Genomic DNA, 56,835 nt, shown 5'->3' with positions numbered 1-56,835 from the left:
TCGAGCAGCAGGATCCGCGGCTGCGCGACCAGTGCGCGCGCCAGCGCGACGCGCTGTTTCTGCCCGCCCGACAGTTGCGATGGATACTGCCCCGCGAGCGCTTCGAGATCGAACGCCTGCAGCCAGTACGCGACTTCCGGCGGCACCGTTTTCGCGCGCGGGTTGCGCAGTCCCGACGTGAGCCCGAACGCGATGTTCTGGCGCACGTTCAGATGCGGAAACAGTGCGTAGTCCTGGAACAGGTACGCGACACGGCGTTCGCGGGTCGGCACGTCGATGCGGCGCGCAGCGTCGAACAGCGGTTCGCCGTTCAGCACGATCGTGCCTTCGTCGGGCGACAGCAGGCCGGCGATCGCCTGCAGCGTCATGCTCTTGCCCGCGCCGGACGGCCCGAACAGCACGACACGCTGAGTCGTCGCCGTGAACGACATGTCGAGCGTGAAGCGGCGCTCGGCGTTCGCGTAGGTCTTGCGGATGTCGACGACGAGGCTCATGCGGGTCTCCGCCGTCGCCATCCGGCTGCCGAGCGAAGCTGGCGATTCGGACGAGACACGCGTTTCATGTCAGTTGACTCCGCCGCGCACGCGACGGCACGAGCCAGCCGGTCGCGAGCAGCACGAGCACGCAGGTGATCGATGTCACCAGCACGAGGAAGTTGGCCGTGCTGTCGTCACCGGCCTGCACGGCCGCGTAGATCGCGACCGACAGCGTCTGCGTGCGGCCGGGCAGGTTGCCCGCGATCATCAGCGTCGCGCCGAACTCGCCGAGCGCGCGTGCAAACGCGAGCAGCGCGCCCGCGAGAATGCCGCGCGTGGCGAGCGGCAGCGTCACGCGGAAGAACACCGCCACTTCGCCGAGCCCGAGCGTGCGTGCCGCGCGCTCGAGGTGCGGATCGACGCCTTCGAACGCGGCGCGCGCCGACTTCAGGATCAGCGGAAACGCGACGACCATCGACGCGATCACCGCGCCTTGCCACGTGAAGACGAGCTCGATGCCGAGCTGGTCGAGCCACGCGCCGAACACGCCGCGCCGGCCGAGCAGCACGAGCAGGTAATAGCCGAGTACCGTCGGCGGCAGCACGAGCGGCAGCGTCAGCACGGAATCGACGACGTCGCGCAGCGGCGAGCGCCAGCGCGCGAGCATGAACGCGGCCGCGACGCCGAGCACGATGTCGAGCGCGGTCGCCCAGCCGGCAACCTTCAGCGACAGCAGCAGCGGTACCCAGGCGTCTTGCATCGCACTACGCTCACTTGCCCGCGGGCTTGAAGCCGAACGTCGACAGCACGGCCTGGCCCTGCGGCGACGCGACGAAGTCGATGAACGACTGCGCCTGCACGGCGTGGCGGCTGTCCTTGACCACGGCGATCGGATAGGTGATGACCGTCTTCGTCGGCACCGTCAGCGCAACCTTCACGCGGCCCGGCATGATCGCCGCGTCGGTACCGAACACGAAGCCTGCGTCGACTTCGCCGCGCGCGACATAGTCGAGGCTCTGGCGCACGTTGGCGGCCAGCACGCCCTTCGCGCTGACGGCATCCCACACGCCGGCCGCGCGCAGTGCGCCTTCCGTGTAGCGGCCGACCGGCACCGACGCCGGGTCGCCGTACGCGATGCGCTTCACGCCGGGCGCGGTCAGGTCGTTCAGCGACGTCGGCGCGGCGGCCTTGCTGTCCGCCGGCACGATCAGCACGAGCGAGTTCGCCGCGAAATCGCGACGCGTGCCGGGCACGATCACCTTTTCGTCGACGGCCCGATCCATCGCCTTCTGGTCGGCCGACGCGAACACGTCGGCCGGCGCGCCCTTCGCGATCTGCTGCATCAGCACGTCCGACGCGCCGAAGTTGAACAGCACCTTGGTATCCGGGTGCTGCTTCTCGTACGCATCGCCGACGGCCTTGAACGCGTTCGTCAGGCTGGCGGCGGCCGACACGACGAGTTCGTCGGCGGCGGAAGCGGGCGCGCTGAACGCGATACCGGCAGCGGCAAGCGTGGCGAGCGGCAGCAGGCGAAGCAGGGTGCGGCGAAGCGGACGGACGGTTGAGCGCATGGCGAGTTCGTTTGTATGGGTGGAAACCGTAATCGTAATATAGGGTGGGTTATAACGCTCGACATACCGCACATGCGACGGTGCGCATGTAATGGTCAGACGTGAAAAGGGGGGATGACGGCCGGGCGGCCGGTCACGTACGGAGCGTTTGCGGCGACGACTGGGTGCGCTGCAGCGACGACGGCTGCGATGCCGGGCGGTAGTTCGGGTTGGCCTTCCAGCGCGCGCGGACGAACGGGCGCTCGTGGCCCGACAACTGCAGCGCCACCTTGGTGACCCAGCGATGCGACGGCACCGTGATGCCGTGCAGCGCCACGGTGACGAGCGCGAGGCTCGCGACGACCGCGGGCACCGACCAGCGGTGCGGCACTGCGCGCCACGAACCGGCGATGAACGCGAGCGCGGCAATCGCGCCGACGATACAGCCGGTGATCGATTCGGACGGCGAATGCGCGTCGAGCGCGACGCGCGACACGCCGACCGCGACGCCGGCCGCGAGCCCGAGCGCGATGCCGGCGATCCGCAGCGGCGTGCGCGTGCGGATCAGCGCCAGGAAAATCGCGACCGGATAGACCGACGTCGACAGCATTGCATGGCCGCTGAACCCCGTGAAATCCCACTTGCGGATGCCGATCCCCCAGCCGAGGAACGCGATCTTCGTGAGCGCGACCACGCCGATCGCGGCCGCGAGCACGCCGAGCCACGCGGCCGCGCGCTGCCACGAGTAGCCGAGCGCGAGCCAGACGGCGATCGTGATCGCGAGCGGCAAGGTCAGGCCGGCGCCGCCGAACGCGGTGATCATGATCCACAGGTGAGACGACAGGTCGAACATCGGGAAGGGGACAAACGAAGGCGGGGAAGATGCTTAAATCAACGCGCGAGCCGGAAAGAACGACTACAACGGATACAAGCGGCGAAACCCCAGTATAGCGCCGCGTGCGCATGAGCCCCGTTTTTTGCGCGGCCGGGAACTATCCGCGTGCAGGAAAAATCCCAGAAACAATGTTATGGTGCATTGCACAAAGACGCACGATGCATCCGCTGTGGTGCCCCTATTTTTCCTGACTGCGAGCCCGATCGATGACCAAAAGTCTGACCAAGGTGTGGCTGGGCGGCATGAAACGCATGCTGTCTCCGGCCGCCAAGCGCGCGGCGCGCGATGCGCAGCGCATCACACGCGACGCACTCGAAGCGGCGGCCACTGCCGCCGTATCCGATCTGTCCCCACCGCGTGAATCGCGCGTGCGGCCGCGCGCGGCCGCATGGGCGGCTGGCGAGTGGACGCGCGGCGAACATCCGATGGCGCCCGCGCTCGGGCGCCTCGTCCAGAATCTCGCGTACGGCCTCTACGTGCCGCCCGGCCGCCGGCGTGGCGCGATGCCGCTCGTCGTGATGCTGCACGGCTGCCAGCAGTCCGTCGACGAATTCGTGCAGGGCACGCGGATGAACCTGCTGGCCGACAAGCACGGCTTCGCGGTGCTGTATCCGGAGCAGTCGCTGCGCGCGCACGCGCACGGCTGCTGGCACTGGTATGAAGACACCGACCGCGCGGGGCGCGGCGAGGCGAACGCGGTCGCCTCGCTCGTCGACGCGCTCGTCGACGAACACGGTTTCGACGCGTCGCGCGTCTATGTCGCGGGGCTGTCGGCCGGCGCGGGCCTCGCGGCGCTGCTTGCGCTGCATCATCCGGACCGTTTTGCGGCGGTGGCGCTGCATTCGGGCCCCGCGCTCGGCGAGGCGAGTTCGGGCATCACGGCGATGGACGTGATGCGGCGCGGCGTGCGGCAGAACCCGGCCGCGGCCGTCGATGCGCTGGTCGATGCCGCCGCGTATCCGGGCATGCCCGCGCTGATCGTCCAGGGCGACGGCGACCATGTCGTCGCACCGAAGAATGCCGATCAACTCACGGTGCAGTTCATGCGCCTGAACGGGCTCGCCGACAGCCGCGGCGCACTGCGCGGCGGCGAGCGGGTCGAGACGCGCGACGCGGGCGCGCAGATCACCGATGTCTGCCGCGACGGCGAGCCGGTCGTGCGGCTCTGCCATGTGAAAGGGCTCGATCATGCGTGGGCCGGCGGCGATGAAGCCGTGCCGTTTCATGCAGCGGTCGGCCCCGATGCGAGCGCAATGATCTGGGCCTTTTTCGAAGCGAATCGCCGCACTGTGGCGACCGAACGACGCATCGGTTGATCGACGCTGGTCAATGACTAGGGTTTTCCCTATAATTCGGGAAAACCCTAGTCAAAGAACCTTTGGATTGCGAGATCAACCATGTACCTGCTGAGCCACCTCTTCCTGATGCTGACCAAGAACGCTGAAACGGCCTCGAAAGAGCGCGCCGAGGCGTATCTGGCTGATGCGACCGACATCTACGATCTCGAATTCCGTATGCGCAAGATCGACCGCGAAGCGGCGATGAACCGCCCGTATTCGTTCGGTTCGCGCTAAGCAGCGCAGGGCGGGCAATCAGGTCCGCCGCTCCGGCGAGTCACGCAGCAGAAAAGGGCGCGTGCGGCTACATGCCGCACGCGCCCTTTTTGTATTCCTGGTCTCGTATTGCGTCAGACGACCGTCAGGCGCACCGGCACGTTGTTACGCGTCGCGTTCGAATACGGGCACACGTGGTGCGCCTTTTCGACCAGCGCCTGCGCGTCGGCCTTGTCGAACCCCGGCAGCGACACGCGCAGTTCGACGTCGAGCCCGAAGCCGCCCGCGTCGTTCGGGCCGATGCCCACTTCCGCCGTGACCTGCGTGTCGGCCGGCAGTGCCTTCTTGTCCTGGCCGGCGACGAATTTCATCGCGCTCAGGAAACAGGCCGAGTAACCTGCGGCAAACAGTTGCTCCGGATTCGTGCCTTCCGCGCCCGTGCCGCCGAGTTCGCGCGGCGCGGCCAGCTTCACTTCCAGCTTGTTGTCAGCGGATACCGCGCGGCCGTCGCGGCCACCCGTGCTCGTGGCGCTGGTCTTGTACAGAATGTTCATCGTGCAGCTCCTGTCTGGAAAAGGGAGGAAAAGCGGTCCGGTCGAACGGGATGTCGCCGGCCACGAGGAAAATATAGAACACAAATCATTAGTGTGCAAATGAAATTTTGAAGAAAAAGCCCGGCGGTACCGGGCCGGTTCGCGGGGGCTTCGCCTGTCAGCGTTCGTTGGCGGCCGACAGCGCGTCGCGCAACTGCTGGAGATCGGCGCGCAGCCTGATCAGGAACTCGGGGGATTGCTGCATCGCGCAAAAGAGATCGGCGGGTACCGAGCGCGCGCGATCCTTCAGCGCACGGCCTTCCGGCGTCACGCGCACGTTCACGACGCGCTCGTCGGCCGCGCTGCGCACGCGCTCGACATAGCCGAGCGCTTCCAGCCGTTTCAGCAGCGGCGTGACCGTGGCCGGATCGAGGTCCAGCCGCGCGGCGATGTCCTTCACGGCGATGTCGTCGCGCTCCCACAGGACGAGCATCGCGAGATATTGGGGATAGGTCAGCGACAGCTTGTCGAGCAGCGGCTTGTACGCCTTCGTCATCGCGTGCGAAGTCGAGTAGAGCGCGAAGCAGAGTTGCGCGTCGAGCGTCTGGGGCAGCGGGGGCAGGCGGTCCATGATTCGGGAAGCGCGGCGAACGCGCGAACAATTTGTACGCAAATTATTTTGCGCGCAAAAGATCGGGATGAACAGGGGGCAGCCGGCGAGGGGCGGTGGCTGACGGAGGCGGGGGAAGGGAGGGGCGCCGGGAGACAACCCGGCGCGGAGAACGGCAGGCCGGCGACGCGCGCCGGCCGGAAAGACTTCAGCGGCCCGACGTGGTCGTCGTCGCGCCCGGTTCCTGTACGCCGAAGCAGCCGCGATAGGTCGCGTAGAACGAGCAGTACAGCATCGTGACGATGATGATCGTCACCGGCATCATGATCGTCAGCGCGTAGGCGCCGGCGCCGAGCGCCTGCAGCAGCAGCGACAGCGCGAGCGACGTGCCGAGCGCGACGCCGAACCACAGCACGCCGTATACGACGAATGCGCCGCGGTTGCGCCAGCAGCTGACGACGCTGAAGAACAGCGCCTTGGCCGGCGGGACGTCATGCCACGCGACCAGCACCGGCGCGAACCAGAACAGCATCGCGACCGGCAGGTACAGCAGCGTCGCGAAGAACAGCGCGCCGAGCGTGCCTTGCGCGGCGAGCGCCTCCGGCGTCGTGCTGGCTTCGTCCGCCGCGCCCATCATCACGTGGAACAGCGCGCCGCCGTCCACGAACGACGAGGCGGCGAACACGAGCACCATCGACGCGACGTAGATCACGCCGAGCACGAGCAGCCGCTGGGTCGCGACGGTGCCGTACGAGCGGAAGCCGTCGACGAGGATCGTCGGCATCACGGGCTTGCCGGCCACGGTGTCGCGGCACGCGGCCATGAAGCCGACCGCGATGCCGGGAATGAACACCAGCGGCAGCGCGGAGCCGATCACGGGCACCATCGACACCAGCGTGATCGCCAGCAGGTACGTGAAGAACAGCGTGATGAACGCGAGCGGGTTCCGGCGGAACAGCCAGACGCCTTGACGGAACCAGACATAGCCCGTTTTGGCGGGCACTTCGATCAGTTGCATGCGGTTTGGATCTCGGGAAGCGCGGGCGTATGCGCGATACGCTCGCGCAGGATGCGTTCGAAATGGCCGGGGTCGTGCGGCTTGAGCATCTCGGCCGCGCGCGGCAGGTGGAAGTCGTACAGGCGCGACACCCAGAAGCGGTACGCGCCCGCGCGCAGCATGTCGCTCCAGTGGCGGCGCTCCTCGGCCGTGAACGGCCGTACGGTCTGGTACGCGCGCAGCAGCGCGTCGGCGCGCGCGACGTCGAGCACGCCGGTCGCGAGGTCGACGCACCAGTCGTTGACCGTGACCGCGACGTCGAACAGCCACTTGTCGCAGCCGGCGAAATAGAAGTCGAAGAAGCCGCCGAGCCGCACGTCGTGGCCGGTGCCGGGCGCCGCGTGCGCGAACAGCACGTTGTCGCGGAACAGGTCGCAATGGCACGGCCCGGCCGGCAGCGCCGCGTAGTCGTCCGACGCGAAGAAGCTGGCCTGGTGCGCGAGCTCGCCTTCCAGCAGCGCGCGCTGCTCATCCGTGATGAACGGCACGATCGCCGGCACGTTCTCCTGCCACCACGGCAGGCTGCGCAGGTTCGGCTGGTGGCGCGGATAGTCGCGGCCGGCGAGGTGCAGGCGCGCGAGCATCTGCCCGACTTCGATGCAGTGTTCGACCCCCGGCGCGAGTTCGGCCGAGCCGTCGAGCTTCGTGACGATCGCGGCCGGCTTGCCGTGCAGCATGCCGAACAGCGCGCCGTTGTCGCGCGGGATCGGATCCGGTACCGGCACGCCATGGCCGGCCAGATGGCGCATCAGGTCGAGGTAGAACGGCAGTTGTTCCGCCGTCAGCTTTTCGAAGATCGTGAGGACGTACTCGCCGCGCGTCGTCGTCAGGAAGAAATTGCTGTTTTCGATACCGGACGGAATGCCGCGGAACGCAAGCACGTCGCCCAGTTCGTAGTGGCGCATCCATTGCGCGAGATCGGAGTCGGAAACAGCAGTGAAAACGGCCATGCGGGATGCGTCAGGTCAGGGTGTCGGCACGCGGGCGGCGTGCGTCGCGACAACAGGTGAAGGGGACGTGGCGCGCGGCGTTCGGTGCGGCGCGCCACGGAATCAGTAGCGCAGGTTCAGCGACGGCAGGCGCGTGATCGGGATGCCCGCGTCGTGCGGCTTCGGCGACGTGTCGGGCGTCGAGCTCATCTGGTAGCGCGTGCCGAAGTTCGACTTCACGTCGATCTCGACCGGTTTGCCGCGATCGCGGTACTCGGTGACTTCGGTGCCGTTCTTGCTCTTTTCGTGGAAGCTCGGCGTGCGGCGGATGTCGGCGAAGTCGACTTTCGACGTGACTTCGGCGCCCGGCCGGTTGATCTTGCGGAGATCGGGCAGGCCAGCGGCCTCGTTGGCCTCGGCCCGTGCCTGCGCGTCGGCGTCAGGCGTGCCGCCGGCGGCGTAAGCGGCGCTGGCGGCGGCAAACGCGGCGGCAGCGACGACGAGAATGAGCGGCTTCATGATGAGTCTCCAGTGAACCCATCGATTTTAGCAAATACTGCGCCGCATCCGGCCCTCGCGTGCGTAGGGGCAGCCATAAGGGCGACCGGGTTCCGTGGTAATGTCGTCGGATCAGACGAGGTAATCAAAATGAAGAACGATTTGAGCCGCCGGCACCGAGTGCTGACGCCCGAGAGCCCGTCGGTCGAGGCTTTCGACGATCCGATCGCCGCCGTCGCGCGGCTGTCCGCCATTTACGACACGAACACCGGCTTCCTGCGCGACGCCTTCGCGCGCTATCGCCGCCACGAACCGATTACCGAGCACGTGCGCGCGTGCTACCCGTTCGTGCGGATCCGCACCGACGTCAACACGCATGTCGATTCGCGCCGCTCGTACGGTTTCGTCGCGGGCCCCGGCGTGTTCGAGACGACGGTCACGCGCCCCGATCTCTTCGCGAACTACTATCGCGAGCAACTGCGCCTGCTCGCGAAGAACCACCATGTGAAGATCGAGATCGGCGTATCGTCGCAGCCGATTCCGATCCATTTTGCGTTTCCGGAAGGCATCCATCTCGAGGGCGAGCTTGACCGCGACCGCCTGCTCGCGATGCGCGACATCTTCGATACGCCCGACCTGTCGTATCTCGACGACCGCATCGTCAACGGCACGTTCGAGCCGGCGCCGGGCGAGCCGCATCCGCTTGCGTTGTTCACCGCCGCGCGCGTCGACTTCTCGCTGCACCGGCTGCGCCACTACACGGCGACGTCGCCCACGCATTTCCAGAACTACGTGCTCTATACGAACTACCAGTTCTACATCGACGAGTTCGTGAAGCTGGGCCGCACGGTGATGACGGAGAGCGACGATCCCGAGGTGCGTGCATACCGCAGCCAGTACAGCTCGTTCGTCGAGCCGGGCGATGTCGTCACGTACAACGCGAACCTCGGCAGCGAGCCGGCCGAGGGCGCCGCGCCGCCGCGCCTGCCGCAGATGCCCGCGTATCACCTGAAGCGCGCGGACGGCAGCGGGATCACGATGGTCAACATCGGCGTCGGCCCGTCGAATGCGAAGACGATCACCGATCACATCGCGGTGCTGCGTCCGCATGCGTGGGTGATGCTCGGTCACTGCGCGGGGCTGCGCAACACGCAGCGTCTCGGCGACTACGTGCTCGCACACGGCTACGTGCGCGAGGATCACGTGCTCGACGCCGACCTGCCGCTGTGGGTGCCGATTCCGGCGCTGGCCGAAGTGCAGCTCGCGCTCGAACGCGGGGTGGCCGACGTCACGCAGCTCGATGGCGTCGAACTGAAGCGCGTGATGCGTACGGGTACGGTCGCGAGCGTCGACAACCGCAACTGGGAGCTGCGCGATCATCGCGAACCGGTGCAGCGCCTGTCGCAGAGCCGCGCGATCGCGCTCGACATGGAAAGCGCGACGATCGCCGCGAACGGTTTCCGCTTCCGCGTGCCGTACGGCACGCTGCTGTGCGTGTCGGACAAGCCGCTGCACGGCGAGCTCAAGTTGCCGGGCATGGCCGACACGTTCTATCGCGGGCAGGTCGACCAGCATCTGCAAATCGGCGTGAAGGCGATGGAGATCCTGCGCACGAACGGGCTCGACAAGCTGCATAGCCGGAAGTTGAGGAGCTTTGCGGAAGTGGCGTTTCAGTAAGTGCTATCACCGGCGGGCCCTGCGGGGCGCCGTCGGGGTTTGCATCTTCCGGTTTCCCGCCTTGGCCGGCGTGACGATGCATGCGATTTCGAGGGCTGGCAGCGTGCGGTCGCGTACCCTCATGAGCGACACGGCTTCGAAACCCCGGCTGGATCCGATTGCCGGTGCCGTGGTCACCATTGCACCGGTTCGACCGTTCGGTCGAATGGGGCTTCGAGCAATGCGGTCTCGCAATCGTCGAGTCTCAGGTCGAGTGCCGCAAGCGCGTCGGTCAGGTGATGCGGCTTCGACAACCCGACGATCGGCGCGGTGATGCCTGGCCGGCTCAGCGCCCATGCCAGTGCGATCCGGGCAGGCGCCACCCCGCGCGCCTGCGCCACCTGCCTGACCGCATCGACGGTCGCCGCGACCGCGTCGCGCCCGTCGTACCAGGACACCATTTGCTGGTCGGTTGCGGCCCGCGTCGTCGCCGCATCGCGCGAGCCGGCCAGTAGCCCGCGGCCGAGCGGGGACCACGGCGTGTAGGCCATCCCTTCTTCGATGCAAAGCGGCAGCATGTCGCGCTCGTCGTCGCGGCAGATCAGGCTGTACTGGCTCTGCATCGAGACGAATCGGGCGAGCCCGTGATGTTGTTGAAACACGAGCATCTTCATGAATTGCCATGCATGCATCGACGACGCGCCGAGGTAGCGGACCTTGCCGCTCCTCACGAGGGTATCGAGCGCATCGAGCGTTTCTTCGATCGGCGTGTCCGGATCGAACCGGTGGATCACGTAGAGATCGATGTAGTCCGTCCCGAGGCGCTGCAGCGATGCATCGATGCTGGTGAGCAGATGCTTGCGCGACAGCCCGCGCGCATTCGGTCCGTCGCCGGTTGGAAAGAACGCCTTGGTTGCAATCACCACGTCGTCACGCGTCGTGAAATCGCGCAGCGCACGTCCGAGAATGCGCTCGCTCTCGCCGCCCGAGTAGATGTCGGCCGTGTCGAAGAAATTCACACCCGCATCGAGTGCCGAGCGGATGAAAGGGCGGGCCGTCTCCTCGGTCGCGACCCAGGGGCGCCACGACGGATCGCCGTAGGTCATGCAGCCCAGGCACAGCTTCGAAACCTTCAGCCCGGACCTTCCCAGTCTCTCGTATTCCATCGGTTCTTCCTCTGTTCCGGCGCCGGTCAGCGCATGCCGCCGATCGTGTAGCCGCCGTCGACCAGGAGCGATTCGCCCGTCACGAAGCGCGCTTCGTCGCTGCACAGCCAGACGGCCGCGTCGGCCACGTCTTCGGGCGTGCCGATTCGCCGTGCGGGCGTGAATGCGGCGAACGGGCGGAACATGTCGTCGTCGCCGAAACGGCGGGCCATCGGCGTATCGATGATGCCGGGGTTCACGTTGTTGATCCGGATGCCGTGCGGGCCGCCTTCGAGCGCGACCGCGCGCACCAGCGCATCGAGCGCGCCCTTGCTGGCCGAATAGGTCGACGAGCCGGCAAGCGCGCCTTTCGCGAGCCACGACGACGTATTGACGATCGCACCGCCGCCGTGCGCGAGCATTGCCTCCATTTCGTACTTGATCGACAGCCACGTACCCTTGAGATTGGTGGCGATCACCGTGTCGAAGTCGGCCTCGGTCTGTTCCACGATCGGCGCGAACGTGCCTTCCGTACCCGCGTTGTTGAATGCCGCATGCAAGGCGCCGTAGCGTCCGATCGTTGCGTCGACGAGCGCGCGCACGCCATCGGCGGAGGCGACGTCGATGGCTATCGCGAAGGCTTCGCCGCCGCGCTCGGTAATCGCGCGCACGGTTTCGTCGAGCGGCGCCGCGCGCCGCCCGGCCACGACGACTTGGGCGCCTTCACGCGCGAATGCGAGCGCGGCCGCCTGGCCGATGCCGGTGCCGCCGCCGGTGACGAGCGCGACGCGTCCGTCGAGCCGGGGTCGAGTCGTGGCGGAGGAGGATGACGAGCTTCGTGAATCGGGCATGACGAGAGTGGCTCCATATAAAGGGATGCGAGCTGGCCGACGGGCCGGCGCATGGTCGAAGTGCTTAGTCCTGGCGGTCGGGCACCGTCAGGGGCGCGCCGGGCGTGCCTGCGTAGAACACGATCAGTTCGGCGCGCTCGTCGCCGGTTTCGCCGCGATGGGCGCCGTCGACCATTTCCGGCACCACGTCACCGGGGCCGAGCGCCAGCCGCTTGCCGTCGCTGCGGCGCACGGCGGTCAAGTGGCCCGACAGCACGTAACCGATGTTGATCGACGGATGCGTATGCCACGGCAATACCGCGTGCGGCGGAATCGTGTAGCGTACGACCGTGATCTCCGGTTGTCCTGACGGATAGGCGCGATACCGAGAGCCGTCCCACGCATGCGTGGTTTGCAGCAGCACCGTCTCGGCCACGCGGTTGCCCGCGTCCGTTTCCTGTGCGGTCACGCGTGGCGATCCAGCGACGATCAATGCGGCCGCGACGACGGTTCGCGAAACGGCTGAAAATGAATGGCTGTTCATGGTGGCGGGCCGTTTGGCCCCGGGGGATCGAAGACAGCACCATTGTGCGAAGCAGGGTGCCGTGCGAATAGCACTCGACCGGTTGAAACCGATTCAACCGGTTGGGCAGGCGTTGCGATGCCATGGACGATTGCCCGGGCGTTCCGGGCTTGACGGGAGCTGCGAATGGATCGGTTGAAGGCGCTGACGGTATTCGTCCGTATCGCGGCCGCGGGCGGAATCAGTGCGGGTGCCCGCGAGCTGGGCATGACGCCGCAAGCGGCCAGCAAGCAGGTCGCTGCGCTCGAAGCGCTGCTGAACGTGCGGCTGCTCCAGCGCTCGACGCGCGGGATCGTGCTGACGCTCGAGGGCGAACGCCTGCTTGCGCAGTGCCGCGGTGCTGTCGGGGAACTGGAGAGCGCGCTGCGCATGCTCGACGACGATCAGGCGCACGCGACCGGCACGATCCGTGTTGCGGCGCCGTATTCGCTGGCCCGGCGCTTTCTCGCGCCGCTGCTCGGCGAATTCTGCGACCGTCAGCCGGGCGTCACGGCCGAACTGATCGTCAGCGACGACATGGCCGACATCGTCGAACAGCGGATCGACATCGCCGTGCGGACCGGCAATCTGCCCGATAGCGGGCTCGTTGCACGGCGCATCGCCGATCTGCAATTGATCGTCTGCGCGGCGCCTGCGTATCTGCGTCGCCACGGCGAGCCGCAGACGATCGACGCGCTGCGCGATCATCGTTGCACCGCGTTCCTGTATCCGCGCACGGGCAAGCCGTTTCCGTGGGAATTCCTCGTCGATGGCCGTGTCGAGGCACGGCAGATCGACCCGTTCATCGCGACCAACGACATCGACGCGGAACTCGACACGGTGCTGAGCGGTGCCGCGATCGGCCAGTTCTTCGGCTATTCGGTCAGCGCGCACATTCGCGAGGGGCGTCTCGTGCCGTTGCTGACCCGGCACATGACCTGCCGTTACGGCCTGCACCTGTGCATGCCGCAGCGAATGCACCTGCCGCGGAGGAGCCGCTTGCTGATGGATTTCCTCGCTGACCGGCTTGGCGCGCATCCGGATCTGGCACCGCTTTCGTTTGCGGACGCGCCGGCATGACGGGCGCCTGATCGCGGACGCGCCTCCGGGCGGCCGCGCGTCGTTGCGCCGCGCTCGTGCTTCTTCAGGCGTCCCAGCAGGCAATGGCAGCCGTCATGGCCACGATCGGCGCGTTCGTCGGACCGTTCGACGTCACCACGTACAACGCGAACCCCGGCGGCCGGCCGGGCAAGGGCGCCGTGCGATTGTGCGCGCCGCAGATGCCCGCATTGCCTGACGCCGGGTGCGGGCGCCGGGAGGCGGCACGTGCTCGCCGAGCATCAGTCCGCAGGCTCGGTGCTGCGAGCGTGCGACAGGTCTTGATGCGTCTCGCGCATCGCGGCGAGCGCGGCTTCGAGCATCGCGATCGCATCCGTGCGCCGCTTGTTAGCCAGCCGCTGTTCCCCGAGTGCCCGCAGCGGCGGGCCGCCAAAGTAGGCCATGATGTCCGGCAGGTGGCGCACGACGCCGCGGCTGCCCCAGCAGCCGTCGTCGATTTCGGACGGAAACACCCACACGCGTGCCGCAATGGCGTCGACCGGCACGCCTTCCGCGCGAGCCACGGCGGCGGTCACGTCCGCAATCAGCGCGGCACGCGCGGCGTCCGTGTACTGTCCTTCCGGCACGGTCGGCACGATCCGGTAAATAGGCGCAGGCGCGACAGCCCCGGCGCGATACACGGCCGCGGGCCGATGGACGAAGATCCATGTCACGTCGCGCACGCGCGGATTGTCGGGATCGAGTCCCTCGTGGCGGATCAGCGTGTCCGTCAGTTCTTCCATCAGTTGTGCTTCGGCATGCGGTGCGAGCGCACCTTCGGGAATGTATACGTCGATCATCGGCATGAGGGTGTCCTGGTTCGGTGGAGAGGTCGCTCCGGGGCGGGGCGACGTGAACCCAGTGTACGAACCTCATGCTGACGCGCAGAGTGGCGAAACTGCCATTCGACGATGCCATTTCCGACATCGCGTCCGATGCCGGTTGCGTGCGCTCAGGACGTGAAGCGACGGCGATATTCGCCGGGGGAGATGCCGGTCTCGCGCTTGAACAATTGCCGAAAGCCGCTGATGTCCGCGTAGCCGACGCGCTCGCAAACCGTGTCGATCGCGAGCTTCGTTTCCGCGAGCAGCCGCTTCGCGACTTCGATCCTGAGCGTCTGCAGATACTTGAGCGGCGGCGCGCCCACGGCGTCCCTGAAGCGGCGATGAAGCGTGCGTTCGCTCATCGCGACGTGATCGCTCAGACGGGCGAGGCTGAAGGGTTCCCGCAGGTGCTTTTCCATCCAGCGTTGGGCGCGCGCGATGGTTGCATCGTCGTGGTCGCGATGACCCATGCTGTCGAGATCGATGAACGAATCCTGCGAGACGCGGTTCATGTCGATCAGCATGAGCCTGGCGACCGACGCGGCAAGGCGCGGATTCGCCAGTTTGTCGATGACTCGCAGCGCGAGATTCTGGTACGAGGTGACGGCGCCGCCGCACAGTATGCCGTCCTGCTCGGTCAGGATGTCCGACGCACGCAGCGCCACGTCCGGATAGCGGGCGCGGAAGCTCGATGCTTTCGACCAGTGCGTCGTGGCAAGGCGGCCGTCGAGCAAGCCGGCCTCCGCGAGCAGGAATGTGCCAGTGCAGTACGTTGCGATCAGCGTGCCGCGCGCGTGTTGCCGGCGCAGCGCGTCGAACAGTGGCGCGAGTGAGGCCGGCCCGTCGAGCAGCCGCTCGAGATCCGCGACGAACGGGCTGGTCAGCCAGATCGCATCGGCAGGACTGCCGCCGTCGATCGCGCCATCGACCGGGATGATCTGGCCGGAGATCGCGCGCACCGGCCGTCCGCCGATCGATTCGACGCGCCAGCGAAACGGTGCGCGCGTGCGGCCCTGCGAGGTCGTCGAGGCGAGATGGTTGGCCGCCGTGAACATGTCGGTCGGCGCGGCGACGCCGGAAGCAAGGGCCTGGTCGATGACCCAGATTCGAATGAGCGGCATGAGTGGCGGAATTGGCCTCGGACAAGGGCAATGCTACCACCCGGTGCTCAGCGATTCCGCGGGTCGTCAGGCCGTCGATACATGCGGCCGGCGCTCGACAACAAAAAGGCCGCCCGGCGCCGAAGCGCACGGGCGGCCTTGCATGCGTCGAGCGGCCGCGCTGGGTGCTCAGCACTCACCCTTCTTCGCGTGTCCCGGCGGGCAGTGATAGCCGCGATCGTCGTGACCGTGATGGCGCTCGTGGTCGTCCCACTCGCGACGTTCCCAGTAGCGGTGGCCGTCCCAGTAGCGGTCGCCATGCCAGCCGACGATCACGGCGGGCGCCGGGGCGACCACGACGGGCGCAGGTGCGACGATGACCGGTGCGGGCGTACCGATGTTGACGTCGACGTTGACGGCGTGGGCGAGGCCGGACAGCGAAAGGCCGAGGCCGGCGAAGGCAAGGGCGATCAGCGAGCGTTGCATGTTCTTTTCCGTGATGTCGTTGTAAGAGGCCGGCGCGACGCGATGGAAGCGAGGGGGACCGTTCCACCGGGGGGAACGCCGCACCGACACATGCAGTGTGCTGGCGCGCGATGGAAAAGGCGAGGCGGGTTTGTTACGGCGGATTGGCGGCCGGCAGGCGCGGGGTACGGGCACCGGGGCGCGTCATTTGACAATGGCGGCCCGCACGTGCGGATGATGGCGCGCGCGTCGCACGGCACCGGCTGCGCGAATTTGACATTCGGCGGCGCGAGGGCACCAAGCGCGATTAATGGCGCGTTACAAAGTGACACGCGGCAGGTGGCGGGATCGCCATGCCTGCCGCGCGGGAAGCGGTACGCCGGCCGTCGGGCCGGCGGTCGTCACGGAGGGGTTACAGATAGAACATCCGGTCTTCTTCGGGGCGCGGCGGATGGCCTTCATCGTCCGAACCTTCTTCCTCGCCGCTGTCCTCGTAGAACGCGAGCACCGCGTCGAGCACCTGGTCGGGATCGTCGATCACCTGCATCAGATCCATGTCTTCCGGATTGATGAGGCCCATCGGGATCAGCTGATCGCGGAACCACTGCAGCAGCCCCTTCCAGAACTCGCTGCCGACGAGGATGATCGGCACGAGGCGCGATTTCTTCGTCTGGATCAGCGTGAGCACTTCGGACAGCTCGTCGAGCGTGCCGAAGCCGCCCGGCATCACGATCACCGCATCCGAATTCTTCACGAACGTGACCTTGCGCGTGAAGAAGTGGCGGAAGCGCAGCGAGATGTCCTGGTAGTGGTTGCCGGCCTGCTCGTGCGGCAGCTCGATGTTCAGGCCGACCGACGGCGCCTTGCCGGCGTGCGCACCCTTGTTCGCGGCTTCCATGATGCCGGGGCCGCCGCCGGAGATCACGGCGAAGCCGGCGTCGGACAGCTTGCGCGCGATCTGCGCGGCAAGCTTGTAGTGCGGCGTATCGGGCTTGAGGCGGGCAGAACCGTAGATGCTGACAGCCGGGCGGATCTCCGACAGGTACTCGGTCGCCTCGATAAACTCTGCCATAATCGTGAACATCTGCCACGATGCGCGCGCCTTCTTGGCCGTCGCGCGTTCTTGATCTGCGAGCGAACGCAGACTCGGAATCACTTTTCTCTTGTTCATAATGCCTGAAGAACGAAATCTGGAAGGTAAGACCCTGCTATTGGTTGACGGTTCGAGCTATCTGTATCGGGCTTACCATGCGATGCCTGATTTGCGTGGCCCTGGCGGGGAGCCGACCGGAGCGCTCTACGGAATCATCAACATGCTGCGCCGTATGCGCAAGGAAGTCAGTGCAGAGTATAGCGCTTGCGTGTTCGATGCAAAGGGCAAGACGTTCCGTGACGACCTTTATGCCGACTATAAGGCAAACCGTCCGTCGATGCCGCCTGACCTCGCATTGCAGGTCGAACCGATCCACGGCGCGGTGCGCGCGCTCGGCTGGCCGCTGCTGATGGTCGAAGGCGTCGAGGCCGACGACGTGATCGGCACGCTCGCGCGCGAAGCCGAGCGGCACGGCATGAACGTGATCGTGTCGACCGGCGACAAGGATCTCGCGCAGCTCGTCACCGACCACGTCACGCTCGTCAACACGATGACCAACGAGACGCTCGACCGCGACGGCGTGATCGCGAAGTTCGGCGTGCCGCCCGAGCGCATCATCGACTACCTCGCACTGATCGGCGACACCGTCGACAACGTGCCGGGCGTCGAGAAGTGCGGGCCGAAGACGGCCGTGAAATGGCTGGCGCAGTACGACAGCCTCGACGGCGTGATCGAGCATGCGGGCGACATCAAGGGCGTGGTCGGCGACAACCTGCGCCGTGCGCTCGACTTCCTGCCGCTCGGCCGCACGCTCGTGACCGTCGAGACGGCCTGCGATCTCACGCCGCATCTCGAATCGATCGAAGCATCGTTGAAGACCGACGGCGAAGCGCGCGACCTGATGCGCGACATCTTCGCGCGCTACGGCTTCAAGACCTGGCTGCGCGAAGTCGACAGCGCGCCGGCGGAAGGCGGCGGCGCCGATGCGCCGGAAGGCGAGCCGGCACCGGTGGTGGCGGCCGACATCGTCCGCGAATACGACACGATCCAGACCTGGGATCAATTCGACGCGTGGTTCGCGAAGATCGACGCGGCCGCGCTGACCGCGTTCGACACCGAGACGACCTCGCTCGACCCGATGCTCGCGCGGCTCGTCGGCCTGTCGTTCTCGGTCGAGCCGGGCAAGGCGGCCTACCTGCCGGTTGGGCACCGCGGCCCCGACATGCCCGAACAGCTTCCGCTCGACGAAGTGCTCGCGCGCCTGAAACCGTGGCTCGAATCGGCCGATCGGAAGAAGGTCGGCCAGCACCTGAAGTACGACGCGCAGGTGCTCGCGAACTACGACATCGCACTGAACGGCATCGAGCACGACACGCTGCTCGAATCGTACGTGGTCGAATCGCACCGCACGCACGACATGGACAGCCTCGCGCTGCGTCATCTGGGCGTCAAGACGATCAAGTATGAAGACGTGGCCGGCAAGGGCGCGAAGCAGATCGGTTTCGACGAAGTCGCGCTCACGCAGGCCGCCGAATATGCGGCCGAGGATGCGGACATCACGCTGCAGCTGCATCACGCGCTGTATCCGCAGGTGGCGCGCGAACCGGGCCTGTTGCGCGTGTATCGCGAGATCGAGATGCCCGTGTCGCTCGTGCTGCGCAAGATGGAGCGCACGGGCGTGCTGATCGACGATGCGCGCCTGCAGGCGCAGAGCACCGAAATCGCGACGCGCCTGATCGAGCTCGAAGCGCAGGCGTACGAACTGGCGGGCGGCGAATTCAATCTCGGCTCGCCGAAGCAGATCGGGCAGATCTTCTTCGAAAAGCTGCAGTTGCCGGTCGTGAAAAAGACGCCGAGCGGCGCGCCGTCGACCGACGAAGAAGTGCTGCAGAAGCTGGCCGAGGACTACCCGCTACCGAAGCTGCTGCTCGAGCATCGCGGGCTGTCGAAGCTGAAGTCGACCTATACCGACAAGCTGCCGCGCATGGTGAACCCGTCGACGGGCCGCGTGCACACGAATTACGCGCAGGCCGTCGCGGTCACGGGCCGCCTGGCGTCGAACGATCCGAATCTTCAGAACATTCCGGTTCGCACGGTCGAAGGCCGGCGGATCCGCGAGGCGTTCATCGCGTCGCCGGGCCACCGGATCGTGTCGGCCGATTATTCGCAGATCGAACTGCGGATCATGGCGCACATCTCGGGCGACGCGGCGCTGCTGCGCGCGTTCTCGCAGGGCGAGGACATCCACCGCGCGACCGCCGCCGAAGTGTTCGGCGTGACGCCGCTGGAGGTCAATTCCGACCAGCGCCGGATCGCGAAGGTGATCAACTTCGGGCTCATCTACGGGATGAGCGCGTTCGGGCTCGCGTCGAACCTCGGTATCACGCGCGATGCGGCGAAGCTCTATATCGACCGTTATTTCGCCCGTTATCCGGGCGTTGCGCAGTACATGGAAGACACGCGCTCGGTTGCGAAGGAGAAGGGCTACGTCGAAACCGTTTTCGGCCGCCGCCTGTGGCTGCCCGAGATCAACGGCGGCAACGGCCCGCGCCGCCAGGCGGCCGAGCGCGCGGCAATCAATGCGCCGATGCAGGGCACCGCGGCCGACCTGATCAAGCTGTCGATGATCGCGGTGGACGACTGGCTCACCCGCGACAAGCTTGCCTCGCGGATGATCATGCAGGTGCACGATGAACTGGTGCTCGAGGTACCCGACGGCGAACTGTCGCTGGTACGCGAGAAACTGCCGGAAATGATGTGCGGCGTGGCGAAGCTGAAGGTGCCGCTCGTTGCCGAAGTGGGCGCCGGCGCGAACTGGGAAGAGGCACACTGACGCACCGCGGCGCGGTTCCCGATTCCTGCGGCATATTGTTGCAGGGATGCTGAATATCGAGATGGTTTGCTTGTGGTCAACGCGCAAGCTCCCGGACAATGCATGTCATTGACGCGGGGGCGGCGCGCCCCGCGTTCCGGGGGCGGATGCATCGAAGTGCTTCGAACTGCACATCGATGATGTCCGAACCGGTTAATCCACCGGGTGGCGCGAATGCATCGCGTTCGCACTGTCCGGCGGCAGCAGTTTCGAATCGCAAAGGGGGAACAGATGCATCGGATCATCATCGTAGGCGGAGGCGCGGGCGGCCTGGAACTGGCGACGCGGCTCGGCGACCGTTACGGCGCGCGCGGCAATCGTTCCGCGCGTGCGCTTGTCACGCTCGTCGACCGCAATCCGACCCACATCTGGAAACCGCTGCTGCACGAGGTCGCGGCCGGCAGCATGGATCCGTTCACGCAGGAGCTCGAATACGCGGCGCAGGCGCGCTGGCATGGCTTCGAGTTCCAGCAGGGCGGGCTGACCGGGCTCGACCGCGCGGCGAAGCGCATCACGCTCTCGCCGGTCAACGACAGCGATGGCGAGGAACTGCTGCCGGCGCGCGAGCTGGAATACGACACGCTCGTGATCGCGATCGGCAGCACGACTCACTTCTTCGGCGTGCAGGGTGCATCGGAAAACGCGATTGCGCTCGATACCGTTGGCGAGGCCGAGCGCTTCCGCAAGCGGCTGATCGCTGCGTGCATGCGCGCCGAGCACCAGGCGCCGGCGCCGACCGCGCCGGGTGAGGCGGCCGAGCCGCGCATCCAGGTCGCGATCGTCGGTGGCGGCGCGACCGGCGTCGAGCTGTCCGCCGAGCTGCGCAACACCGCGCAGGTGTTGTCGGCCTACGGGCTGCACAAGCTCGACCCGCGGCACGACGTCGGCATCGTGCTGATCGAATCGGGGCCGCGGATCCTCCCGGCGTTGCCGGAGCGCGTGTCGTCGGCGACGGCCGAACTGCTCGAAAAGATCGGCGTGCGGCTGATGCTCGCCGAGCGCGTGACCGAGGTGGCGCCCGGGGCCGTCCATGCGGCGAGCGGCAAGACGGTGCGCGCCGACCTGACGGTCTGGGCCGCTGGCATCAAGGCGCCGTCCGTGCTCGCCAATCTCGATGGTCTCCAGGTCAACAAGCTCGGCCAGCTCGACGTGCGCCGTACGCTGCAGACCTTCACCGACGACAACGTGTTCGCGCTCGGCGATTGTGCGGCATGCGCATGGCCCGGCAACGAGCGCAACGTGCCGCCGCGTGCACAGGCTGCGCACCAGCAGGCGAACTTCCTGCTGAAGGCAATCGGCTGTCGGCTCGACGGGCGCCCGCTGCCCGAATTCACGTATCGCGACCTCGGCTCGCTCGTGTCGCTCGGCCATTTCAGCGCGGTCGGCAACCTGATGGGCGGGCTGATCGGCGGCAACATGCTGATCGAAGGGCTGTTCGCACGCTTCATGTACATGTCGCTGTACCGGATGCACATCGCCGCGCTGCACGGCTATCCGAGGATGATGCTCGACACGGTCGCGCACTGGCTGCGGCGCACGACGCTGCCGCGCGTCAAGCTGCACTGAGCGCGCGTTCGCGCGGGGAGCGGGCGGGGACTGCGCACGTCGTGCATGGTCTCCGCCCGTTGTCTTTTTGCGGGCGGCAGGGCTTGCGTGCGTTCGACGAGCCTGATCGACCGCGTGTTTTTCGTTTCAATTCGCAAGTATCCGTTCGCGTAACGGCGGTCGACACGTGGCTTGCTGCATCGCGATTCGACGGGCCGCCGGCGGGTTTCCTCGCGACGATCGACGTGTCGAATCGACGCGTCGTAATTGAGTCTTACATATCTGACAGTTGACGCGACAACGGATTATTGGGCATCGTGTCCGGGTTTCCGCTTGCGGCGGTGTGCCAATCGCCGCGACATCCGCGCCGCGCGCCGGCGCGATGCCCCGTCATGCCGTGTCCGTGATCGTGACGGCGGCGCCCAATCGAGGAGTGCAATTCATGTTGAAACCCGAAGTCGACAGCCTGGTTCCCCACGTTCCGTTCTCGCGCCGCAAGTTCATGCAGGCCGCGCTGGGCGGGGCCTTCGCGGCGGCCGTCCTGCCCGTGTCGGCGCAGACGGTCACGACCGACAGCGAAGGGCTGGACGTCGACACCGTCGAGATCCGCTCGGGCGACTCGAGCGTGCCCGCGTATCGCGCGCAGCCGAAGGACAAGACGAACCTGCCGGTCGTCGTCGTGATTCACGAGATCTTCGGCGTGCACGCGCACATCGCCGATGTCTGTCGCCGCTTCGCGAAGCTCGGTTATCTCGCGATCGCGCCCGACCTGTTCGCGCGGCAAGGCAATGCGGCGAAGTATCCGACGATCAAGGAACTCGACGAGCACATCATCAGCAAGGTGCCGGACCGGCAAGTTTCCGAGGATCTCGATGCGACCGTCGCGTGGGCCGGCAAGAACGGCGGCGACCTGTCGCGTCTCGGCGTGGTCGGATTCTGCTGGGGTGGCCGTCAGAGCTGGCTGTATGCGGAGCACAACCCGCACGTGCGGGCGGCCGTTGCATGGTACGGGTTCGTCGAAGGCAAGACCGACGAGATGACGCCGTTCAACCCGGTCGATCATGCATCGCTGCTGAAGGTGCCGGTGCTCGGGTTGTATGGCGAGAAGGACACGAACATCACGCAGGCGTCGCTCGCGGACATGCGCAAGGCGATCCAGGCGAGCGATTCGAAGCTCGCGCGCGAATCGGAGATCGTCGTGTATCCGGATGCCGGCCATGCGTTCTTTGCCGATTACCGGCCGAGCTATGTGAAGGCCGATGCGGAGGAGAGCTGGAAGCGCGCGATCGCGTGGCTCCGCAAGTACGGCGTGATGTAAACGGCAAGCGGCGGCACATGCCGCCGCTTCGTTGCGCCTGCGCTGTGCCGGTGCTTACGGTGTCGGGCCGGTTGCGATCGGCCGCGACGGGTCGGCGCTCCATTCGCTCCACGAGCCCGGATACAGCGACGCGCCGTGCAGGCCCGCAACCTCCAGCGCAAGCGCGTTGTGACATGCGGTGACGCCGGAGCCGCATTGCAGGATCACGCGGTTCGGTTCGGTGCCCGCCAGCACGGCGGAAAATGCCTCGCGCAGTTCATGGCCGGTCTTGAAGCGGCCGTCGGCGGTCAGGTTGTCCTTGAAGAAGCGGTTGCGCGCGCCGGGGATGTGGCCGCCCACACGATCGATCGTTTCATTTTCGCCGCGGTAGCGATCGGGTGCGCGTGCATCGATCACGATGCGCGTGGGTGCATTCACGTTGGCGAGCACGGCGGCCGCATCGACCGTCGATTCGAGCGGTGCGGCCGCGCGGAAATCGCCGGCGGCCGGTTGCGGCACGTCGGTTGCCAGCGGCTGACCAGCTGCTTCCCAGGCCTGCAGGCCGCCGTCGAGCACGGCGACCGAATCGTGGCCGAGCCAGCGCAGCAGCCACCACAGTCGCGCCGCATAGGCGCCGCCTTGCGCGTCGTAAGCGACGACCTGCTGGCCCTGCTTGAGGCCGCGGCTTGCGAGCAGCGTGGCGAGTGCGTCGCGGGTCGGCAGTGGATGGCGACCATTGGTGCCCGTCTTGCGGCCCGACAGATCGCGGTCGAGATGGAGGTACTGGGCGCCGGGGAGATGGCCGGCTGCATACGCGGCTTCGCCGGCGGCCGGATCGACGAGATCGAAGCGGCAGTCGAACAGCGCGACGCTGCCGGGCGCCGCCGCCAGGCGCTCGGCGAGATTGGCGGCGGAGATGAGCGTGGTGTAGTGGGTGTGTGGCATGACGGCTCCCTGGAGTGCGAATGGCCTGACATTCCAAGTCTAAACAAAAAAAGACGGGCCGAAGCCCGTCTTTTCGTCTGCCGGATGCCGGGCGGCGTCAAAGCGCCGCACCTGCCGTCAGATGTCGCCGAGGTGGCGGCGCAGGAACTCGTGGAAGTGCTGCATGCCGTCTTCCATCGGGCTCTGGTACGGGCCGACCTGCGACTCGCCGCGTGCCATCAGCGCACGGCGGCCTGCGTCCATCCGCATCGCGATCTCGTCGTCCTCGACGGCCGTTTCCATATAGGCGGCGCGTTCGGCCTCGACGAATTCGCGTTCGAACAGCGCGATTTCCTCGGGGTAATAGAATTCGACGATGTTGGTCGTCTTCTGCGGGCCCTGCGGAATCAGCCATGACACGACGAGCACGTGCGGATACCACTCGATCATCAGGCCCGGGTAGTAGACCATCCAGATCGCGCCGAACTCCGGCGGCACGCCGTTACGGAACTTCAGCACCTGCTCGTGCCATTTCTGGTAAGTCGCGCTGCCCGGTTTCGCGAGGGCGTTGTGCACGCCGACCGTCTGCACGCTGTACCAGTCGCCGAACTCCCACTTGAGATCGTCGCACGACACGAAGCTGCCGAGGCCCGGGTGGAACGGGACGACGTGGTAATCCTCGAGGTAGACCTCGATGAACGTCTTCCAGTTGTAATCGCACTCGTGCACTTCGACGTGATCGAAGAGGTACTCGGAGAAGTCGAAGTGATGCTTCGTGCCGAGGTTGGCGAGGTCGCGCGCGACATGCCGGCCTTCGGCCTCGAACAGCAGCCCCTGCCAGTTCTGCAGCGGGCTCTTGCCGAGGTTCAGGCAGGGCTTGTCGGGGAAGTGCGGCGCGCCGAGCAACTCGCCTTCCAGATCGTACGTCCAGCGGTGCAGCGGACACACGATGTTCTGCGTGTGGCCGCGCCCGTTGAGCATGATCGCCTGCCGGTGGCGGCAGACGTTCGACAGCAGTTCAATCTGATTCGCCTGGTTGCGAACCAGCACGCGGCCTTCCTTCTCGGACGGCAACGCAAAATAATCCCCCGCCTCGGGCACCATCAACTCGTGCCCGACGTAACGAGGTCCTTTCTTGAAGAGGGTTTCGATCTCGCGCTCGAGTAGCGCCTCATCGAAGTATGCAGTGACTGGAAGCTGGCTGTGAGCCGACTTCAACTGAAGCGCATCGCTCAGATTGGACATTCCCACTCCCGGTGTTAGCGTGAAAGCAGTGAACAACCCAACCATCGAAAAATCGATTTAGGGAAACGGGGAATTATACCCGGTTCGCCTCGCAAGGCTAGGATTAAGTGCCTGATTTGTGTCAATTTTTTGTCGGGCGACAATCGGAGGGCGCACAATGTGTGTCGAAGATGGGGCCGGAATATGTACCCGGGTGCCCACGACGGCAGGTCGGAAAATTCTCTTTTGCCGTAGAATGTCCGACTTGTTTTGAAATTTGACACCCTCGTCCATGGCGAAAACCGCATCCCCAGGCGCCACGCCGCCCGGCAATGGCACCGAACCGTTGCCGGACAATTACGAGATGGCGCTCGCGGAACTCGAGACGCTGGTTGCCCGGATGGAAGGCGGCGCGTTGAGCCTCGAGGATTCACTGGCGGCGTATCGCCGCGGTGCGACCCTCGTTGCGTTTTGCCAACAGCAGCTTGAGAAAGTGGAGCAGCAGGTTCGCGTGCTCGACGGCGCGACGCTGAAGCCGCTTTCGTCCGGAACGGCCGCCACGGACGGCGAAGACGACGATCTATGACATTCGAACAATGGATGCGGTCCGTGCTTGACCGCGTCGAGGACGCACTCGGCCACTATCTGCCCGCTGAAACCGCGATGCCGGCGAAACTTCATGAGGCGATGCGTTATGCGGTCCTCGGCGGCGGCAAACGCGTTCGCCCGCTGCTGTGCCATGCAGCAGGCGAACTGACCGGCGCGACGGAAGCGGCGCGCAATGCGGCGGCAGCGGCACTGGAGATGATCCACGTCTACTCGCTCGTGCACGACGACATGCCGTGCATGGACGACGACGCGCTGCGTCGCGGCAAGCCGACCGTGCACGTGCAGTACGACGAGCCGACGGCACTGCTGGTCGGCGACGCGCTGCAGTCGCAGGCGTTCGTTGCGCTGACCGATGCCGCGGCGCTGTCGCCGGTGCAGCAGGCTGCGCTCGTGCGCGAACTGGCGCTGGCGAGCGGCTCGATCGGCATGGCCGGCGGGCAGGCGATCGACCTGGCGAGCGTCGGCCTCAAGCTGACGCGCGAGCAGCTCGAGACGATGCACCGGATGAAGACGGGCGCATTGTTGCGCGCGGCCGTGCGGATGGGCGCGCTGGCCGGCGAGACGCCGTCCGCGGAAACGATGGCGGCGCTCGATGTGTACGCGGGTGCCGTAGGTCTGGCCTTCCAGGTCGTCGACGACATTCTCGACGTCACGACCGATTCGGCGACGCTCGGCAAGACGGCCGGCAAGGACGCGGCGAACGACAAGCCGACCTATGTATCGATCCTCGGACTCGAGGCGTCGCGTGAGCTCGCAGCGCAACTGCGCGCCGAAGCGCACGACGCGCTGAAACCGTTCGGCGCACGCGCACAGCGTCTCGCCGAACTTGCCGACCTGGTAGTGAACCGGGTCAGCTGACGCGAAAGCCCGCCGCCGCGCACACGCTACGGTGCGTGCAACAGAATGCGGGCGCGTTTGATTTCCTACAATGGAACGACGATGTACGACTTGCTGAAAACCATCGACGACCCGGCGGATTTGCGCCGCCTCGATCGTCGCCAACTTCAACCGCTCGCGGATGAACTGCGCGCGTTCGTGCTCGACAGTGTGTCGAAGACGGGCGGCCATTTGTCGTCCAACCTCGGGACGGTCGAGCTGACGATCGCGTTGCACTACGTGTTCAACACGCCGAACGATCGCATCGTCTGGGATGTGGGTCACCAGACCTATCCGCACAAGATCCTGACGGGCCGCCGCGACCAGATGCATTCGCTGCGCCAGCAGGACGGCATCTCGGGCTTCCCGCGCCGCAGCGAATCCGAATTCGACACGTTCGGCACCGCGCACTCGAGCACGTCGATCTCGGCCGCACTCGGCATGGCGATCGGCAGCCAGCTGAACGGCGACGACCGCTTCTCGATCGCCGTGATCGGCGACGGTGCGATGACGGCCGGCATGGCGTTCGAGGCGATGAACAATGCAGGCGTGTCGGAAGATGCGAAGCTGCTCGTGATCCTGAACGACAACGACATGTCGATTTCGCCGCCGGTCGGCGCGCTGAATCGCCATCTCGCCCGCCTGATGTCGGGCCGCTTCTATGCGGCTGCGCGCGCGGGCGTCGAGCGCGTGTTGAGCGTGGCGCCGCCGGTGCTCGAACTCGCGCGCAAGCTCGAGGAGCACGCGAAGGGCATGGTCGTGCCGGCCACGCTGTTCGAAGAGTTCGGCTTCAACTACATCGGCCCGATCGACGGTCACGATCTCGATTCGCTGATCCCGACGCTGCAGAACATCCGCGAACTGCGCGGCCCGCAGTTCCTGCACGTGGTCACGAAGAAAGGCCAGGGCTACAAGCTCGCCGAAGCGGATCCCGTGCTCTACCACGGCCCCGGCAAGTTCAACCCGGCCGAAGGCATCAAGCCGTCGACCGCACCCGCGAAGAAGACGTACACGCAGGTGTTCGGCGAGTGGCTGTGCGATGAAGCCGAGCGCGATACGCGCGTCGTCGGCATCACGCCCGCGATGCGCGAAGGCTCGGGCATGGTCGAGTTCGAGAAGCGCTTCAAGGATCGCTACTACGACGTCGGCATCGCCGAGCAGCACGCGGTGACGTTCGCGGGCGGCATGGCAACCGAAGGCCTCAAGCCGGTCGTCGCGATCTACTCGACGTTCCTGCAGCGTGCGTACGATCAACTGATCCACGACGTCGCGCTGCAGAACCTGCCGGTCGTGTTCGCGATCGACCGTGCCGGCCTCGTCGGCGCGGACGGCGCGACGCACGCGGGCGCGTACGATCTCGCGTTCATGCGCTGCATCCCGAACATGACGATCATGGCTGCGTCCGACGAGAACGAATGCCGTCAGATGCTGCACACGGCGCTGCAGCAGCCGAACCCGACCGCAGTGCGCTATCCGCGCGGCGCGGGCACGGGCGTGGCGACGGTGAAGGAATTCACCGAAATTCCGCTCGGCAAGGGTGAAGTGCGTCGCCAGACGTCGCAGCCGGAAGGCAAGCGCGTCGCAATCCTCGCGTTCGGCACGATGGTCGCACCGTCGCTCGCCGCGGCCGAGGAGCTCGATGCAACCGTCGCGAACATGCGCTTCGTGAAGCCGGTCGATGCGGCGCTCGTGCGTGAACTCGCCGAGACGCACGACTACCTCGTCACGGTCGAGGAAGGTTGCGTGATGGGTGGCGCGGGCTCGGCCTGCGTGGAAGCCCTGATGGAGAGTGGGGTTATCCGACCCGTACTACAATTGGGCCTCCCTGACCTGTTCATCGATCACGGCGACCCCGCGAAGCTGCTGTCGCAATGCGGCCTCGACGGCGCGGGTATCGCGAAATCGATTCGCGAACGCTTTCTGAATCCGGCGGCCGACGTCGCCGGTCAGGCGAAGCGCGTCGCATAAGCTGGCGCCGCCCGCGGGCGGCGTCGGTGCGACTGGCGCAACCGGTCTTCATTGATGCGGAAAACATGGGCCTGCGGGCCCATGTTGCTTTTCCGGCTGCCGCATGATGCGGCGTGCGCGTCGTCGAACGCGCGGCTTACAAGGATTGAACAAGATGAACCAGATGAATCCCGCCTTCGTGATGCCCGACGTGCAGAGCACGGTGGATACCCGTCAGATTCCGATTCAGCGCGTGGGCGTGAAGGCGGTCCGGCATCCGTTGACGGTGTGTACCGAAAGCGGTGATGTGCAGCCGACCGTCGGTGTCTGGAACCTCGACGTCCGCCTGCCGGCCGACCAGAAGGGCACGCACATGTCGCGTTTCGTCGCGCTGCTCGAAGAGAACCGCGCACCGCTGACGGTCGAGCGTTTTCGCGCGATGCTCGCGTCGATGCTCGAGAAGCTGGAAGCCGAGGCCGGCCGCATCGAGGTCACGTTCCCGTACTTCGTGAACAAGACGGCGCCGGTGTCGGGCGTGCAGAGCCTGCTCGACTATGAAGTGACGCTCGCGGGCGAAAGCCGCAACGGCGACACGCGCCTGTTCCTGAAGGTGCTCGTGCCGGTGACGAGCCTGTGCCCGTGCTCGAAGAAGATCTCGCAGTACGGCGCGCACAACCAGCGCTCGCACGTGACGATCGACGCGGAGCTCGCGGCCGACCTGCCGGTCGAGGCGCTGATCCGCATCGCCGAGGAAGAGGCATCGTGCGAGCTGTGGGGCCTGCTGAAGCGTCCGGACGAGAAGTTCGTCACCGAGCGTGCGTACGAGAATCCGAAGTTCGTCGAGGATCTCGTGCGCGACGTCGCGCAGCGTCTCGACGCGGACGAGCGCGTGGTGGCTTACGTGCTCGAAGCAGAGAACTTCGAGTCGATCCACAATCACAGCGCGTATGCGCTGATCGAACGCGACAAGCGGCAGGCAGCATAACGCCGCGGCGTTTTGTCGCGCCGATGAAAAAAGGCCGCTCGAATGAGCGGCCTTTTTGTTTGCCGGTGCGACCTTGCGTCGCACGGTGCGGCTCAGCGTGCGAGCGACGCGAGATCCCAGCGCGGCTTCACCGTGAATGCGTAGTCGGCATTTGCCTGCTCGGGCCAGCGGCCGAGCCGCAATGCGCCCGCGAGTGCGATCATCGCGCCGTTGTCGGTGCAGAGCGCGAGATCGGGGTAGTGCACGTCGAAACCGCGCTTGGCCGCGGCGGCCGACAGCGCTGCGCGCAACTGGCGGTTCGCGCCGACGCCGCCCGCGACCACGAGGCGCTTGAGCTTGGTCTTCTTCAGCGCGGCGAGCGACTTGGCGACGAGCACGTCGACGGCCGCGTCGACGAAGCCGCGTGCTAGGTCGGCCTTCGCGCGTTCGAGCGCTTCGCCTTCCAGCTTCGCCGCTTCGAACTTCTTCATCTGCGTGAGCACGGCCGTCTTCAGGCCGCTGAAGCTGAAGTCGAGGTCGCCCGAATGCAGCATCGGACGCGGCAGCACGACCGCGCCCGGCGTGCCGGTTTCGGCGAGTTTCGATACTTCCGGGCCGCCCGGGTAGCCGAGGCCGATCAGCTTCGCCGTCTTGTCGAATGCTTCGCCGGCCGCATCGTCGAGCGTTTCGCCGAGCGTCTCGTACACGCCGACGTCGGTCACGCGCATCAGTTGCGTGTGACCACCGGACACCAGCAGCGCGACGAACGGGAACGGCGGCGGCTCGTCGACGAGCAGCGGCGACAGCAGGTGGCCTTCGAGGTGATGGATGCCGACGGTCGGCTTGTTCCAGGCGAGCGCGAGCGCATTCGCGATGCTCGCGCCGACCAGCAGTGCGCCGGCGAGACCGGGGCCCTGCGTGAACGCGATCGCATCGATGTCGTCGCGGCGCGTGCCGCTTTGCGCCATCACTTCCTCGAGCAGCGGCAGTGCGCGGCGGATGTGGTCGCGCGACGCGAGCTCGGGCACGACGCCGCCGTACTCGCGGTGCATGGCGATCTGCGAGTGGAGCGCGTGCGCGAGCAGGCCGCGCTGCGTGTCGTAGAGCGCGAGGCCGGTTTCGTCACAGGAGCTTTCGATGCCGAGAACAAGCATGGGTGCGGGCAGGGCGCGCCTTATCGGACGCGCCGCAGGAAGGTCAACGTAACCGGAAATTATAGCAGGCGAGGGCCTGCCGCCGCTGGCGGCGGCCCGGGCCCGATGCCGGGCAGGTACAATCCGCGCCATGGAAACTTATGACATCGCCGTGATCGGCGCCGGCGCGGCCGGGATGATGAGCGCCGCGGTTGCCGGGCAGCTCGGCCGCCGCGTCGTGCTGATCGATCACGCGCCGCGGCTCGCCGAGAAGATTCGCATCTCGGGCGGCGGCCGCTGCAACTTCACGAACCTGTACGCCGGCCCCGACAACTATCTGTCGTCGAATCCGCATTTCGCGCGCTCGGCCCTGGCGCGCTATACGCCGCGCGATTTTCTCGGGCTGCTCAAGCGTCATCATGTGACCTGGCACGAAAAGCACAAGGGCCAGCTCTTTTGCGATCACGGCAGCGACGCGGTCATCGACGTGCTGAAGCACGAGTGCGATGCGGGCGGCATCGCGTGGCGCCGGCCCGTCGTCGTCGACGCGGTGCGCCACGCGCCGGCCGACGGCTTCATGCTCGACACGCAGCAGGCGGGGACGATCGGTGCGCGCGCACTGATCGTCGCGACCGGCGGCCTGTCGATCCCGAAGATCGGCGCGACCGACTTCGGCTACCGGCTGGCCAAGCAGTTCGGCCACAAGCTCATCGATACGCGGCCCGCGCTCGTGCCGTTGACGTTCGCGCAGCAGGACTGGGAGCCGTTCGCGGCGTTGTCCGGCGTATCGCTCGAAGTGCGCGTCTCGACCGGAGACAAGAAGCGCGGCGGCGAATTCGTCGAGGACCTGCTGCTGACCCATCGCGGCCTGTCCGGGCCCGGGATCCTGCAGATCTCGAGTTACTGGCAGCCTGGCGACCCGATTCGCGTCGATCTGTTGCCGCAGCGCGACACGGTCGCCGACCTGCTCGATGCGAAGCGCACGTCGAAGCGCCAGATCGGTTCGCTGCTCGCGGACTGGGTGCCGTCGCGCCTCGCGCATGCGTGGCTCGACACGCATCGCGTCGCGGCCGACGCGCGGCTCGCGGACCTGCCCGACAAGACGCTGCGCCAGATCGGCGACGCGCTGTCCGGCTGGACGCTGACGCCGAACGGCACCGAGGGCTACAAGAAGGCCGAAGTGACGAAGGGCGGGGTCGATACGCGCGACCTGTCGTCGGCGACGATGATGAGCACGCGCGTGCCCGGGCTGTTCTTCGTCGGCGAGGCGGTGGACGTGACGGGCTGGCTCGGCGGCTACAACTTCCAGTGGGCGTGGGCGTCCGGCACGGCGGCCGGGCAGGCCGCGGCGGAGTATGCGCGCGGCGCCTGACGGGGCCGGGCTGGCGCCGTTTTGACGGGACCAGGCCCCGTGCCTTTAGGCAATCGCTCTGCTATACTCGGTAGTCTTTCCTTGCAAACCTTTATTCGTGTCGGATCATGACGATCATTCGCGTTAAAGAGAACGAGCCGTTCGAAGTTGCAATGCGTCGCTTCAAGCGCACGATCGAGAAGAACGGTCTGCTGACCGAGCTCCGAGCGCGCGAGTTTTACGAGAAGCCGACCGCGGAGCGCAAACGCAAGAAGGCTGCTGCAGTGAAGCGTCATTACAAGCGTATCCGCAGCCAGACGCTGCCGAAGAAGCTGTACTGAACGATTGGGCGCCGCGCGGTTCGCTGAGCGGCGCACCGGCGACTCCGTGCGATCGAGGAAGATCGAGCATGATCGTGCGACCGATCAGGCGAGCCGCCGATGCCGGATTCGAGCAACCCGCTTGAGACACTGTCCCAAGCGGGTTTTTGTGTTGACGTCCGTTCGCGGGCGTCGAATTCACGTTTCCTTCCCGGGTGAAAGATGAGTTTGAAAGAGCAGATCAGCGAAGACATGAAGGCCGCGATGCGCGCGAAGGAAAGCGAGCGCCTGGCAACGATTCGCCTGCTGATGGCCGCGATCAAGCAGCGCGAAGTCGACGATCAGATCACCCTCGACGACGCGGGCATCACGGCCGTGATCGACAAGATGATCAAGCAGCGCAAGGATTCGATCAGCCAGTTCCAGGCAGCCGCCCGTGACGACCTCGTCGCGAAGGAGCAGGCTGAACTGGTCGTGCTGAGCGGCTACATGCCCGAGCAGCTGTCGGAAGCCGAAGTGGCTGCCGAAGTCCAGGCTGCGGTCGCGCAGACGGGCGCCGCCGGCCCGCAGGACATGGGCAAGGTGATGGGCGTGCTGAAGGGCAAGCTCGCCGGCCGTGCCGACATGACGGCGATTTCCGCGCTGGTCAAGGCCGCGCTGACGAAGTAACCCCTGTTTCCCCGGCGCGCGCAGTGCGTGGGCCGGGGTGTCGTATTGTCTTTTTTTCGCTCGATCCCACGGTGATTCCGCATTCGTTCCTGCAGGACTTGCTGAACCGCGTCGATATCGTCGACGTGGTGGGTCGGTACGTGCAGCTCAAGAAGGGCGGCGCCAACTTCATGGGGCTGTGCCCGTTCCACAACGAGAAGAGCCCGTCGTTTACCGTCAGTCCGACCAAGCAGTTCTATCACTGCTTCGGTTGTGGCGCGCACGGCACGGCGATCGGCTTCCTGATGGAACACGCGGGGCTTACGTTCCCCGAAGCCGTGCAGGAACTCGCGCAGTCCGTCGGGCTGACCGTGCCGCACGAGCCGTCGATGCGTGGCGGTGGGGGCGGAGGCGGGGGCGGCGACTATCCGGCGCCGGTGTCGAAATCGGTCGCGACCGCGTTGTCCGATGCGATGACCGCCGCATGCGATTACTACCGCAAGCAGTTGCGCGGTGCGACCGTCGCGATCCAGTACCTGAAGAACCGGGGCCTGACCGGCGAGATCGCCGCGCGCTTCGGTCTTGGTTATGCGCCGGATGGCTGGCAGAACCTCGAAGCCGCGTTCCCGGACTATCGCGACGAGTCGCTCGTCGAGTCGGGGCTCGTGATCGTCAGCGAGAAGACCGATGCGCAGGGCGTCGCACGCCGCTACGACCGGTTCCGCGAGCGGATCATGTTCCCGATCCGCAACGTGAAGGGCCAGGTGATCGGCTTCGGCGGCCGCGTGCTCGGCAGCGGCGAGCCGAAGTACCTGAACTCGCCCGAAACCCCGCTGTTCAACAAGGGCAGCGAGCTGTACGGCCTGTTCGAGGCGCGGCTCGCGATTCGCGAGCGCAAGTACGTGCTGGTCGTCGAAGGCTACATGGACGTCGTCGCGCTCGCGCAGCTCGGGTTCCCGAACGCGGTCGCGACGCTCGGCACCGCGTGCACGCCGATTCACGTGCAGAAGCTGCTGCGCCAGACCGATACGGTCATTTTCAGTTTCGACGGCGATTCGGCCGGGCGGCGGGCGGCCCGGCGCGCGCTCGAGGCCTGCCTGCCGCATGCGGGCGACAACCGCACGATCCGGTTCCTTTTTCTGCCGGCCGAGCACGATCCGGACAGCTATGTACGCGAGTTCGGCGAGGCGGCGTTCTCCGAGCAGGTCGAGCGCGCGATGCCGCTGTCACAATTTCTGCTGAACGAAGCAATTTCCGGCAAGGCACTCGACCAGCCGGAAGGCCGCGCGAAGGCGCTGTTCGACGCGAAGCCGCTGTTGCAGGCACTGCCCGCGAACGCGTTGCGCGCGCAGATCATGCACATGTTCGCCGATCGCCTCGACATCCCGTTCGAAGAGGTCGCGGGGCTGTCAGACGTCGATACGCGGATCGCGGCGCCACCGCGCCAGGCACCCCCGCGAAGCGAGCGGCGTCGCGTGACGGACAGCGAAAAGCGTGCGTTGCGCACGCTGGTGATGCATCCGCGCATCGCGACTCAGCTCGACGACGAGCAGCTCGCGACCCTGCGCGCGTTGCCGCGCATCGGCGAACTGTTCGCGGAAGTCGTCGATCACGCGCGCGCACTGGGCGACGGCGCGGAGTTCCGGCTGCTGTCGGATGTCCTGCGGACGTCCTCGAATGGAGCGACTTACGAGGAAATCTTCCGCGAAATTCTGGACTATGATGAAAACGTCCGCGACTTGCTGTTACAGAATCCGGAAGACGAGACGGTGCCCGAGCGGCAGCGTGAACAGGAACGGATCGCGGGGGAGGAACTGCAGGCGGCGGTACTCAAGATGCGTTACGACGCCTGCTGCGACCGGCTTGACAGGCTGGCGCGGCAATCCACCTTCACACCCGAGGAATTGGCCGAATTGACGGAATTGAACCAGCAGCGAACCGACATGAAGCGTCGGCTCGGGCTGTAGGCGGCCGGGGAGCTTAGAGAGGGCTCCCCAGCGTGCTATAATATAAGGTTTCCAGCGGTTTGTTTTCTAAGCAGAGGCGAGAATCGCGATGGCAAAGACGACAGGCGGAAAGAAAGCAGCAGGCAAGGGCTCGACGGAGCCGACCAAGAAGGTCACAGCGGCCAAGTCTGCTTCTTCCACCAGGACAACGTCTTCAGCCACGTCAGCCCCAGCAGGAAAGAAAACCGCGGCCGGCACTGCTCAAGCTGCGCCGGTGCAGGCAGCCAGAACACGGGCTGCCGCCAGACCCGACTCCGGGCCGGCCAAGCCGGCGGCGAAGCGGGCAAGTGCGAAAAGCGCAAGGGACACGACTGCCGCCGCGGACGAAACGGCAGTACGTACTACTCATGCACCCACGGTTCAACCGGCTGTCGTCCAGCAGCCGCGAGTCGATATAGCCGGTACGGCGAACTCCATGACCAAAAAGCTGAACGAAGTATCCGTCGAAGACGACGCAAATCAGAGCGACGAGCAGCCCGCAGCAGCAGCGGCGGCTGCACCGGGCAAGTCCAAGGTGCGCGATCGTCGTGCCAAGGAAAAGGCGCTACTGAAGGAAGCGTTCGCGACGAGCACGCCGGGTACGGCCGAGGAGCTCGAAGAGCGCCGCGTGAAACTGCGCGCGCTGATCAAGCTCGGCAAGGAGCGCGGCTTCCTGACGTACGCCGAAATCAACGACCACCTGCCGGACAACTTCACCGAGACCGAAGCCCTCGAAGGCATCATCGGTACGTTCAACGACATGGGCGTGGCGGTCTACGAGCAGGCGCCGGACGCGGAAACGCTGCTCCTGAACGACAACGCGCCCGCCGCGTCGTCGGACGATGAAGTCGAAGAGGAAGCGGAAGTTGCGCTGTCCACCGTCGATTCGGAATTCGGCCGCACGACCGATCCGGTCCGGATGTACATGCGTGAAATGGGCACGGTCGAGCTGCTTACGCGCGAAGGCGAAATCGAGATCGCGAAGCGGATCGAGGACGGCCTGCGCCACATGGTGATGGCAATCTCCGCATGCCCGACGACGATCGCCGACATCCTCGCGATGGCTGAACGCGTCGCGAACGAAGAGATCCGCGTCGATGAGCTCGTCGACGGCCTGCTCGATCCGAATGCTTCGGACTCCGCCGATACCGACGGCTTCTCCGCGAAGGAAGCGGAAGCCATCGAGAACGAGGACGAGGAAGCCGAAGAGGAAGAGGAAGAAGAGGAAGAGGAGGAAGATGACGGTGCCGCACAGGCATCGGCCAACGCCGCCCAGCTCGAAGCCCTCAAGCGCGCCTCGCTCGACAAGTTCTCGCAGATCAGCGAGTGGTTCGACAAGATGCGCCGCGCGTTCGAAAAGGAAGGCTACAAGTCGAAGGCCTACCTGAAGGCGCAGGAAACGATCCAGACCGAACTGATGACGATCCGCTTCACCGCGCGTACCGTCGAACGCCTGTGCGACACGCTGCGTGCGCAGGTGGACGAAGTGCGCCAGGTCGAACGTCAGATCCTGCACATCGTCGTCGACAAGTGCGGCATGCCGCGTTCGGAATTCATCGCGCGCTTCCCGGGCAGCGAGACGGATCTCGACTGGTCCGAGAAGGTCATGGCCGAAGGCCATTCGTACAGCGCGGTGCTGTCGCGTAACGTTCCGGCGATCCGCGAACAGCAGCAGCGCCTGCTCGACCTGCAGGCGCGCGTCGTGCTGCCGCTGAAGGACCTGAAGGAAACCAACCGCCAGATGGCGGCCGGCGAACTGAAGGCGCGCCAGGCGAAGCGCGAAATGACCGAGGCGAACCTGCGTCTCGTGATCTCGATCGCGAAGAAGTACACGAACCGCGGCCTGCAGTTCCTCGACCTGATCCAGGAAGGCAACATCGGCCTGATGAAGGCGGTGGACAAGTTCGAATACCGTCGCGGCTACAAGTTCTCGACCTATGCGACGTGGTGGATCCGTCAGGCCATCACGCGCTCGATCGCGGACCAGGCGCGCACGATCCGTATTCCGGTTCACATGATCGAGACGATCAACAAGATGAACCGCATCTCGCGGCAGATCCTGCAGGAAACCGGTCTCGAGCCGGATCCGGCAACGCTCGCCGAGAAGATGGAGATGCCGGAAGACAAGATCCGCAAGATCATGAAGATCGCGAAGGAGCCGATCTCGATGGAAACGCCGATCGGTGACGACGACGATTCCCATCTCGGCGACTTCATCGAGGACACCAACACGGTCGCGCCGGCGGATGCCGCGCTGCATGCAAGCATGCGCGACGTCGTGAAGGACGTGCTCGATTCGCTGACGCCGCGCGAGGCGAAGGTGCTGCGGATGCGTTTCGGTATCGAGATGAGCACGGATCACACGCTCGAGGAAGTCGGCAAGCAGTTCGACGTCACGCGTGAGCGGATCCGTCAGATCGAGGCCAAGGCGCTGCGCAAGCTGCGTCACCCGAGCCGTTCCGACAAGCTGAAGTCGTTCCTCGAAGGGAACTGATTTCCAGCGTCTCTCCTGCGAACGCCGCCGGTATCTGCATGATGCCGGTGGCGTTTCTCCCCTTTGTTGTTACAATGCCGGCCCGGCTTCTTTGTCGGGGCAGCGTGTGACACGCTTTGCTTCTCATCAGGGCTTGTAGCTCAGCGGTTAGAGCAGTCGACTCATAATCGATTGGTCGCGGGTTCGAACCCCGCCGGGCCCACCAGATTTCATGCGCGCGATTGCGCGGCATGCCGAAAACCCGCGATGGCTTCATGCGTCGCGGGTTTTTCTTTGCGTGGACGCGTGACGCGCATCCGGATCGGGAAATTACCGAGAAAGTGCCGCGCCGCTGTCAATCCAAGTATGCTGTAGCGCGGCCGTTTCACATGCAACACCGATTGCGGCCGAAGGAAAGCCCAACAGCCCCGCGATCCATCCGGCGGCAAGAATAAACAGACTTCGGCGGGAGTGGGACGGCAATCATGACCATGCTGCGTTCGTGGGGTGCGATTCTCTCGTTGCTGGCGCTCGTTGCATGCGCGAGCCTGCCGCCGCAGGCCGATCGCGTACAGACGCACGCGTACACCGATACCGACAACACGCGACTGGGCGTTGCGTTCCAGCGGCAGGCCAGTACGCACCCGGGGCAGGACGCGTTCCATCTGTTGATCGATCCGGTCGACGCGCTGGATGCGCGCGTGTTGCTTGCCGATCGCGCGGACCGCTCGCTCGACCTTCAGTACTACATCTGGCACGACGACCTGACCGGGCACGAACTGGCCGACGCGATCATTCGCGCGGCCGATCGCGGCGTGCGGGTCCGTGCGCTGCTCGACGATCTCGGCACGAACGCGGACGACCGCAAGCTGCTCGAGATCAGTTCGCATCCGAACATCGAAATCCGGCTGTTCAATCCGGTCGCCACGCGCCGGTTCAAGAAGATCGGCACGGTGTTCGAGTTCTCGCGCGTCAACCGGCGCATGCACAACAAGGCGATGATCGCGGACAACCAGGCGGCGATCATCGGCGGCCGCAATATCGGCGACGAGTATTTCGGCGCGTCGTCGATGCTGGAATTCGGCGATCTCGATGTCGTCGTCCACGGCCCGGTCGTGAAGAACATCTCGACCGAATTCGACACGTTCTGGAATTCCCCGTACGCGTATCCGATCGGTGCGCTGGTCGGACACGATGCGGCGCCGGGTGGGCTGGACCGCGAGCGCGAACGATTGCGCGACTACCTGAGGACCATGGAGGACAACCCGTACGTACTCGAGGCGAGGCAACGGCTCGACCAGATTGTTCACGGGGCGGGCACGGAACTGTCGTGGGGCCACGCGACGGTGCTGTACGACGATCCGTCGAAGATCGCGCACGCGCCGAAGGACAGCGACGGGCACCTGATGCCGCAGTTGCGGGCGCTCGCATTGCAGCCCGAGCATGACCTGCTGATCGTGTCGCCGTATTTCGTGCCGGGCAAGGAGGTCGTCGAGCGGCTGCGCGCGCTCACGGCGCGCGGCGTGCGCGTCACGGTGCTGACCAACTCGCTCGCGTCGACCGACGTGGCGGCCGTGCATGCGGGCTACCGGCAATACCGCAGCGATCTCGTGGCGGCCGGCGTGCGGCTTTACGAACGGCGGCCGTCGGGCGACAAGAGCATTTCGAAGAAAGTGATCATCGGGTCGTCGCGCGCGTCGCTGCATGCCAAGACCTACGTGTTCGACCACAAGAGCATTTTCATCGGGTCGATGAATCTCGATCCGCGCTCGCTGAACCTCAATACGGAAATCGGCGTGTACTGCGAGAGTCCGGCGATTGCGTCGCAAGTGGCAAACGATCTGGAAGGGCGGCTCGATCGAATTGCGTGGCGGGTCGAGTCGAGGACCGATCCGGCGGGCAAAGGGCAGCTCAAGTGGATTCAGACCGATTCGGACGGGAAGGTCACGGAGCTCGATCACGAACCGGAAGTGTCGGCCGCGCGGCGGATGGAAATCTGGTTTCTCGGGCTGCTTCCGATCGAATCGCAACTGTGAGCGGCGATGCCGCGTGCGACGCTCAGCAACGCGTGCGGCCGAGCTGCTCGATGACGGCCGCGAGCTGCATCGTCGCGGTCTCGATCGTCGCGTCGTTCAGGCCGGCGTATCCCAGCACGAAGCCGTTGTACGGCCGGCCGTCGCCGACGCGATAGCTGCTCAGCGGCTGAAGCAGCAGGCCATGCGCGGCCGCGGCGCGGGCGACGTCGGTATCGTGCAGCGGCATCGCGAGATCCGCCGACAGATGCATGCCGCCCGGACTTTCGCGAACACTCAGCGCGGTGCCGAGGTGGCGGGCGAGTGCCGCTTCGAGGCTGCTCCGTCGCTCGGCGTACAGCATCCGCATCTTGCGCAGGTGCCGCGCAAAGAGGCCCGTGTCGATGAATTCGGCCATCGCCAGTTGGTCGGCCGAGTGGCCGCGATGGACGAGTTCGCGCAGCGTTCGGGTGAAGCGTTCGACCAACACCGGCGGAACCACCATGAAGCCGAGCCGCAGGGCGGGAAACATCGTCTTGCTGAAGGTGCCGAGATAGCAGACCGGTGCGTCGGCATGCAGGCCCTGGATCGCGGGCAGCGGCTGGCCGCCGTGGCGGAACTCGCTGTCGTAGTCGTCCTCGATGATCCACGCGCCGCACGCACGAGCGTGCTCGACGAGCGCCGCGCGCCGCCGGGGGCTCATCAGCGCGCCAAGCGGGTATTGATGCGATGGCGTCGTATAGATCAGCCGCGGCGGCCGGGTGCGCCACTGTTCGTCGGTGGGCGCCATCCCTTCGTGGTCGACCTCGATCGGCACGAGCGCCAGGCCGGTCGACCGGAATGCGGTTCGGGCGCCGTTGTAGCAGGGGTTCTCGAGCCAGCCGAATTCACCGGGATTCGCCAGCATGCGCGCGCACAGTTCGAGGCTGCTTTGCGTGCCGTCGGTGATGAATACCTGGCCTGTGTCGCAGCGCACGCCTCGCGAGACCCGGATATAGGCGGCCACGGCGCGCCGCAATTCGGGCAGCCCTTCGACCGGGCCATAGGCGAGCTGCGCGGGTTTGATGACTTTCCATGCGCGCTCGATGCAACGACGCCATGGGGTAACGGGGAATTCATCGAGCGACGGCAGGCCAGGCACGAACGGCAGCATGCGTTCGGGTTCGGGATCGGCGTTCTCCAGCCCATGCACGCGCTCGGACAATTGAACCGGGGCCGGGCCGCTGTCGAGCCCGGCGCTCGAACGGCCGCATCCGTCCCAGAGCGTGATCGTACCGTTGCGCGTAGCCGCCACGAAGCCTTCTTCGGCAAGGCGCTCGTACGCATAGACTGCCGAATTGCGCGCGATGCCCAGCTCCGCCGCGAGCACGCGCGTCGACACGAGCCGTGTGCCGGACGGAATGTGTCCGTCCAGCAGCAGGTTGCGCAGGCTCCGGTAGAGGGCTTCCTGCTGGCTGTGTCGGGTCGTGCCGTCCTGTCTGGAAAGCGATGAGATGAGCAGCGCGAGATCCATGGGCTGGTTCTAGAATTTTTCGTTGAGCTGGTTCTTTTGAAGATTCGACGCGCATCGTATCGTTCACGTTCTCGCGGTGCCGGCCGGCGCGCGGGTCATTCCGGCGATCGTCCACGATAGCGGCACACGCGTATTTTGATCGATTTGGCAAGCGACTGTCGATGGGCCGATCGACAGGGCGGCGCAGCCGTGGAAGCCGCACGCATCCGATTCGATCAACTTCGGAGTGCAAAACTATTCAGAGTGGATGCCCGCGTCGTGTCGGAATGCGGGCCGCTCGATGCGTGCAAGCGCGCGCGAACAGGAACACGAAACATGAAAGACCAGACCGCCATCTCTCCCACGTCCCGCACCACCATTCGCCGCCTGCCGGAACTGGCGAACCGCGATCGCACGATGCTTCATCGCGTCGTGGACGAGGCCTACGTCTGCCATGTCGCGTTCGGTGCAGGCGACGACACGCACTGCATCCCGACCGCGCACTGGAGACGGGGCGATGACCTCTATATTCACGGGTCCAACGGCAGCCGGATGATCAAGGCGCTGTCGGCGGGCGCGCAGGCGTCCATCGCGATTACGTTGCTGGACGGTCTCGTGCTGGCCAGGTCGGCCTTCAACCATTCGATGAATTACCGATCCGCGGTGATCTACGGACGGTTCGAGGTGGTGGAGGGCAGTGCGGACAAGCTGATGGCGCTGGATGCCTTGATGGACAAGATCGCGCCCGGTCGCAAGCATGACGCGCGGCCCGGCAATGAGAAGGAACTCAATGCGACCAGCGTGCTGCGGATTGCGCTTGAGGAAGCCGCCGTGAAAGTCAGCGATTCAATGCCGTCCGACAAGGACGAAGATCTCGCGCTCGCCGTCTGGACGGGGATCCTGCCGCTGAAGACGACGCGCGGCGCACCGGTTCATGCCGACGGCACCATGCCGGTGCCGGACTACGTCCGCAACTGGGCCGAGTGAGTTGCGCGACAAGGCCGCGCGGTTTTGCGGAAAGCGGCAGCGCGCGGTGTTTGGAGCCGTGTCGCTTTCGCATGGCAGCGAGACGCGACCTTCACGGGCCGACAGCGAGAAGGTCGCGCTGTCGTAACGGCGTGCGTTTCACTCGGTGCGATGCTCATGCGCGTCGTGCGGCGGATGCGACTCCGCAGCGTGCGGATGCGGTGCGGGCGCGTGCTCGGGGGCCGGTTGCCGCGGCGGTTGTGCCGCGTGTTCCTGAGGGTGCGCTTCGTTGTGCGGCGGCGCCTCCTTGTGCAGTTGCTGCTGGGCCTCGTTACGTTGCTGCGTTGCTTCGCGCTCCTGCTGCTGCGCCGCATTGTGTTGCTGCATCTCCTCGCGCTGCTGTTGCTCCGCTGCGTTGTGTTGCTGCATTTCCGCGCGTTGCTGCTGCTGTGCCGCGTTGTGTTGTTGCATTTCCGCGCGTTGCTGCAGTGCCTCGTTGCGCTGTTGTTGCTGCAATTGCTGTTGCTGCACGGTTGCGCGATTTTCCTGCGCGGCGCGCTCCTGCTGCAGCGCCTGCTGATGCTCGTCACGCATCGCGCCGGGCGCATGTTGCGCCGGTGTTTCGGCATGCGGTTCGTTCGTGCGGTTCTGCGCGAATGCGTCGGGCGACGGCCGCGCGCCGGGGCGCGTATCGTTCGCGCCGAAGTGCGGCATCGTCATCGGCACGGCGCCCGGGCGCTGCTCCATGGCCTGCTCGCGCATCGGCGTCGCGCCCGGCTGCATCGTGTTGCGTTCGATCGTCGTGTTCGTCGTGTTGTTGGTGACGTTGCCGCCGTAGTTGTTCGTGATGCGCGTGTTGCGGATATTGGTGATGTTGTTGATCACGGTGGTCGACTTCGTCACATACGTGGTGTGGTTGTACACCACGGCCGGGCGCTGCCAGCCGCCGTTCCAGCCGGGGCCTTCCGGACGCGGCGCGCCCCAGTTCATGCCCCATGCGTGCCAGCCCCAGTCGTGGTGCCCGAAGATCGCGGCGCCGACGGCGATGCCGACGCCGAATGTGATCACGCCGGCGGCAACGACTTCACCCGTGCTGTATGAAGGCGGCCGATACACGTAGCCGGGGTAGGACGAGACCGGCTCGCCGTAGACGACCGTCGGGTTGTAAGTCGGGACATAGACGACGTCGGGCTGGGCCGATTCGATCTCGATGGCCTGCGCGGGCGGCGGCACGATCGCCGGCCCGGCGTAGACGACGGGCGCGTCGGTGGCCGGCGTATAGCCGGACGGTGCGGCCTGCGCGACTTGCGTGACGCGCATCTGGCCGCCCGAGCGGAGATGGCCGGACGTCTGCGCGCGCTGGCGCATCGCCTGGATCGCGTTCATCACGTCGGTCGGATCGTTGTAGTACGCCTGGCCGAGCGACGTGGTCCAGGCCGGGTTCGACGCCATCTGCGACAGCACCGCGGGGAACGCGGTCAACGCCTTGACGGACGGATCCCACGGCTGCGTATCGGCGGCGGTGGCGAGTGCCTGTCCTTTCAATGACGGATTCTGCATCACCCAGTTGTTGGCGGCCGTGACCTGGTCCGGGTACGTTGCCCCCGCGAGCACCAGCGCGACGAGCTTGTCGGGGAACAGCGCGATCGGCGCGACCATCTGGTAGAGCTGATCGGCGGTCGGCGGCGTGTAGGCGACCGGCGTCGAAGCGGGCTGGGCCGCCGCGGCCGCGCTCGCGTCGCTGGCCGGCGCTGCGGCGCTGCTGTCGCCGTTCTTGTTACAGGCCGAGAGGCCGAGCAGCGACACGATGAGGGACGACGCGATCAGCGTTCTGACGGGGCGGTGTGCACGTGTGTTGTTCATGTTGTTCGTTCGGTGTTGTGTCGGCATTGGCAGGCACGCGGGGGGCGCGATCGGCTTGAGCACTGTGCCGCGACCGTACGCGTCTGCTCCGGGGGCATCGGCCGGTGCAGGTGGCAGGGTCGTGTTCGCATGATGGTGGTCCCGCGACGAATCGATATATCCAGTTAAACGCGTGACACGCGCGGAAGTTGTCTGGGTGTTGTGTAACAGTGTGTGTACCTTGCAGTCCGTAAGCAGGCTGGCGCTGCCCGGGTAATGGATCTGAAAGTTGTTCGCGCAACGATTGCAAGGTCGGCGAGTGCATCGTCGCGCCGGATGCTGCTCCGCGAGATTGCGCGGAACGCAAAAAACCCGCGAGGGCTTGGCAGCCCTCGCGGGTCGTTCAAACGATCACATCCGGTTCGATGCGTGCGCTGGCGCGCACGCGGAACCGGGGCGGTCATCGGCGCATCACCGCGCGAAATCCGGCGTGCTCTGGATGAACGCGTTCAGCTTCGAGATGTTCACGCTGCCGAAGCCCGTCGTCGCGTCCCAGCCGGCCTTCGCCTTGTAGCCGTAGGTGCCGCTGCCGTTGTTGCCGGACGTGACGTCGTGCAGCAGCGCCGCGTTGGTCGGGAAGTACTTGTAGATGCTCGACGCGGGGAATCCGAGCGCATTGTTGTTCGCGGACTGCAGCCGCGCCCAGATGCCCGTGAAGATCGGCGCGGCAAGGCTCGTGCCGCCTTCGTTGTTCAGGTAGCCCGAGCCCCACAGCGTGTTGGACGTCTGGCCGTTCACGACGAGGATCGCACCGGTGCGCAGGTCCGCATCGAAGCCGACGTCAGGCAGTGCGCGCTTGGTCGATCCGGTGAGGCTCGACGATTGCCACGACGGCGCGGCTTCGTACTTGCTGTACCCGCCGCCCGTCGACCACACGGTGCCCGGCTGCCAGCTCGGATCGTTCCACACGATCTCGCTGTTGTACGCGTGGGTCGACGTATTCGTGAACAGTGTCGTGCCGCCGACCGCGATCACGTACGGCGACGTTGCCGGCTCGCTTACCGTGTAGGTCGAGCGCGATGGTGTGCCGCCCGCGCATTCGTACGCACCATGGTCGCCGGCGGATACCGAGAAGGTTTGCCCCTGCGCGATCGCCTGCTTGAAGATGGTGTCGTCGGTGGCCTGCGAGCCGGTGCTGTTCGCGGACGATTCGCACACGCCGAGCGACACGTTGATCACCTTCGCGACGTTGTCGGTCACGGCCTTGTTGTAGGCGGCGGTGATCGCCGTGAGCGTCATCGACGGTGCGACGTAGAACACGACCTGCTTCACGCTGCCGCCGGCCGCGCTGACGATCGACTGGCTGTCGAGGTTCCATTCGACGGTGCCGTCGGTGTCGGTGTACGAGCTGCCGGACGGGCCCGTCTGCACGATGCTGCTGCTGATCGTGCCGAGGCTGTTGTTCGCGGCGAACGTATTGAGGTCGCTCACCGTCTGCGACAGGTCGCCTTCGGAGATGATGCCGACGGTGGTCTGCGAGGCCGTCGGCGAGCCGTCGCCGCCGTAGATCGACGAGAATTCGGTCGGGTTGTGCGGCACCGCCGATGCGCCGGCCGGAATCGTCAGGTTGCTGGTGTTGCCTTGCGGCTGGCTGCCCGCGCCCGTGTGCATCAGCTCGACGTTCTGCAGGCCGAGCACCGCGCCCACGACGCCGCCGATCGCGTTCGGCACTTGCGCGGCATCGGTATTCGCATAGACGCTGCGGCCGTTATGCGTGAAACGCTTGAGCGTCGTGCGGAACGCGGACTTGATGGTCGCCGCGGTGCCGGACGCGGATACCAGCAGGCGGTTCGGCGCGACCACGATGTTCACGAAGCCTGCCTTGCGCAGATGCGCGACGACCGAGGCGACCTGCTGGTCGGTCGGCGCATATTGCGTCGCGAACTGCGCCGGCGTGAGGAACTGCCGGTAATGCGGTGAACCAGGCGTATGCAGGTCGTGCAGGTATTGGTCGAGTTGTGCTTCGTTGCGCAGGTTCAGCCCGAGCACGATGTCCACCGATTCGCCCGGCGCCAGCTCGACCGCCGCGGCGGCAGCGGCGGCCGTGCTCGCGGCAGGCGCACCGGCCGTGCCGGCTTCGCTCTGCTGCACGAGCGGCAGAAAGCCCTTGGTGCGCGTTTCCGTCCAGCCGGCAGCCGGCGCGGCATGGACCGTCGCCATGCCGAACGACGCGGCGGCAGCGGCGGCGAATGCAAGCTTGACGAAGCGAATGTGCTTTTGTTTCTTGTCTGCAACCTGGTTCATTTGAATTACCCCTCCGGTTGAACATCGAACGGCACGAACAACAACGGTCGACAGCGGTGCGGATCATGCACCGCCGATTTCTGTCGCCCGCGTGCGGATGGCGCGGACGCGACAGGGCCTTTCGCCCGATCCGGAAAGGTGTTTTTTCTCCGGAGGCGAAATACGGAAAATGCGGTAACGGGAAGGCTGCGCCGCGAAACGACGCAACTGCGCAGCGAATGGCGCGGGCGGGATTGCTAGAGCAACAGTTTCGGTGTCCTGCTCATTTGATTCGATCCTTAGGCCCGCTGCCGGATGGCAGTTGTCCAATGAGATGCATCGGGATGTTGCATGCACCGGCGCGCGAACGATACGGCCGGCGGCGAGCACTTCGGTGCGGCGGAAGCGAAAAAACGTAGAGCGGAAGCGATTGTGTAGTGAGCAATTCGTCAGATTGCTTGCATCTGACGGTATCAAGAACGAAAGCGAGGTGTCAAACTTTTTTTGATTATATGAAACTAAATTAAAGCGAATAAGTGCAATGTTTTTGAAAATATTGGCAGTGTTTTGTAATATTCGGAGCCGCCAAAGAAAGTAATGCTGAATGCGATTTGCCGATCGTTTCTGGTTCGATGCGTAATGGGCGCAATGGGCGAATCGTGTTCGAGGCGTGACTCGAATCGCCGGGGCGCGGCGGCGAGAGTCGAGTTCGCGGGCAGCAGGAAGCGTGGCATGAAGTCGCGAGGTGTCCGACATGCCGCATGCCGGCCCAGTAAACGAGGATCGAACCTGACATGATCGATAACGACAAGCTTTGCATCGAAGTGCCTGCGACCTGGAGGGCCGCGCTGGCGGATGCACGATGGACGCGACAGACGGAAGGGCAGTCGGATGCCGCGGTGTTCCGGCTCGATGCGCGCGATGGATCGCGCCGATTCATCAAGACCGAACCGGCGGGGCCGCTGGGCGAACTGCGCGACGAGGCGGCGCGACTGCGTTGGCTGGCGACGACGGGTTTGCCGGGTGCGCAGGTGCTCGACGTGGCGTCGGCGGCGGGGCGCGAGTGGATGCTGCTGAGTGCCGTGCGCGGTGAAAATCTCGAAGTCGCGCAGCTCGCGCCGGCGGCGAAGGTCGCGATCATGGCCGATGCGCTGCGAGAACTACATCGGCTGGATCCGGCAACCTGCTCGTTCGATCACGGCGTTGCGTCTCGCATCGAGCGTGCCCGTGCGCGGATGCACGCGGGGCTCGTCGACGAAGATAACCTCGACGATGCGAATACGGGCGTACCGATCGACGAACTGTTCGGCAGGCTTCAGGCGAGCCGGCCGTCGATCGAAGACAAGGTCGTCACGCACGGTGACGCGTGCCTGCCCAACTTCATGGTCGAAGACGGTCGCTTCTCGGGCTTCATCGACTGCGGACGCCTCGGTGTGGCCGATCGCTATCAGGATTTGGCGCTGGCGGCGCGTGATATCGAAGCTGATCTCGGCAGCGAATGGATCGCGCCGTTCTTCGCGCGATACGGGATCGGGCAGCCCGATCCGGATCGGATCGCTTTCTACCGGCTGCTCGACGAATTTTTCTGAGACCGTTTGATGTTGCGGATGGCGCAGGAGATTGCTGCCTTGCTTCCCGTTTCACCTGAAATCAGCAGGAATCCTGCTTTTACTGTCGTGCACCAGCATGCCGTAGCGCATCCACAGCTTCCGCGTTGTCGTGCGACTGCGCGAGCTGCAGCAGCGACTGGCCGCGCCGATCGACATGATTCGGATTCGCACCGTGTGCGACGAGGAGCGGGATCAGTTCGAATCGATTGAACAGCGTGGCGAACCCCAGCGCGGTTTCTCCGGCGCCGTTCGTCTGGTCGATCGGGCATGGTGTGTCGATCAGGCGCCGCGCAATATTGGGTTCGTTCTTGAAGAGGGCACCCATCAGCGCCGTGTTGCCGTGACGGTCGCCCGCGCATGCGTTTGCACCGGCCGACAGCAGGTAGTCGAGCGCGGCTGGCTGGCCGTCGTAGGACGCGAGTATCACGGCCGTAAAGCCGTGACTGTCGGTGGCGTCGACGGGATAGCCGGCGTCGTGCAATGCGCGCAGGATGTCGACGCGTCCAGCGCGGGCGGCATCGAACCAGTCGCCGTCGTAACGGCGCAGCGCGGCAGGATCGGCTCGCGAATACGCGGGCCGGTCGGGGAGGTGCGCGCAACCGGCGATCGCGGCCAGCGCCAGGGCCGTTGCGGTCGAACGGATCGCGCGCGTCAGGCGTTTGGATTGCATGAGGATGTCCAGATGTGTGGGTCAGGTCGACGCGCGCGGCGCAGCCCCGAACGTCGACAGCGACCGGAGTCGCGGGATCAGTTCTCGCTCAGCTTTGCCGCGAGCGCTTGCACTTGCCCGACGTCGGCATGAACGGCCTGCGCGAGACGCGTGCCGTAGTCGGCATCGGCCTTGTAGAAGTACGACAGCATGGCGTACTGGTTGTGCGCGTTCGTGACCTTGCCGAGATCGCCGGACAGCGCGGTGATCAGGTCGTTCCTGTCCTGCTGCGACAGGCTGCGGTAGTACTCGCCAGCCTGACGGAACCGCAGCTTCTTGTGGATCGCTTCCTGCTGCGTCGTTCCGCCGAGCGCCATGCACACGGACTTGTACTGCGGATCCGGCGCGAGTTCATGCAGCGTCGACGGTTCGTAGTTCACCTCGCCCTTGCGGTCGCCGGCGTTCATCTTGCCGTCCTGGTTGTTGTTGACCACCGGCACGACGGGCCGGTTGATCGGCAGATCCATGTAGTTCGCGCCGAGCCGGTACATCTGCGTGTCGGCGTATGCGAACAGGCGATCCTGCAGCATCCGGTCTTCGGATGGCTCGATGCCCGGCACGAGTCGCGACGGCGCGAACGCCGATTCCTCGGTCGACTGGAAGTAGTTGTCGGGCACGCGGTTCAGCGTCATCGTGCCGATCTTGCGCTCGGGCACACCGGTCCACACCTTCGTGTCGTCCAGCGCATCGAAGTCGAACCGGTTCAGGTCCTGCGGCGTGAGCACCTGCACGTACAGATCCCACTTCGGGAAGTCGCCTTGCTTCAGCGCGCCGTACAGGTCGTTCGTCATCATGTTCCAGTCGCGCCCGATCGATGCGTCGATGTCTTGCGGACGCAGGCCGTGCACGCCTTGCTGGCTTTTCCAGTGGAATTTCACGTAGTGCACGTCGCCCTGCGCATTGACGAACTTGAACGCATGCACCGCGAAGCCGTCCATGTGACGATACGAATCGGGCATGCCCGCATTCGTGTACAGCATCGTCAGCAGGTTCGTCGCTTCGGGCGTGTTCGCGAAGAAGTCGAACGCGAGGTTCGGATCCTGCACGCCGGTCACGGCGCTCGGCTTGTTCGCGTGAACGAAGTCGGGGAACTTGATGCCGTCGCGAATGAAGAACACCGGCCAGTTGATGCCGACCATGTCCCAGTTGCCCTGCTGCGTATAGAACTTAACCGCGAAGCCGCGCGGATCGCGCGCCTGTTCGGGCGAGCCGCGATAGCCCATCACGGTGGAGAAGCGCACGAACACCGGTGTGCGGGTGCCCGGCGTGAAGACCTTCGCTTTCGTCAGGCTCGAGATGTCGGCGGTCGGCACGAACTCGCCGAATGCACCGGTGCCGCGCGCATGCACGACGCGTTCCGGAATGCGTTCGCGGTCGAAGCGCTGCAGTTTCTCGATGAGTGCGGAGTCTTGCAGGAGCACGGGGCCGGCAGGGCCGGCCGTCTGCGAATTCGCGTTGTCGCCGACGGGGGCGCCCGTGTCTCGAGTGAGTTCGGCGGCATGAGGCGACGCGGAAAGTGCCACGCAGATAGCGGCGACTGCGTGGCTCAGCACACGACTGGAGGATGAAGACATGACGATGGAACTCCTTGAATCCGATCGGTGGTGGGGAAGCCGACTGAATTAGAAGAGATCGTCAGATGATTGGCTAATTGATATTCGATATGTTTCCGATAGCGGCGTCGCCGATGCGGCGCGAGCCCGCTTGTTGTCGGCGCAGACGGTGAATATCGTTGCGCACGCAATGAGTTGTTGCGTCGCGCTTCGCAAAGCGATCCGCGAGTGTCGAACACCGACGCTTGAACGTGCGATGCCTTGCGTGGGTGATGCGGTCTGCAGACCGAGCATCGGCGCCGCGACAACCTCGGCGAACCCGGCTGCGCGGCACCGATCGACTCGACGTCAACCCGCGCCAGTTTGCCACCCGAGCCCGAGGCTCTTCTGCACCGACACGTAGTCCTTGATCAGTTCCGCCTGCCCGGCGATCACGTTCTGCTGGGCGGACAGCGCTTCGCGTTGCGTATCGAGCAGGTCGATCATCGATGCGACGCCCGCGCGATAGCGCTCGTCCATCAGCGATCGGGAATGCACGGCCGACGTCTGCACCTTGGTGAGCGCAACGACGTGCTCGCGCTGGTGCCCGTAGCGCTGCAATGCCGTGTTCGCATCCTGCAATGCACCGAGTACCGCCTTCTGATAATTTGCTTCCGCTTCGTCGCGCGATGCTTCGGCCGCGCGCACTGCGCCGCGCGTACGCCCGAAGTCGAGAATGTTCCATTGCAGATAGGGCGCACCGACCCACGTGAAGTTTTGCTTACGGAACAGATGGCCCGGGTCGGTCGCGCTGAAGCCGAGATCGCCGAGCAGCGTCACCTTCGGGAAATAGTCGGCGACGTGCTCGCCGATCTGCGCATTGCTCGATGCGAGCCGGCGCTCGGCCGCGCGAATGTCGGGGCGCTGTTTCAGCAGCGTGGCCGGATCGCCGATCGCGACGCTGCCGGGTAGCGTCGGCAGCGGTGCATCCGGTGTCGACAAGGTTGCGTCGAGCGCACCGGGTGCGCGGCCCGTCAGGATCGCGAGCCGGTCGAGCGATTCCGTCACCTGCGCGTCGAGCGGGATCAGCGATGCGCGCGTGGTTTCGACTTGCGTCGTCAGGCGTTCGATGTCGACATCGGCGGCGACGCCGCGCGCGCGACGCTGCTGCGTGAGTTCGAGCATCGTCTGCTGCAACTCGGCGGTGCGCTGCGACAGCGCCAGCCGCTGCTGCTGGTCGCGCAGGTCGACATACGCGTTCGCAACTTCGGCTGCGATCGACACCTGCGTATCGGCGAGATCGGCGTCGACCGCTTCCGCCTGCGCGGACGCGGCTTCAACTGCGCGGCGCGTGCCGCCGAACAGGTCGATTTCCCAGGTTGCGTCGAAGCCTGCCGAATAGAGCTGCAGCGGGCCTGAGCCGCCCAGCGACGGCGACGTCCCGCCCGGCTGGTTCGAGCCGTTCGACGGCAGCAGCGAACCGAGCGCGCTGACGTCCGGCTCGCGCATGCGGATCGCGGCGGCGGTGGCCGACGATTTCGGCAACTGCGCCGCGCGCTGTTGCGACAGCTGCGCGCGCGATGCGCGCAAGCGGGCCTGCGCAGCGTGCAGATCGGGGTTGTACACGAGTGCGGCGGTGATCAGGTCGTCGAGCTGGCGATCGTTGAGCGCGTGCCACCACGCGCTCGGCGCGGGCGCAGCTGTGTCGATGCCGGAGGCCGGCGCGCGCACGAAGGTCGGGGCATCCGGTGCGGCGGGCGCGCCGCGGTAATCGGGGCCGACCGTGCAGCCGGCGAGCAGGCACGCAGCCGCGCACAGCGTGAGCGCAGGGCGGCGGGGCAGGGAGAAGGGTTTCATCGCATCAGACGGTTCAGTGGCCGGACGACATCGGCTGCGGCCCGCGCGGCGTTCTCAGCAGCAGCGCGAGCGGTACGCAGGCGAGCAGCGCGAGGCCCAGCAGATAAAAGGTTTCGGAATAGGTCATCACGACGGCCTGGATCTGGATCTGCTGCGCCAATTGCCCGAGCGCGCGCATGTTCGAATACGCGAGGTCGCCGGTGTGCGCGAACCAGTTGGCCGCATAGGCGGACAGCCGGTCCTGCCCGATCAGCGAGTTGGCCGTCACCGATTCGCGGAGCGCGGCCGTATGGAAGGTCGTGCGCCGGTCGATCACGGTGCCGATGATCGCGAGCCCGATCGAGCCGCCCAGATTGCGCGCCATGTTGTAGAGCCCGGCCGCATCGCCCGAGTCTTCGCGCGCGACCGCCGCCATCGATGCCTGGTTCAGCGGCATCATTGCGAGCATCTGTGCGACGCCGCGGATCAGTTGCGACCAGACGAAGTCGTGGCCGACACTTTGCGCGGTCAGGCTGATGTCGAGCATGCAACTCAGGCAGAACAGCAGCAGCCCCGAGATCACGAGGATGCGGAAATCGACCTTGCCGAGCAGGCGCGGCAGGATCGGCATCACGAGAAAGGCGGGCAGCCCCGACAGCAGCATGATCGCGCCCGCCTGTTCCGCGTTGTAGCCGGCGACGATCGCGAGGAACTGCGGCAGCAGGTAGGACACGCCGTACAGCCCGGCACCGACCGCGGACACGATCACGATCACGCTCGCATAGCGCGGGTTGCGCATCAGCGACAGCCGCATGATCGGCCGCTTCGCAAAGATCTGCGACAACGCGATCAGGATCATCCCGGCGAGCGACACGAGGCTCAGCGTGACGATCATCTGCGATTCGAACCAGCGTTCGCGCTGGCCTTCCTCGAGCACGACGGTGAGCGAGCTCAGGCCGATTGCGAGGCCGAAGATCCCGAGCCAGTCCGCGTTCAGGAACGAGTGCCATTGCGGGCGGTCCGACGGCAGCCCGAAGATCAACAGCGCCATCAGCAACAGGCACACCGGCAGGTTCAGGAAAAAGCACCAGCTCCAGCTGACGTTCTCAGCAAGCCAGCCGCCGAGCACCGGGCCGAACAGCGGCCCGAGCAGCACGATCAGGCCAAACAGCGTCATGCCGACCGGCAACTGCGACAGCGGCAGCCGCGTGCGGATGATGGTCTGCGCGGTCGGGATCAGCGCACCGCCGGTGAAGCCCTGGCCGATCCGGCCGGCGATCATCATCGGCAATGAATGCGACCAGCCGCACATCATCGAGAACGCGATGAACAGCGCGGAGTTCGTCAGCAGGAAATTGCGCAGCCCGAACACGCGCGTGAGCCACGCAGCGAGCGGGATCATCACGATTTCGGACATCAGGTAGCCGGTCGAGATCCACGTGCCTTCGGTGCCGGTCGCGCCGATTTCGCCCTGGATCTGCGGCAGCGCCGAGTTCGTGATCGAGATATCGAGGGTCGCCATCAGCGCGCCGAGCGCGCCGGCCGCGACTGCGATCCAGTCGGTCATGCTCGCGCGGCCTTCGTGCGGCGGCGTGGGCATCGTGGCGGACGGTTCAGCCATGGTGCGTCTCGTCGCGGGTCGAGCGCGTATCGACGTCGACCGTCACCGACAGCCCCGGCAGCAGCATGCGTTGCGCGCGGGCGTTCGCGGCGAGGCGGATGCGCACCGGCACGCGCTGGACGATTTTCGTGAAGTTGCCGGTCGCGTTCTCGGGCGGCAGCAGCGCGAACTGCGCGCCGGTGCCGGGCGCGAAGCTGTCGACGACGCCGGACAACGCGCCGTCCGGCAACGCGTCGACGTGCAGTTCGACGGGCTGGCCGATGCGCATGTTGCCGATCTGCGTTTCCTTGAAGTTCGCGACGAGGTAGATCGCGTCGACGGGCACCACGGTCAGCATGCGCGTGCCGGGCTGCACGTATTGACCGACCCGCACCGTGCGATCGCCGACGCGGCCGGCGAGGGTGCTGCGCACGATCGTGTTGTCGAGGTCGAGCTGCGCCTGCGCGGCGCTGGCCTGCGCGGCTTCGAGTTGCGCGTGTGCCTGCTGGAGCTGCGCGGTGAACGATGCGATCTGCGTGCGCGCGGCAGCGATCGACGCAGTGTTCGCGGCGAGCGTCGCGGTCGCCTGGTCGCGCGTGCTCTTCAGGTCGGCCACGCGTTCGTGCGTTTCCGCACCGGTCGCCGCGAGCGGCGCATAGCGCGTGTATTCGTCGCTGGCGTGCTGCGCATTGATCCGCGACACCTTCGCCTGCGCGTCGGCCTGTTCGAGATTCGCGTGCTGCTGGCTGATGTCGGCCTCGGCGCGTGCGATATCCGCGCGGCGCGCGTCGACGGTCGCAAGCGACTGCGCGAGCGCGACCTGGTACTGGCGGACGTCGAGCCGCACGAGCGGATCGCCGGCCTTCACGGCCTGGTTGTCGCGCACATACACGTCGGTCACGTAGCCGGCGACCTTCGGCGCGGCAGTCATGCTGTCCGCTTGCAGGTACGCGTCGTTGGTGCTCTCGATGAAGCGGCCGACCGTCCACCAGCGGCCGAGCCAGACGGCGCCGCCGATGGCAGCGAGCACGACGGCGACGAGCAGGACGCGCCGCTTCGCGCCCGTGCCGTTGCGCGACGTTGTTCCGTTTTCCTGACGATTTGCTTTCTGTGGCGGGTCTTGCAGCGTCGACATGCTGGCGTCCAATTTATTCCAAGTGGAAGAATTATTCCAGTTGATAAAATTGTGTCAAGTAGAATGTCGATCGATCGAATGACGAGGAAGGCATGAACGAAGCGAAGAAGCTGCGCCGTACGTCGGCGGGCGGCTACGCCCGCGGCGACGAAACGCGCCAGCGGATCATCGAGGCGGCGATCGAACTGTTCGGCGAGCGCGGGTTCGCGGGTGCATCGACACGCGAGATCGCCGCGATGGCCGGCGTGAACGCGCCGGCGCTCCAGTACTACTTCGAGAACAAGGAGGGCGTGTACCGCGCGTGCGTGGAGACGATCGCGGAGCACGGCTGGGAGGTGTTCGCACCGTCGGTCGGCCATGCGTGGGCGATGCTCGATGCGGACGCGGACGTCGACGTGCTGATCGACGCATTCGTCGGGCTGCTGCGCGCGCTGTCGGACCGGATGTTCACGGCGCCGAAGACGATGAACCAGCGGATGTTCTTCGCGCGCGAGCAAGGCGGCCAGGAGCCGGCGAGCGCGAGCGAAATCCTGATGACGCGCATGCGCAAGCCGCTCAACGACGTGAGCGCCGAACTGATCGGCCGCATCTCGGGGCGGCCGGCCGACGATCCCGTCACGCGATTGCGCGCGCTGAGCCTGTTCGGGCAGATCACGGTGTTCCACATCGCGCAGCGTTCGGCGCTGCAGCTGCTCGAATGGGAGGCATTCGAGGGCGAGCGCGCGGCGCTGTTGATCGACACGATCGCCGAACAGACGCGCATGCTGCTCGAGCAATGGCACGCGCAGCGCGACGTGGCGGCTGCGCCTCCTGAATCCGGTTCGAAGCGCGGGCAGGGTGCGGCGGCGAAACGCACGGTGAAGGCGTCGGCACCTGCCGCGACAAGCACCCGGCGCGTGAACAAGCCCGCCGCGCGCTGAACGCGGCGCGTCGTCAGCACCGGCCGGTCAATTCGGCTTGCGCGCGGGTTCGGCCGGCGACGGCGGCCGGGTCGTCGCTTCGACGGCATGGCCGTTGTCGCCGTTGCTGTCGTTTTCGCCATCGACGACCGGCCGCGATCCGTCCGCGTACGCGACGACGCTGCGCTGCGGATTGGCGATCCGGATGCCGCGCTCGCGGAACGTCTCCGCGATCCGCCGGTTGAATTCACGCTGCACGCTCCAGCGCGTCGAGTCCGTGCATTGCATCTGTCCGGCCAGCGCGAGCGTTGCGCCGTCGACCTGATCGATACCCCAGTAGCTGAAGTCCGACAGGATGCCGTCGCGGTATTTCGGATCGTCGCGCAACGCGGCGCCAATCTCCTTCAGCGTCGCGATCGCGCGATCGATATCCTCGCCGTAGGCAATGCTGATCTTGACGGCCGCGTTGCCGAGCCCGCGATTCGTGTTGTTGACGGTGGTCACCGAACTGAACGGGATCGTGTACAGCGACCCGTCGCCGGCGCGCAGTCGCACGGTGCGGATCGACAGGTACTCGACCGTGCCCGACACGCCGGCGAGCGTGACCCAGTCGCCGACCTGCATCGCGTTTTCCATCAGCAGGAAGATCCCGGTGATGAAATCCTGCACGAGCTTCTGCGAGCCGAAGCCGAGCGCGACGCCGAAGATGCTGGCGCCGGCAAGCAGCGGGCCGACGTTCACGCCGAGCTGGCTGAGGCCCGTCAGTACGACGACGAGCGCGATCATCACGAACAGCAGCGAGCGCAGCATCGGCAGCAGCGTGCGCAGCCGCGCCGCGCGCATGAGATTGCCTTCGCGCGTCCATCGTTGCAGCCGGCGCTCGATCGCGATGTTCGCGGCTTCCCACACGATGAGCGCGACGATGGCCGCAATCGCGATCGTCACCAGTGCCGACGCGAGCCGGTGGCCGATCGTGCCGGTTTCGAACGCGCGGAAGATCGGTACGCCCCAGATCTGCAGCAGCAGCGCGACGGTCACGATGCCGATCGCGCCCGACAGGATCTGGCGTAGCAGCGGGTAGTAGCGGTACGCGTGCGCATGGACGAGCGTGCGGTCTTCGTCGCGGCCCTGGAACAGCCGCGCGAGCGCACCGAACACGACGATCGACACCATCCGCATGCCGATCATCACGGCGATCGAGCGGCCGCCGAGCGTGATCAAAACGCGGTAGCCGTTGTGGACGTCGAGCGCCCACACGAACCACAGCGCCATCACGATGAATACCGACACGGGCGCCCATGCGTCCGCGAGCGCGTTGCCGATCATCGCGAACGACGGACGGTCCTCGCCGGCCGCGCGGATCCGCGCGGCGACGGGCCGGCGGCACTGCAGGATCAGCGCCGAGACCATCAGGTGCCCGACGAGTGCGACGGCTTTCAGCAGCGCGAGGTGACCGGCGTCGCTGAGACCGAAGTTCGCGGCGACCTCGACCGCCGCCGTGCAGGCGCCGACGACGATCGCGATCCGCGCGATCGAGCGTTGGGCGAAGTCGGCCCACGCGTCGCTGATATGCAGCAGCCGCAATTGCCGTGCATCGGGCTGGAAGCACAGCCGGCTGACGATCGTGACGAGGCGGCAGATCACGTAGATGTCGATCAGTGCTTCGAGCGCGGATTCGATCGGGCCGCCGGCATCGCCGATCGCCGACATCGTCAGGCTCGCGACGCCGACGAACACGAGCAGCGGCACCGCGCGCACGCGATGCCCAGCCGGCCGACCATCAGCACCGCGAAATTCCACGCGACGCCGGTCACGACGTGGCTGCCGATGAACACCAGCAATGCCCCCATCAGCAGCTTGCGACGCTCGACATGGCG

The 56,835-nt window shown here is 66.0% G+C and carries 49 protein-coding genes, 1 tRNA gene and 1 pseudogene (1 of these 51 only partly in view); 21 read left to right on the top strand and 30 right to left on the bottom strand.

From position 1 onward, the window contains the following. From G3N61_RS14675 to G3N61_RS14660, 4 genes are all read right to left on the bottom strand, one after another. On the bottom strand, positions 1 to 494 hold the 5' portion of the coding sequence (locus G3N61_RS14675; RefSeq protein ID WP_043177825.1) for an ATP-binding cassette domain-containing protein. The gene continues 208 nt to the left of window position 1, outside the view; only the first 494 of its 702 coding nucleotides appear in the window; it begins with the start codon at positions 492 to 494; its stop codon lies off the left edge, out of view. Between the two features lie 64 nt (positions 495 to 558). After that, positions 559 to 1,236, bottom strand: coding sequence for a molybdate ABC transporter permease subunit (modB, locus tag G3N61_RS14670; protein WP_089453427.1), 678 nt, complete (start codon positions 1,234 to 1,236; stop codon positions 559 to 561). 10 nt (positions 1,237 to 1,246) lie between these two features. After that, complete coding sequence (gene modA, locus G3N61_RS14665) at positions 1,247 to 2,047, bottom strand: molybdate ABC transporter substrate-binding protein (RefSeq protein WP_043177813.1); 801 nt, start codon at positions 2,045 to 2,047, stop codon at positions 1,247 to 1,249. Positions 2,048 to 2,180: 133 nt separating this feature from the next. Next, positions 2,181 to 2,879 (bottom strand): phosphatase PAP2 family protein, encoded by a 699-nt coding sequence (locus G3N61_RS14660; protein ID WP_089453426.1) that lies wholly within the window; start codon positions 2,877 to 2,879, stop codon positions 2,181 to 2,183. Between the two features lie 248 nt (positions 2,880 to 3,127). Between G3N61_RS14660 and G3N61_RS14655 the strand changes: the two genes are divergently transcribed. Both G3N61_RS14655 and G3N61_RS14650 read left to right on the top strand, forming a co-directional pair. Further along, positions 3,128 to 4,237, top strand: coding sequence for a PHB depolymerase family esterase (locus G3N61_RS14655; RefSeq protein ID WP_205822835.1), 1,110 nt, complete (start codon positions 3,128 to 3,130; stop codon positions 4,235 to 4,237). Positions 4,238 to 4,318: 81 nt separating this feature from the next. Continuing rightward, on the top strand, positions 4,319 to 4,495 hold the full coding sequence (locus tag G3N61_RS14650; RefSeq protein WP_080741415.1) for a DUF3563 family protein: 177 nt from the start codon (positions 4,319 to 4,321) through the stop codon (positions 4,493 to 4,495). A gap of 113 nt (positions 4,496 to 4,608) precedes the next feature. Here the strand turns inward: G3N61_RS14650 and G3N61_RS14645 are convergent, their stop codons facing one another. The 5 genes from G3N61_RS14645 to G3N61_RS14625 form a co-directional block, all read right to left on the bottom strand. Then, positions 4,609 to 5,028, bottom strand: coding sequence for an organic hydroperoxide resistance protein (locus tag G3N61_RS14645; RefSeq protein WP_011355825.1), 420 nt, complete (start codon positions 5,026 to 5,028; stop codon positions 4,609 to 4,611). A 157-nt stretch (positions 5,029 to 5,185) separates the two neighbouring features. Beyond that, a complete protein-coding gene (locus G3N61_RS14640; protein WP_089453424.1) occupies positions 5,186 to 5,638 on the bottom strand; it encodes a MarR family transcriptional regulator in 453 nt (150 codons plus the stop codon). A gap of 187 nt (positions 5,639 to 5,825) precedes the next feature. After that, positions 5,826 to 6,635, bottom strand: a complete 810-nt coding sequence (locus G3N61_RS14635; RefSeq protein WP_043177806.1) for a BPSS1780 family membrane protein — start codon at positions 6,633 to 6,635, stop codon at positions 5,826 to 5,828. Next, positions 6,626 to 7,624: a homoserine kinase gene (locus tag G3N61_RS14630; RefSeq protein ID WP_205822834.1), complete on the bottom strand. Its 999-nt coding sequence runs from the start codon at positions 7,622 to 7,624 to the stop codon at positions 6,626 to 6,628. The genes G3N61_RS14635 and G3N61_RS14630 overlap by 10 nt, the downstream gene beginning before the upstream one ends. A gap of 102 nt (positions 7,625 to 7,726) precedes the next feature. After that, positions 7,727 to 8,122: a hypothetical protein gene (locus tag G3N61_RS14625; RefSeq protein ID WP_021160838.1), complete on the bottom strand. Its 396-nt coding sequence runs from the start codon at positions 8,120 to 8,122 to the stop codon at positions 7,727 to 7,729. Between the two features lie 129 nt (positions 8,123 to 8,251). Between G3N61_RS14625 and G3N61_RS14620 the strand changes: the two genes are divergently transcribed. Continuing rightward, positions 8,252 to 9,778 carry an AMP nucleosidase gene (locus tag G3N61_RS14620; RefSeq protein ID WP_060309694.1) on the top strand — a complete coding sequence of 509 codons (1,527 nt, stop codon included), beginning with the start codon at positions 8,252 to 8,254 and terminating at the stop codon, positions 9,776 to 9,778. Between the two features lie 173 nt (positions 9,779 to 9,951). Here G3N61_RS14620 and G3N61_RS14615 read toward each other — a convergent pair whose 3' ends face one another. The 3 genes from G3N61_RS14615 to G3N61_RS14605 all read right to left on the bottom strand — a co-directional run bounded on the left by G3N61_RS14615 (position 9,952) and on the right by G3N61_RS14605 (position 12,201). Then, complete coding sequence (locus G3N61_RS14615; RefSeq protein WP_205822833.1) at positions 9,952 to 10,923, bottom strand: aldo/keto reductase; 972 nt, start codon at positions 10,921 to 10,923, stop codon at positions 9,952 to 9,954. Between the two features lie 26 nt (positions 10,924 to 10,949). Further along, entirely contained in the window at positions 10,950 to 11,753 is an 804-nt protein-coding gene (locus G3N61_RS14610) for a glucose 1-dehydrogenase (protein WP_205822832.1), read from the bottom strand. 64 nt (positions 11,754 to 11,817) lie between these two features. Further along, complete coding sequence (locus G3N61_RS14605; protein ID WP_244912119.1) at positions 11,818 to 12,201, bottom strand: cupin domain-containing protein; 384 nt, start codon at positions 12,199 to 12,201, stop codon at positions 11,818 to 11,820. Positions 12,202 to 12,441: 240 nt separating this feature from the next. On the opposite strand from G3N61_RS14605, the gene G3N61_RS14600 reads away from it, so the two are divergent. Then, positions 12,442 to 13,374, top strand: coding sequence for a LysR family transcriptional regulator (locus G3N61_RS14600; protein ID WP_089453420.1), 933 nt, complete (start codon positions 12,442 to 12,444; stop codon positions 13,372 to 13,374). Positions 13,375 to 13,634: 260 nt separating this feature from the next. On the opposite strand, the gene G3N61_RS14595 is transcribed toward G3N61_RS14600, so the two are convergent. The 4 genes from G3N61_RS14595 to G3N61_RS14580 form a co-directional block, all read right to left on the bottom strand. After that, on the bottom strand, positions 13,635 to 14,198 hold the full coding sequence (locus G3N61_RS14595; protein ID WP_205822831.1) for a tautomerase family protein: 564 nt from the start codon (positions 14,196 to 14,198) through the stop codon (positions 13,635 to 13,637). 146 nt (positions 14,199 to 14,344) lie between these two features. Beyond that, entirely contained in the window at positions 14,345 to 15,337 is a 993-nt protein-coding gene (locus tag G3N61_RS14590) for a helix-turn-helix domain-containing protein (protein ID WP_205822830.1), read from the bottom strand. Positions 15,338 to 15,505: 168 nt separating this feature from the next. Continuing rightward, the gene (locus G3N61_RS14585) at positions 15,506 to 15,802 is read right to left on the bottom strand and encodes a hypothetical protein (protein WP_043177787.1); all 297 of its coding nucleotides are present in this window, start codon (positions 15,800 to 15,802) and stop codon (positions 15,506 to 15,508) included. A gap of 391 nt (positions 15,803 to 16,193) precedes the next feature. Beyond that, positions 16,194 to 16,952 (bottom strand): TIGR00730 family Rossman fold protein, encoded by a 759-nt coding sequence (locus G3N61_RS14580; protein WP_039358092.1) that lies wholly within the window; start codon positions 16,950 to 16,952, stop codon positions 16,194 to 16,196. 1 nt (position 16,953) lies between these two features. Here G3N61_RS14580 and polA point away from each other — a divergent pair, with 1 nt between their 5' ends. The 3 genes from polA to G3N61_RS14565 all read left to right on the top strand — a co-directional run bounded on the left by polA (position 16,954) and on the right by G3N61_RS14565 (position 22,609). Then, positions 16,954 to 19,707, top strand: coding sequence for a DNA polymerase I (gene polA / locus G3N61_RS14575; RefSeq protein WP_205822829.1), 2,754 nt, complete (start codon positions 16,954 to 16,956; stop codon positions 19,705 to 19,707). 270 nt (positions 19,708 to 19,977) lie between these two features. Further along, a complete protein-coding gene (locus G3N61_RS14570; protein WP_205822827.1) occupies positions 19,978 to 21,312 on the top strand; it encodes an NAD(P)/FAD-dependent oxidoreductase in 1,335 nt (444 codons plus the stop codon). Positions 21,313 to 21,733: 421 nt separating this feature from the next. Beyond that, entirely contained in the window at positions 21,734 to 22,609 is an 876-nt protein-coding gene (locus G3N61_RS14565; protein WP_089453416.1) for a dienelactone hydrolase family protein, read from the top strand. Between the two features lie 54 nt (positions 22,610 to 22,663). Here the strand turns inward: G3N61_RS14565 and G3N61_RS14560 are convergent, their stop codons facing one another. Both G3N61_RS14560 and G3N61_RS14555 read right to left on the bottom strand, forming a co-directional pair. After that, on the bottom strand, positions 22,664 to 23,533 hold the full coding sequence (locus G3N61_RS14560) for a sulfurtransferase (protein WP_205822826.1): 870 nt from the start codon (positions 23,531 to 23,533) through the stop codon (positions 22,664 to 22,666). Between the two features lie 117 nt (positions 23,534 to 23,650). After that, positions 23,651 to 24,757 (bottom strand): aromatic ring-hydroxylating dioxygenase subunit alpha, encoded by a 1,107-nt coding sequence (locus tag G3N61_RS14555; protein ID WP_043177779.1) that lies wholly within the window; start codon positions 24,755 to 24,757, stop codon positions 23,651 to 23,653. A gap of 271 nt (positions 24,758 to 25,028) precedes the next feature. Between G3N61_RS14555 and G3N61_RS14550 the strand changes: the two genes are divergently transcribed. From G3N61_RS14550 to folE2, 4 genes are all read left to right on the top strand, one after another. Next, positions 25,029 to 25,322 (top strand): exodeoxyribonuclease VII small subunit, encoded by a 294-nt coding sequence (locus G3N61_RS14550; protein WP_006479428.1) that lies wholly within the window; start codon positions 25,029 to 25,031, stop codon positions 25,320 to 25,322. Then, on the top strand, positions 25,319 to 26,203 hold the full coding sequence (locus tag G3N61_RS14545; RefSeq protein WP_043177777.1) for a polyprenyl synthetase family protein: 885 nt from the start codon (positions 25,319 to 25,321) through the stop codon (positions 26,201 to 26,203). The genes G3N61_RS14550 and G3N61_RS14545 overlap by 4 nt, the downstream gene beginning before the upstream one ends. Positions 26,204 to 26,284: 81 nt before the next feature. Beyond that, positions 26,285 to 28,189, top strand: a complete 1,905-nt coding sequence (gene dxs, locus G3N61_RS14540) for a 1-deoxy-D-xylulose-5-phosphate synthase (RefSeq protein ID WP_043177775.1) — start codon at positions 26,285 to 26,287, stop codon at positions 28,187 to 28,189. 154 nt (positions 28,190 to 28,343) lie between these two features. Further along, entirely contained in the window at positions 28,344 to 29,153 is an 810-nt protein-coding gene (folE2, locus tag G3N61_RS14535; RefSeq protein WP_006486446.1) for a GTP cyclohydrolase FolE2, read from the top strand. Between the two features lie 92 nt (positions 29,154 to 29,245). On the opposite strand, the gene tsaD is transcribed toward folE2, so the two are convergent. Beyond that, positions 29,246 to 30,286: a tRNA (adenosine(37)-N6)-threonylcarbamoyltransferase complex transferase subunit TsaD gene (gene tsaD, locus G3N61_RS14530; RefSeq protein WP_039358123.1), complete on the bottom strand. Its 1,041-nt coding sequence runs from the start codon at positions 30,284 to 30,286 to the stop codon at positions 29,246 to 29,248. A 130-nt stretch (positions 30,287 to 30,416) separates the two neighbouring features. Here tsaD and G3N61_RS14525 point away from each other — a divergent pair, with 130 nt between their 5' ends. The 7 genes from G3N61_RS14525 (at position 30,417) to G3N61_RS14495 (ending at position 39,078) form a co-directional block, all read left to right on the top strand. Continuing rightward, entirely contained in the window at positions 30,417 to 31,637 is a 1,221-nt protein-coding gene (locus tag G3N61_RS14525) for an NAD(P)/FAD-dependent oxidoreductase (protein ID WP_043177767.1), read from the top strand. Positions 31,638 to 31,744: 107 nt separating this feature from the next. Continuing rightward, complete coding sequence (gene rpsU / locus G3N61_RS14520) at positions 31,745 to 31,957, top strand: 30S ribosomal protein S21 (protein WP_006479415.1); 213 nt, start codon at positions 31,745 to 31,747, stop codon at positions 31,955 to 31,957. Between the two features lie 201 nt (positions 31,958 to 32,158). Beyond that, positions 32,159 to 32,605 (top strand): GatB/YqeY domain-containing protein, encoded by a 447-nt coding sequence (locus G3N61_RS14515; RefSeq protein ID WP_043177763.1) that lies wholly within the window; start codon positions 32,159 to 32,161, stop codon positions 32,603 to 32,605. A gap of 71 nt (positions 32,606 to 32,676) precedes the next feature. Next, the gene (gene dnaG / locus G3N61_RS14510; protein WP_205822825.1) at positions 32,677 to 34,551 is read left to right on the top strand and encodes a DNA primase; all 1,875 of its coding nucleotides are present in this window, start codon (positions 32,677 to 32,679) and stop codon (positions 34,549 to 34,551) included. Between the two features lie 88 nt (positions 34,552 to 34,639). Beyond that, the gene (gene rpoD, locus G3N61_RS14505; RefSeq protein ID WP_205822824.1) at positions 34,640 to 37,063 is read left to right on the top strand and encodes an RNA polymerase sigma factor RpoD; all 2,424 of its coding nucleotides are present in this window, start codon (positions 34,640 to 34,642) and stop codon (positions 37,061 to 37,063) included. Positions 37,064 to 37,192: 129 nt separating this feature from the next. Then, a tRNA-Ile gene (locus tag G3N61_RS14500) sits at positions 37,193 to 37,268 on the top strand. Between the two features lie 259 nt (positions 37,269 to 37,527). Further along, positions 37,528 to 39,078 (top strand): phospholipase D family protein, encoded by a 1,551-nt coding sequence (locus G3N61_RS14495; RefSeq protein WP_205822823.1) that lies wholly within the window; start codon positions 37,528 to 37,530, stop codon positions 39,076 to 39,078. 22 nt (positions 39,079 to 39,100) lie between these two features. On the opposite strand, the gene G3N61_RS14490 is transcribed toward G3N61_RS14495, so the two are convergent. Then, a complete protein-coding gene (locus G3N61_RS14490; protein ID WP_205822822.1) occupies positions 39,101 to 40,567 on the bottom strand; it encodes a PLP-dependent aminotransferase family protein in 1,467 nt (488 codons plus the stop codon). A gap of 315 nt (positions 40,568 to 40,882) precedes the next feature. Here G3N61_RS14490 and G3N61_RS14485 point away from each other — a divergent pair, with 315 nt between their 5' ends. Further along, positions 40,883 to 41,533 carry a pyridoxamine 5'-phosphate oxidase family protein gene (locus G3N61_RS14485; protein WP_205822821.1) on the top strand — a complete coding sequence of 217 codons (651 nt, stop codon included), beginning with the start codon at positions 40,883 to 40,885 and terminating at the stop codon, positions 41,531 to 41,533. Between the two features lie 138 nt (positions 41,534 to 41,671). Here G3N61_RS14485 and G3N61_RS14480 read toward each other — a convergent pair whose 3' ends face one another. The 3 genes from G3N61_RS14480 to G3N61_RS14470 form a co-directional block, all read right to left on the bottom strand. Further along, the gene (locus G3N61_RS14480) at positions 41,672 to 43,375 is read right to left on the bottom strand and encodes a DUF3300 domain-containing protein (RefSeq protein ID WP_205822820.1); all 1,704 of its coding nucleotides are present in this window, start codon (positions 43,373 to 43,375) and stop codon (positions 41,672 to 41,674) included. A gap of 450 nt (positions 43,376 to 43,825) precedes the next feature. Next, entirely contained in the window at positions 43,826 to 45,658 is a 1,833-nt protein-coding gene (locus G3N61_RS14475; protein ID WP_205822819.1) for a S53 family peptidase, read from the bottom strand. A 63-nt stretch (positions 45,659 to 45,721) separates the two neighbouring features. Then, entirely contained in the window at positions 45,722 to 46,393 is a 672-nt protein-coding gene (locus G3N61_RS14470; protein WP_205822818.1) for a hypothetical protein, read from the bottom strand. Between the two features lie 38 nt (positions 46,394 to 46,431). Between G3N61_RS14470 and G3N61_RS14465 the strand changes: the two genes are divergently transcribed. After that, entirely contained in the window at positions 46,432 to 47,226 is a 795-nt protein-coding gene (locus G3N61_RS14465) for an APH(3')-II family aminoglycoside O-phosphotransferase (RefSeq protein WP_205822816.1), read from the top strand. Positions 47,227 to 47,305: 79 nt separating this feature from the next. On the opposite strand, the gene G3N61_RS14460 is transcribed toward G3N61_RS14465, so the two are convergent. The 5 genes from G3N61_RS14460 to G3N61_RS14440 all read right to left on the bottom strand — a co-directional run bounded on the left by G3N61_RS14460 (position 47,306) and on the right by G3N61_RS14440 (position 54,059). Then, a complete protein-coding gene (locus tag G3N61_RS14460; protein WP_205822814.1) occupies positions 47,306 to 47,917 on the bottom strand; it encodes an ankyrin repeat domain-containing protein in 612 nt (203 codons plus the stop codon). Between the two features lie 77 nt (positions 47,918 to 47,994). Then, entirely contained in the window at positions 47,995 to 49,530 is a 1,536-nt protein-coding gene (locus G3N61_RS14455) for a catalase (RefSeq protein WP_205822812.1), read from the bottom strand. Positions 49,531 to 49,857: 327 nt separating this feature from the next. Beyond that, the gene (locus G3N61_RS14450) at positions 49,858 to 51,345 is read right to left on the bottom strand and encodes an efflux transporter outer membrane subunit (RefSeq protein WP_205822810.1); all 1,488 of its coding nucleotides are present in this window, start codon (positions 51,343 to 51,345) and stop codon (positions 49,858 to 49,860) included. A gap of 13 nt (positions 51,346 to 51,358) precedes the next feature. After that, positions 51,359 to 52,945, bottom strand: a complete 1,587-nt coding sequence (locus G3N61_RS14445) for an MDR family MFS transporter (RefSeq protein WP_205822809.1) — start codon at positions 52,943 to 52,945, stop codon at positions 51,359 to 51,361. Then, entirely contained in the window at positions 52,938 to 54,059 is a 1,122-nt protein-coding gene (locus tag G3N61_RS14440) for an HlyD family secretion protein (protein ID WP_205822808.1), read from the bottom strand. Before G3N61_RS14440 ends, G3N61_RS14445 begins: the two co-directional genes overlap by 8 nt. Positions 54,060 to 54,151: 92 nt before the next feature. Between G3N61_RS14440 and G3N61_RS14435 the strand changes: the two genes are divergently transcribed. Beyond that, the gene (locus tag G3N61_RS14435; RefSeq protein WP_205822807.1) at positions 54,152 to 54,979 is read left to right on the top strand and encodes a CerR family C-terminal domain-containing protein; all 828 of its coding nucleotides are present in this window, start codon (positions 54,152 to 54,154) and stop codon (positions 54,977 to 54,979) included. Between the two features lie 27 nt (positions 54,980 to 55,006). Here the strand turns inward: G3N61_RS14435 and G3N61_RS14430 are convergent, their stop codons facing one another. Continuing rightward, positions 55,007 to 56,707, bottom strand: a complete 1,701-nt coding sequence (locus G3N61_RS14430) for a mechanosensitive ion channel domain-containing protein (protein WP_346778571.1) — start codon at positions 56,705 to 56,707, stop codon at positions 55,007 to 55,009. Positions 56,708 to 56,709: 2 nt separating this feature from the next. Next, positions 56,710 to 56,835, bottom strand: a pseudogene (locus G3N61_RS39560) (sugar transporter); the annotation flags it as partial.

The organism is Burkholderia sp. Ac-20349 (assembly GCF_017104865.1).
In the GTDB taxonomy this organism is placed as follows: Bacteria; Pseudomonadota; Gammaproteobacteria; order Burkholderiales; family Burkholderiaceae; genus Burkholderia; species Burkholderia aenigmatica.
This window is presented reverse-complemented; position numbering and strand designations above follow the sequence as displayed.

What these genes read in the sequence shown, in the direction of transcription:
- modB (WP_089453427.1), bottom strand. Translation starts at nt 1,236, where the DNA reads ATGCAAGACGCCTGGGTACCGCTGCTGCTGTCGCTGAAGGTTGCCGGC.
- modA (WP_043177813.1), bottom strand. Translation starts at nt 2,047, where the DNA reads ATGCGCTCAACCGTCCGTCCGCTTCGCCGCACCCTGCTTCGCCTGCTG.
- G3N61_RS14660 (WP_089453426.1), bottom strand. Translation starts at nt 2,879, where the DNA reads ATGTTCGACCTGTCGTCTCACCTGTGGATCATGATCACCGCGTTCGGC.
- G3N61_RS14655 (WP_205822835.1), top strand. Translation starts at nt 3,128, where the DNA reads ATGACCAAAAGTCTGACCAAGGTGTGGCTGGGCGGCATGAAACGCATG.
- G3N61_RS14650 (WP_080741415.1), top strand. Translation starts at nt 4,319, where the DNA reads ATGTACCTGCTGAGCCACCTCTTCCTGATGCTGACCAAGAACGCTGAA.
- G3N61_RS14645 (WP_011355825.1), bottom strand. Translation starts at nt 5,028, where the DNA reads ATGAACATTCTGTACAAGACCAGCGCCACGAGCACGGGTGGCCGCGAC.
- G3N61_RS14640 (WP_089453424.1), bottom strand. Translation starts at nt 5,638, where the DNA reads ATGGACCGCCTGCCCCCGCTGCCCCAGACGCTCGACGCGCAACTCTGC.
- G3N61_RS14635 (WP_043177806.1), bottom strand. Translation starts at nt 6,635, where the DNA reads ATGCAACTGATCGAAGTGCCCGCCAAAACGGGCTATGTCTGGTTCCGT.
- G3N61_RS14630 (WP_205822834.1), bottom strand. Translation starts at nt 7,624, where the DNA reads ATGGCCGTTTTCACTGCTGTTTCCGACTCCGATCTCGCGCAATGGATG.
- G3N61_RS14625 (WP_021160838.1), bottom strand. Translation starts at nt 8,122, where the DNA reads ATGAAGCCGCTCATTCTCGTCGTCGCTGCCGCCGCGTTTGCCGCCGCC.
- G3N61_RS14620 (WP_060309694.1), top strand. Translation starts at nt 8,252, where the DNA reads ATGAAGAACGATTTGAGCCGCCGGCACCGAGTGCTGACGCCCGAGAGC.
- G3N61_RS14615 (WP_205822833.1), bottom strand. Translation starts at nt 10,923, where the DNA reads ATGGAATACGAGAGACTGGGAAGGTCCGGGCTGAAGGTTTCGAAGCTG.
- G3N61_RS14610 (WP_205822832.1), bottom strand. Translation starts at nt 11,753, where the DNA reads ATGCCCGATTCACGAAGCTCGTCATCCTCCTCCGCCACGACTCGACCC.
- G3N61_RS14600 (WP_089453420.1), top strand. Translation starts at nt 12,442, where the DNA reads ATGGATCGGTTGAAGGCGCTGACGGTATTCGTCCGTATCGCGGCCGCG.
- G3N61_RS14595 (WP_205822831.1), bottom strand. Translation starts at nt 14,198, where the DNA reads ATGCCGATGATCGACGTATACATTCCCGAAGGTGCGCTCGCACCGCAT.
- G3N61_RS14590 (WP_205822830.1), bottom strand. Translation starts at nt 15,337, where the DNA reads ATGCCGCTCATTCGAATCTGGGTCATCGACCAGGCCCTTGCTTCCGGC.
- G3N61_RS14585 (WP_043177787.1), bottom strand. Translation starts at nt 15,802, where the DNA reads ATGCAACGCTCGCTGATCGCCCTTGCCTTCGCCGGCCTCGGCCTTTCG.
- G3N61_RS14580 (WP_039358092.1), bottom strand. Translation starts at nt 16,952, where the DNA reads ATGAACAAGAGAAAAGTGATTCCGAGTCTGCGTTCGCTCGCAGATCAA.
- polA (WP_205822829.1), top strand. Translation starts at nt 16,954, where the DNA reads ATGCCTGAAGAACGAAATCTGGAAGGTAAGACCCTGCTATTGGTTGAC.
- G3N61_RS14570 (WP_205822827.1), top strand. Translation starts at nt 19,978, where the DNA reads ATGCATCGGATCATCATCGTAGGCGGAGGCGCGGGCGGCCTGGAACTG.
- G3N61_RS14565 (WP_089453416.1), top strand. Translation starts at nt 21,734, where the DNA reads ATGTTGAAACCCGAAGTCGACAGCCTGGTTCCCCACGTTCCGTTCTCG.
- G3N61_RS14560 (WP_205822826.1), bottom strand. Translation starts at nt 23,533, where the DNA reads ATGCCACACACCCACTACACCACGCTCATCTCCGCCGCCAATCTCGCC.
- G3N61_RS14555 (WP_043177779.1), bottom strand. Translation starts at nt 24,757, where the DNA reads ATGTCCAATCTGAGCGATGCGCTTCAGTTGAAGTCGGCTCACAGCCAG.
- G3N61_RS14550 (WP_006479428.1), top strand. Translation starts at nt 25,029, where the DNA reads ATGGCGAAAACCGCATCCCCAGGCGCCACGCCGCCCGGCAATGGCACC.
- G3N61_RS14545 (WP_043177777.1), top strand. Translation starts at nt 25,319, where the DNA reads ATGACATTCGAACAATGGATGCGGTCCGTGCTTGACCGCGTCGAGGAC.
- dxs (WP_043177775.1), top strand. Translation starts at nt 26,285, where the DNA reads ATGTACGACTTGCTGAAAACCATCGACGACCCGGCGGATTTGCGCCGC.
- folE2 (WP_006486446.1), top strand. Translation starts at nt 28,344, where the DNA reads ATGAACCAGATGAATCCCGCCTTCGTGATGCCCGACGTGCAGAGCACG.
- tsaD (WP_039358123.1), bottom strand. Translation starts at nt 30,286, where the DNA reads ATGCTTGTTCTCGGCATCGAAAGCTCCTGTGACGAAACCGGCCTCGCG.
- G3N61_RS14525 (WP_043177767.1), top strand. Translation starts at nt 30,417, where the DNA reads ATGGAAACTTATGACATCGCCGTGATCGGCGCCGGCGCGGCCGGGATG.
- rpsU (WP_006479415.1), top strand. Translation starts at nt 31,745, where the DNA reads ATGACGATCATTCGCGTTAAAGAGAACGAGCCGTTCGAAGTTGCAATG.
- G3N61_RS14515 (WP_043177763.1), top strand. Translation starts at nt 32,159, where the DNA reads ATGAGTTTGAAAGAGCAGATCAGCGAAGACATGAAGGCCGCGATGCGC.
- rpoD (WP_205822824.1), top strand. Translation starts at nt 34,640, where the DNA reads ATGGCAAAGACGACAGGCGGAAAGAAAGCAGCAGGCAAGGGCTCGACG.
- G3N61_RS14495 (WP_205822823.1), top strand. Translation starts at nt 37,528, where the DNA reads ATGACCATGCTGCGTTCGTGGGGTGCGATTCTCTCGTTGCTGGCGCTC.
- G3N61_RS14490 (WP_205822822.1), bottom strand. Translation starts at nt 40,567, where the DNA reads ATGGATCTCGCGCTGCTCATCTCATCGCTTTCCAGACAGGACGGCACG.
- G3N61_RS14485 (WP_205822821.1), top strand. Translation starts at nt 40,883, where the DNA reads ATGAAAGACCAGACCGCCATCTCTCCCACGTCCCGCACCACCATTCGC.
- G3N61_RS14480 (WP_205822820.1), bottom strand. Translation starts at nt 43,375, where the DNA reads ATGAACAACACACGTGCACACCGCCCCGTCAGAACGCTGATCGCGTCG.
- G3N61_RS14475 (WP_205822819.1), bottom strand. Translation starts at nt 45,658, where the DNA reads ATGAACCAGGTTGCAGACAAGAAACAAAAGCACATTCGCTTCGTCAAG.
- G3N61_RS14470 (WP_205822818.1), bottom strand. Translation starts at nt 46,393, where the DNA reads ATGTCGGACACCTCGCGACTTCATGCCACGCTTCCTGCTGCCCGCGAA.
- G3N61_RS14465 (WP_205822816.1), top strand. Translation starts at nt 46,432, where the DNA reads ATGATCGATAACGACAAGCTTTGCATCGAAGTGCCTGCGACCTGGAGG.
- G3N61_RS14460 (WP_205822814.1), bottom strand. Translation starts at nt 47,917, where the DNA reads ATGCAATCCAAACGCCTGACGCGCGCGATCCGTTCGACCGCAACGGCC.
- G3N61_RS14455 (WP_205822812.1), bottom strand. Translation starts at nt 49,530, where the DNA reads ATGTCTTCATCCTCCAGTCGTGTGCTGAGCCACGCAGTCGCCGCTATC.
- G3N61_RS14450 (WP_205822810.1), bottom strand. Translation starts at nt 51,345, where the DNA reads ATGAAACCCTTCTCCCTGCCCCGCCGCCCTGCGCTCACGCTGTGCGCG.
- G3N61_RS14445 (WP_205822809.1), bottom strand. Translation starts at nt 52,945, where the DNA reads ATGGCTGAACCGTCCGCCACGATGCCCACGCCGCCGCACGAAGGCCGC.
- G3N61_RS14440 (WP_205822808.1), bottom strand. Translation starts at nt 54,059, where the DNA reads ATGTCGACGCTGCAAGACCCGCCACAGAAAGCAAATCGTCAGGAAAAC.
- G3N61_RS14435 (WP_205822807.1), top strand. Translation starts at nt 54,152, where the DNA reads ATGAACGAAGCGAAGAAGCTGCGCCGTACGTCGGCGGGCGGCTACGCC.